The following is a 55,517-nucleotide window of genomic DNA, read 5'->3' as shown; positions in this document are numbered from 1 at the left end:
CGCCGGCGCGGCACTCCGACAGACCGGGCACCGGGTCGAGTCGACCGGGGGCACGATCACCGCGACGATCGGCAACCGGCTGCTGACGATCCTGCTCGGCGCCCTCGTGCACCCGGCGCGGGAGTTCCGGCGGTACGAGCTCTCGACGACCGTCACGGGGACGTCGACCACGATCACGCTCCGGCACGCCCAGCACGCCACGGCGGTGTCCGGGGGCGGCATCGGCGCGGGGCGTCGGCGGAGCGCCCGGCAGCAGGTGGAGGCGACGCTCGAACGGGCCCTCCGGGGGGCGGGCGTGCTGACCGCTCCCCCGCGCTGAGCCGCGACCGCGGCGGGCGATCGCCCGGAGCCGTTCTGCGCGTAGGAGGCACTTCTGCGCGCAGGAGGACTGGCGCTCCTGCGCACCACGAGCGGAACAGCATCCCAGGTCGAGCGCAATGGGACGGAACGGACGCGGACCGGCGGACGCGTGGAGCACGGATCGCACAGAGCACCGGTCGGCACAGAGCACAGACCGGCACAGAGCACGGGTCGGCACAGCGCCGGGCGCGCGCGGGGATGGTGCAGTCCGGGAACGACGAAAGCCCGGCGATCTGGCCGCCGGGCCTGTGGTAGCGAGGACGGGACTTGAACCCGTGACCCCACGATTATGAGTCGTGTGCTCTAACCAACTGAGCTACCCCGCCGGAGATCCGGAGCGACAACAGCTCCGGGTCGGAGCCCCGAGTCAGGATTGAACTGACGACCCCTTCCTTACCATGGAAGTGCTCTACCACTGAGCTATCGGGGCGAGTGCCGCTCGGCGGCACCAGACGAGCGTAGCAGACGTGCGACGGTGGTCGGGAACCGGACGTGTCGCCCGGGCGTGCCGCCGCTCCTCCGCTAGTTCGCGTTGGCGCGGAGCCAGGTCAGCGGGTCCACCGGGACGCCACCGACGTGGATCTCCAGGTGCAGGTGCGGACCGGTCGAGTTGCCGGTCGACCCGACCTCGCCGAGTTCGTCGCCGACGGCGACCTCCTGCCCGGTGACGACCTTGAACGTGCCGTCCTTCATGTGGCCGTACACGCTGACGAACTGCTTGCCGTCGACGTCGTGCTGCACCCACACGTCGTTGCCGAAGCCGCCGTCGTGCGCCTGCACCTTGATGACCGTGCCCGCGGCGACGGAGCGGATCGGGGTCCCTTCGCCCGGGGCGAAGTCGACGCCCATGTGGTTCGTCGAGCAGAACGAGCAGCCCTCGACCTGACGACCGCCGAAGCCCGACGTGATCGGCACCCCGGTCAGGAACGGCCACTGGATCGAGCCGTTCGGGTCGTTCGAGAAGGACGACGCGTCGACGTTCTTGTACTGCGTGGCGGACGTCACCGAGTACTGGTCGCGGGTGGTCTCGGCGTCCACGGCACCGTTGCCCACGCTGAGGGACTGTGATCCGCCGGTGGCGGTGGCGCGAGCCGCGGTGGTGTCAGCCGGCGGCACCCAGAGCGCCTGCGCCGGCAGCGACGTCGACACGACCAGCCCGGCGGCGAACAGCAGTGCGCCGACGGCGGTGACCCGCGAGGCGTTCCGGCGGAAGGCGTCACCGCGCATGCTGCCCGTGGACACCGACGACGCCGAGGCGCTGCTGATGTGACGGGTCGCACGGTCGACGCGGGCGGCCGTGGCGGTGCGCCGTGCACGGCCGCGGCCGCGGCCGGCCTCCGGAGCCCTGCCGCTGGACGTCGGGGCGGTCGCGGGACGTCGCGCTCCCGACGGACGGACCGCATCCACGACCGGGGTCGGGGCGCGCGAGGCGTCCGCCGCCGGTGCGACGTCGGGCGAGACCGGCGCGGGCGGCGTGACCGCTCCGGCGGACGGTGCCGGCCGGACCGGTGAGGCCGGCGCGAGGTCGATCGGTGAGACCGGGGCTGCGGGCGTCGTCGGGGCGACGAGCTCGTCGAACGACGGTGCGTCGACCGGGGACTGCGGAGCCGCTGCGGAGCGCGGGGTGCTGGTCGCAGCCGCTCGACGCTCGGCCTCGATGCGTGCGCGTCGCGTCAGGTGCACGACCGGCTCGGTCTCGGTGCGGGTGGGCGTCTGCGCAGTCGTGGAGGCGTGGGGCATGTGTTCGAGGCTGATCCTGATCGGGGCACGGGGCGCTCGTGTGTAACGAGCAGATAACGGGACTGGAGCACGCTAGCAGGGGCCGTCGCGCACCGCCAGTCGTCTGCACGACCGTGCACCGTCCGCGAGCGGTGCCCCACCGGACCCTGCCGACACCCGGCGGGTGCGCCTCCGGGCCGTCAGTCGACGAGCTCCTCGGACTCGAGCCGACGGACCAGGGACTCCAGCTGGTCGGCCACGGCGGGGGCCGCGAACAGGAAGGAGCGCGTGCCGCCGGCCTCCCAGATCCGGACGCTCGCTCCGGCCTCGGCGGCGACGAGCGACCCCGCCGCCATGTCCCACGGGTTGATGCCGCGCTCGTAGTACGCGTCGACGGTGCCGGCCCCGACCGCGCAGCAGTCGAGCGACGCCGCTCCCGCGCGACGAACGTCCCGCACCTCGCCGATCAGGCCGGCCAGCACCGCGACCTGCTCACGCCGACGGTCGGCGGTGTAGCCGAAGCCCGTCGCGACGAGCGTCTCCGCGAGGGACGACGGGGTCGACACGCGGAGCGGGACGCCGTCGCGTGTCGCGCCCTCGCCGGACACCGCCCGGAACACCGTGCCGGTCGCCGGCGCCACGACGATCCCCGCGAGCGCCTCCCACTGCGTCGGGTCCGCGCTCCCCCGCACGACGCCGATGCTCACCCCGTACTGCTCACTGCCGTAGAGGTAGTTGACCGTGCCGTCGATCGGGTCGACCACCCAGGTGATCCCCGTGGACCCGACACCGGAGCCAGACTCCTCGCCGTGGAAGGCGTCGTCGGGACGCGCCTCGGCGATCCGCGTGCGGATGAGGTCCTCGACCTCCCGGTCGGCAGCCGTGACGACGTCGACGATGCTCGACTTCCGGTCGGCGACCTCGACCCCCTCCGCTCGTCGGCGGGCCGCGAGCGCTGCTGCCTCACGGGCGATCGACTCGGCGAGGTCGGCGAACTGGGCGGGAGCGAGGCTGTCGGGCATGTCACCAGCCTGCCGGATCACGCCCCGGAAGGACGCCAGGCCGGGAACGGCAACAGCCCCGTCCGGACCGGACGGGGCTGTTCGCTGTGGCAAGTGAGGGATTCGAACCCCCGAAGGCTACGCCGGCTGATTTACAGTCAGATCCCTTTGGCCGCTTGGGTAACTTGCCGTGTGCGCACCCGACCGGTGTGGTCACCAACCGAAGGCGCGCTGAAGAGCATACCGGACGTCGGAGGGTGCTCGTGACCACCGAACCGGGATCCCGTCGCGCGGTTAGGCTGTCCCGCATGGCAGACAGTTCCTTCGACGTGGTCAGCAAGGTCGACAAGATGGAGGCGGAGAACGCCCTCAACCAGGCCGCCAAGGAGATCGAGCAGCGGTACGACTTCAAGGGCGCCGACGCCTCGATCGCGTTCAGCGGCGAGGACGTCCTCATCAAGGCGAACTCCGAGGAGCGCGCCAAGGCCGTCCTCGACGTGCTGCAGACCAAGGCCATCAAGCGGAACATCTCGTTGAAGAGCCTGGACGCCGGAGACCCGTACCCCTCGGGCAAGGAGTACCGCATCGAGGTGAAGTTCAAGAACGGCATCGAGCAGGACGTCGCCAAGAAGATCGGCGCGTTCCTCCGCGCGAACGCCCCGAAGAGCGTGAAGAGCCAGATCCAGGGCGACGAGCTCCGCGTCTCCTCCAAGAGCCGCGACGACCTGCAGAACACGATCCAGCTCCTCAAGGGTGAAGAGTTCGACGTGCCGCTGCAGTTCATCAACTTCCGCTAGCGCCGCGCCCGTGGAGCACTGGCTCGGCGTCGCGGTCACCGTCCTCCTGGTCCTGCTGGACCTGGCGATCCGCGTCTTCTCGATCATCTACGTCCCCTACAACCGGAAGCCGCAGACCGCGACGGCCTGGTTGCTCGCGATCTTCCTGATCCCCTACATCGGGTTCATCGTCTTCATGGTCATCGGGTCGACGAAGCTGCCGAAGGCACGGCGCGAGAAGCAGACCGAGATCAACGCGTACATCCTCGAGCAGACCGAGGGCATCGAGCGTGTGCGCCGCGACCACCCGTGGCCGCTGTGGCTCGAGTCCGTGACGAAGCTGAACCGCGAGCTGGGCGCCATGCCCCTGGTCGGCGGCAACTCCGCCGAGCTCTACCCCGACTCGTACGAGTCGGTGCAGGAGATGACGCGGGCGATCGACCAGTCCCGGCGCTTCGTGCACGTCGAGTTCTACATCGCGACGCTCGACGACACCACCCGGCCGTACTTCGAGGCACTGGCCCGTGCCCAGGCACGCGGTGTCACCGTGCGGTTCCTGCTCGACCACTGGGCGAGCCGCGGGTACCCGGGCTACAAGGACACGCTCGCGTTCCTCGACCGGGCCAACATCGAGTGGCACCTCATGCTGCCGCTGCAGCCGCTGCAGGGGAAGTTCCAGCGGCCCGACCTGCGCAACCACCGGAAGATCATGGTCATCGACGGCTCGGTGGCCTTCACGGGCTCGCAGAACCTCATCGACCCGTCGTACGACCTGCAGTCGCACATCGAGAAGGGCATGGTCTACAAGGACCTGTTCGCCCGGTTCGAGGGTCCCGTCGTCGCGGGGCTCAACGCCCTGTTCGTGACGGACTGGTACAGCGAGACCGACGAGCTCCTGCTCCGCGAGAGCGACCCCGTCCAGCGCGCCGACCGCGGCGACGCGCTCGACTGCCAGGTCGTGCCGTCCGGGCCCGGCTTCGACGGTGAGAACAACCTGCGCCTGTTCAACGCGCTGCTGTACTCCGCACAGGAGAAGGTGTCCATCACCTCGCCCTACTTCGTCCCCGACGACTCGATGCTCTACGCGATCACCACGACCGCCCAGCGCGGGGTCGAGGTCGAGCTCTTCGTCGGCGAGATGGGTGACCACGCGATGACGTGGCACGCACAGCGCTCCTACTACGAGGAGCTCCTGCGCGCCGGTGTCCGGATCTGGCTCTACCGGGCGCCGACGATCCTGCACGCGAAGCACTTCACCATCGACGACGACGTCTCCGTCATCGGGTCGAGCAACATGGACATGCGGTCGTTCAGCCTCAACCTCGAGGTCTCGGTGATGGTGCGCGGCAGCCGGTTCGTCGATGCGCTCCGCGATGTGCAGGCCGCGTACAAGGACGCGTCGTTCGAGCTCACCCTGGACGCGTGGCTCGAGCGACCGCGCCGGTCCCAGGTCCTCGACAACGTCGCGCGGCTCACCGCCGCCCTGCAGTAGGGACCCACGGCCGGGAGGATCGGCGACCGCCCGCCTCCCCGGTCAGGGCGCTGCCGGCACCAGACGGGTGAGGCGAGCGACCACGCGCTCGAGCGGTCCGCTCCCGAGGAACGTGCGCCACAGCATCGCGAACAGCACCGAGCCGATCGCGAACCCCGCCCACACCGTGCCCGACTCCGGGTACTCCGGCAGCAGCGCGATCACGACGAGGTGCCCGGCGTAGACCGTCAGCGGCATCGACCCCACGGCGGCGAGCGGGAAGGCGATCCGCGAGACCGTCCGGCCGCGGCCGTCGAACACCAGGGTGCACAGGGCGAGCACCGCCACCGCGACCCCGGCGGTCCCGACGACGTCGACGACCGACGACGAGTGGTCGCGCGGGGACAGCAGCAGCTGCGCGAGCGCCACGGCTCCCCCGCTGCCGTCCGGCGCCCACGGGACACCCGGGAACGCTTCGACCCCGGCGTCGACCGGGACCGGCGCCAGGACGTTGCCGACCACGTAGGCCGCGACGGCGACCAGCAGCCCGGACGCGAGGAGCGCGACCTGCGCACGCCGCGCCTCCAGTCCGACCCTGGCGACCGCGAGACCGACCAGGACGTACGCCAGGAAGGTGACCACCGGGTAGACGAGCCCGAGTTGCACCTCCCACATGCCGGCGCCGGCGTAGGACGGTGCCGACGCGAGCGCGACCACGGGCGACAGCAGCGCGCACACCGCCGCGGCGACGAGCAACCAGCCCGGTCGCCACCGGAGCGCCGGCAGCACCAGCAGGAAGAGCGCGCCGTACGTGGGCAGGATGACGTAGACGGGTGTGCCGAGCGCCATGAGCAGGAGCCCGACCGCGACCACCGCCACGGCCCGGATCGCCAGCCGTGCTCGGATCCGCCCGATGACCGGTGGTCCTGGCGGATCCGTCCGTCCGCTCGTCAGACCGATCGAGACGCCCGCGAGCACCGCGAACAGGGTGGAGGGCCGTCCGTGCGCCACGGCGGACCACGTGCCGGGGTCACCCCAGTCCACGGCCTCGGCGATGCCGCCGACGTGGGCCGCCATCATGCCGAGGAGCGCGAGCGCTCGCGCCACGTCGACGCCCTGCAGACGACCGGGCGCGACGAGCACGCCCCGCATCGCGGCGGGCGGTGCGGGGCGTGACGCGGTCATCGTGCTGCGGTCAGCTCGTGGGCGAGGGCATGCGTCGGAGCGAGACGTCGACCATCTCGTCGCGCGGGACGACCTTGATGCGCTCGCGACCCTCCGCGGCGCCCAGGGCCTGCTCGTGCTCGTCGAGGGCGTGCCAGCCGTCGAGGTCGGTGTAGTCCACGCCGCGCTCGCGGAGCAGTGCCGGGACCGCCTCGGGCGACGGGTCGGCCGGCGTCCACCACGACGCCTGGTCGTTGACGATGTGCTGGACGGTCTCCATCGCGTCGGACTTGGTGTGCCCGATCAGGCCGACCGGGCCACGCTTGATCCACCCGGTCGCGTAGACGCCCGGGAGCGGCGAGCCGTCCTCGTCGAGCACCTGGCCCTCGCGGTTCGGGATGACGCCGGTCTTCTCGTCGAAGGGCACACCGGGCAGCGGGGAGCCGAAGTAGCCCACCGCTCGGTAGACGGCCTGCACGGGGAGCTCGCGGACCTCGCCGGTGCCCTCGACGCCGCCCTCGCCGTTCGGCCGGGTGCGCTCGTACCGCAGTGCCGTGACGTGGCCGTCCTCGCCGACGATCTCGACGGGCTTCGCCCAGAAGTGCAGGTGGAGCCGGCGACTGGCCTGCCCGACCTCACGCGTGCGCCACTGCTCCAGGACACGGTTCATCACCATGACCTGCTTGTTGGTCTGGATCGCGGTGAGCGATGCCTCGTCGTGGTCGAAGTCCTCGTCGTACACGACCATGTCGACGTCGCGGAGCTCACCGAGCTCGCGGAGCTCCAGCGGCGTGAACTTCACCTGCGCCGGACCGCGTCGTCCGAACACGTGCACGTCGGTGACCGGGCTCGCCTGCAGCCCCTCGTACACGTTCGCCGGGATCTCGGTGGGCAGCAGGTCGTCGGCGTGCTTCGCGAGGATGCGGGACACGTCGAGCGCGACGTTGCCGTTGCCGATCACCGCGACGCTCGACGCCGTGAGCGGCCACGTGCGCGGCACGTCCGGGTGCCCGTCGAACCAGCTGACGAAGTCCGCGGCACCGTGGGAGCCGTCGAGATCGGCCCCGGGGACGTCGAGCTCGGCGTCCTTGATCGCGCCGGTCGAGAACAGCACGGCGTTGTAGTGCTGCTTGAGGTCGTCGAGGGTGATGTCCTCCCCGAAGCGCACGTTGCCGAAGAGTCGGACGACTCCGCGGTCGAGGACGTCCCGCAGGGCGTTGACGATGCCCTTGATGCGCGGGTGGTCCGGTGCGACGCCGTAGCGGACCAGGCCGTAGGGCGCGGGGAGCTGCTCGAAGAGGTCGATCGACACGTCGGTGCCGTGCGCCTCGCGCAGCAGGATGTCCGCGGCGTAGATGCCGGCGGGGCCGGCGCCGACGATGGCGATTCGCAGGGTGGGCACTGATGTCTCCAGTTCGTTCGGGCGGGTGCTCCCGATGGGCCTCGGTGGGCCCTCGTGTCAGCGGCTGCGTTCGACGACGGACTCGGCGAAGCGGGTCAGCGCGCGCTTCACGGTGCCGTCGGGCAGCGGTTCCAGGGCCTCGACCGCCTCCTCCGCCCAACGGACGGCGACGGCGCGGGTGGCGGTGGTGGCTTCGTGCTCGCGCAGCGCGGCGACGGCCGACCGGTACGGCGCGGAGTCCACGGCGTCGTCGGGGGCGTCCTTCACGTCGTGCTCGATCCGGGCGAGCAGGTCGGCCGCGCCGTCGTCGGCGGCGGCCAGGCGACGCAGCTGCAGCAGCGGCAGGGTGTCCACGCCGGCGCGCAGGTCGTTGCCGGCGATCTTGCCGGTGCGGTCCTTCGCCGGGGCGAGGTCGATGACGTCGTCGACGAGCTGGAAGGCGACGCCGACCTTCTCGCCGAAGGTCCCGACGGCGTGCAGGTAGGCGCGGTCGGCTCCGGAGAACATCACGCCGGCGCGGGCCGCCGTGGCGATCAGCGAGCCCGTCTTGTCGCTGAGCACCTGGATGTAGTGCTCGACCGGGTCGTCCCCGGGCTGCGGGCCCGTCGTCTCGTGCAGCTGCCCCATGCAGAGGCGCTGGAAGGTCTCCGCCTGCATCCGGATGCCCTCGGTCCCGAGGTCGGCGGTGATCAGGCTGGCACGTGCGAAGAGCAGGTCGCCGGTCAGGATCGCGACGTTGTTGCCGTAGGTCACGTGCGCCGCCGGGACCCCCCGGCGGACCGGGGCCTCGTCCATGACGTCGTCGTGGTACAGCGACGCCAGGTGGGTGGTCTCGATGCTCACCGCGGCCTTGACCACCGCGTCGGTCACCCCGTTGCCCAGCTGCGCGATGAGCAGCGTCAGCGTCGGCCGGATGCGCTTGCCGCCCGCCGAGAGCAGGTAGCGGCTCGTGGTGTCCGCCAGGGTGTCGGTCGAGCGCATGGCCTCCTCGAGGCCCTGCTCGACGAGCTCGAGCCCGTCGTCGACCGCGCTGATGAAGCGGCGCTCGGACGGGGTCGCGAACAACCGCTCGCCGATGCCCAGCGAGGCGCGGAGGCTCGGTGCGCGGCGTGCGACCGGGACGCTCGGGTTCAAGTGCTGCTCCGTGTTCGGGGTCGGGTGACCGGTCAGGCGTCGCCGGGTTCGACGCTCGGCTGCTCGCCGGTGTGCTGGTGCTCGCGACGGGCCTTCGCCCGGCGGGCGACGGACTCGCGGACCGTGCCCGCGACGGGCTTGCGGCCGCGGTGCAGCGCCACGATGCCCGCGGTCAGGTTGCGGTGGGCGACCATCGTGAAGCCGACGCCGCGCAGCCACTGGCTGAGGACCTGCTGGTCGGGCCACGCCTCGATCGACTCGGCCAGGTAGCGGTAGGCCGCCGGGTTGCTGCTCGACAGCCGCGCGATGCCCGGGAGCACGCGCTTGAGGTACGCGCCGTAGCCGAAGCGCAGGAGCGCCACGGGCGGCGTGGAGAACTCGCAGATGACCAGTCGGCCCCCGGGCTTGAGCACCCGGAGCATCTCGGTGATCGCCTGCATCGGGTCGTTGACGTTGCGCAGGCCGAAGGAGATCGTCACCGCGTCGAACGAGTCGTCGTCGAACGGCAGGTGCTCCGCGTCACCCTCGACGAACGTGATCTCCGGGTGCCGCTCGCGCCCGACCGCGATCATGCCCGCCGACAGGTCGAGCGCCGTGACGTCGGCGCCCTTCTTCGCGAACGCCGCTGCGCTCGTGCCCGTCCCGGCCGCGATGTCGAGCACCCGCTCGCCCGGCTGGGGGTCGACCGCACGGACCGTCGCGACGCGCCACAGCGGGGCGTTGCCCGCCGAGAGGATGTCGTTCGTGAGGTCGTACTTCGCGGCGACGTCGTCGAACATGGCCGCCACCTCGTCCGGCCGCTTGCTCAGGTCCGCTCTGCTCACCGCACCATCCTAGAGGTCGCGGCCCCGGGCTGCCCGGACGCCCGGCCGGGGTCCGGCGGGTCGCTGCGCGCGTACGATCGGTCCGTGACCCGAACCACCACGGCGGCCCCCTCGCTCACGGTCTCGACCCGGATACTCGACGACCCGGGGGACGTCCTGCGCCACACCCTGCGGGACGCGCCGCTGGCGTTCGTCCGGAGCGGTGACGGCATCGTCGGGATCGGCGAAGTGCTCCGGTTCACGTTCTCCGGAGCCGACCGCATGCGGCAGGCGTCGGCGGTGTGGCGTGACCTGGTGCAGGGCGCCACGGTGGACGACCCCGTGCAGCTGCGCGGCACCGGGCTGGTCGCGTTCGGGTCCTTCGCGTTCGCCGACGACTCCGCCGAGCAGAGCGTGCTCGTCGTGCCGCGCGTGGTGATCGGCAAGCGCCGCGGCAAGGCCTGGCTCACCGCCGTCGACACGACACCGGACCCGCAGCCCCTCGCGTTCTCGCGGACCTCGGTGCCGGTGCCGGCCGTCGGCGGGCACGTCTCGGTCGCCTTCGGCCCCGGCCGGGTCGACGAGGACGCCTACGCCGCGTCCGTCGCGGACGCCGTCCGTCGGATCACCGCAGGCGAGGCCGAGAAGGTCGTCCTGGCGCGCGACCTGGTCGGCACGCTGCCCGCCGGTGCCGACCGACGGGCGGTCCTGCTCGACCTGGCGGCGGCCTACCCGCAGTGCGTCACCTTCGCCGTCGACGGACTCGTCGGAGCGACCCCGGAGACCCTCGCCCGGACCGACGGCACGGAGCTGTCGGCGCGGGTGCTCGCCGGGAGCGCCGCGCGCGGCGACGACCCGGTGTCCGACCGGGCCGCGGCCGAGGCCCTGGCGTCGAGCGCGAAGGACGTCGAGGAGCACGGCTTCGCGATCACCAGCCTGCTGCAGGCGCTCCGGACCGTCGCCACCGACGTCCGCGCGGACCCCGAGCCGTTCCGGCTCCAGCTGCCGAACCTGTGGCACCTGGCCACCGACGTCCGCGCGACCCTGCCGGTCGGCACCACCTCGCTCGACGTCGCCGACGCCCTGCACCCGACCGCGGCCGTGGCGGGCACCCCCACCGACGTCGCCGTCCGACTGGTCGCCGAGCTCGAGGGCGTCGACCGCGGTCGCTACGCGGGGCCGGTCGGCTGGCTCGGCGCGAACGGCGACGGCGAGTGGATGCTCGCGCTCCGCAGCGCCCGGATCGACGACGACGGGACCGTGCGCGCGTGGGCCGGCGCGGGGATCGTCGCGGGGTCGGACCCGGCGCGCGAGGTCGCCGAGACCGCCCTGAAGTTCCGTCCGATCCGCGACGCGCTCGCCTGACCCCTGACCCCTGACCCCTGGCCTTCGGTCCCTGGCCCCCGTGGTCAGTCGGTCAGCGGCACCTCGACCACCAGGCGCTGGGCCGGATCGGTGAGTGCACCCTCGAGGTCGCCCCACGTCCCGGCCCGTCGGTAGGACCAGCCGAGACCGGTCACGACACGCTCGACGTCGACGTGCTGCGGTGTCGTCATCATGCGGCGCATGTCCTGCTCCGGGGTGGTCGCGGCGACCTCCAGCCCGCGGAAGATCGCACCGCCACCGTCGTTGCCGACGACGACCTGGACGCGGTGCGTCGGCTCCTCGGTCCCGGTGACGAACGCCCCGAGGTCGTGCAGGAAGGTCAGGTCGCCGACGAGCACCCGCGTGGTGCCGACGGAGTCGGGCGTCCGTTCGAGCGCGGCCGCGATGCCGAGTGCGGTCGAGACCGTGCCGTCGATACCGGCGAGACCGCGGTTGGCGTGCACCCGGACCTTCTTGCCCGGGACGTGCGCGTCGGCGACACGGATGAGCTGCGAGGCACCGAGGACGAGCCGGTCGTGCGGCCAGGTGGCGCCCCAGACGGCGTCGACCAGCATGGTGCGGTCGACGGGCCTGCGACGCAGGGCGACCTCGTCGCGCAGGTACCGGTTGCGCTCGGCGCGGTCCCCCGACCGCTTCGCGTCGAGGTCCGGACCGGCGTCACCGTCCCCGAGGAGCGCGCGACTGGTCGTCACCCACCGCCCGACCCACGCGCGGTGTCCCGGGGTGGTGCGGCCCGTCACGCGGACGTCGGACACGAAGGTGGTCGCGGCGTCCGGCCGGGAGGCACGGGCCGGGTCGAACGGGTCGGCCCCGGGTCCGCGGACCACGATCGTCTCGACGTCGGCCCGCTGCAGCAGGGCCGGGACCTCGCGACTGAGCGTCGGGTGTCCGAGGACGACCGCGCGACGGACCGCTCCGCCGAGCTCGGGGTCGCGCAGCAGCTCGCGGTAGGCGACGACCAGGTTGCGCCCGAACCGCGCGCCGCTCGACACCTCGGCCAGCAGCGGCGCACCGAGCTCCCAGGCGATCCGTTCGGCGTCCTCGCCGGCGTCGTGTCCGGCGATGACGACCGTCGCGGGTGCGTCGTCCGGCGCGAGTTCGACGACCGGCAGTCCGGCGTGCACCCGACGACGGGCGTGGTCGGTGTCGACCTCGTCGTGCGGCACGGCGGCGACGTCCTCGGCACGCAGCCCGGCGGAGAGCGGTTCGCGGAACGCGACGTTCAGCTGGACGGGACCGGGCTGCCCGGTGTGCCCGGCGGCGACGGCGACGGCCTCCCGGGCGAGCGTCCGGACGGCGTCCGCGTCGACAGCGCCGTCCGCGGTGGGCGCCTGCACGTCGCGCACGAAGGACACGGCAGGGCCGAACATGCCCGGCTGGACCGTGGTCTGGTTGCTGCCGATGCCCCGCAGCTCGTCCGGCCGGTCGGCGGAGAGGACGACCATCGGCACGCCGGAGTGGTGCGCCTCGAGCACGGCCGGGTGCAGGTTGGCGACGGCGGTGCCCGAGGTCGTGACGACCGCGGCCGGACGGCCGGACTCGACGGCGAGCCCGAGGGCGAAGAACCCGGCGGTCCGCTCGTCGAGCCGGACGTGCACCGTCGTGCCGCCCGCGCGCTCGAGCGCGACCGTCGCGAGGGCGAGCGCCTGCGACCGGGAGCCCGGGCTGACGACGACGTCGGTCACCCCGGCACGGGCGAGTTCCCGCAGGAGTGCCAGGGCGAAGTCGGTGGCAGCGCTGCCGGACCCCGCGGACCCGTCAGCGATCGGCGGGGCGGTCGTCGTCTCGTTCGTCGCGGTCGCGTCGTTCATCGCGGAACTGGTCCTCGAGGTCTCGGAGGGTTTCGTCGTCCTGGTCCGTTCCGGTGCGGAGTGTCCCGGGGCCGCGCGGGCCGCCGAGGAAGTCGGGGTCGTCTTCGGGTCCACGGTACCGGGGCGTCGGCCCCGGGGTGGCGGGCGCCCGGCCGAGCACGAACCACAGCAGGCCACCGAGCACCGGGAGGACGAGCACGAGGAGGATCCACCACCCGCGCCGCAGGGAGCGGATGCGCTGCCGCGGCATGGTCGCGCAGTCGATGACCGCGTAGACCGTGAAGGCCACGGCGGCGACGGCGATGATCAACCACAGACGGACCATGCGACGACTCTAGGCAGCGCGCCTGGGACCAGGCTGCCCGTCAGCCGGTGCACGAACGACGCCACGTAGGATCATCGGGTGAAAGCGTGGCTCGTCTACACCCTTGCCCGACTCGGCATCTTCGCCGCGGCGCTGGCGGTCCTGTTCGTCATCGGCCTGCGGTGGTACTGGGCGGCGATCGGCGCCGCGCTGATCGGTCTGCTCGTGTCGTACATCGCGCTGCCCGGGCTCCGCGGTCGGGTGACCTCGGACATCGCCGCTCGCCGGGGTCGACCGGAGCGGGACGCCGACTCGGACTTCGAGGACGACTTCGTCGACGCCGCCGACACCGACGCGGCCGACACCGGTGCGCCCGCCGCCGACCGAGCGGTCTCGGACGCCGACCGGCACCGCGCGCGTCGCGAGCACGACGAGGACTAGTCCCGGTCCTCGTCGTTCGGGCGGGCGGTCGAGCGACCGAGGTCGAGCGGCGGACCGACCTCGGTCCCCGCGTCCGACGCTGCTACGGCAGGAGGACCAGGGTCAGGCCGAGCACCACGCCGTAGGCGAGCGACGCGAACGACGACAGCTGCAGCGCCGTGATGAGCTCGCGGGGCTTGCGGGACGAGACGCCGATCGCGAGCGCGGGGAGCGCGAGCAGGAGCGAGAAGTACGCGAAGCCGGTGCGGAAGTACAGCAGCACGAACCAGAGCAGCACCACGTACGGCAGCATCAGGAACAGGCCGAACAGGACCCGTGCGACGGGTCGGCCGACCACGACGGCGAGCGTGCGCTTGCCGGCCTGTCGGTCCTCGTCCACGTCGCGGATGTTGTTGACCATGAGCACGGCGCAGGCGAAGAACCCGGCGGCGACCGCAGCCGCCCAGCCGCTCGTGGTGACCGCCTGGATCTGCACGTACTGGGTGCCGAGCACGGCGACCAACCCGAAGAACACGAAGACGAAGACCTCGCCGAGGGCGTTGTAGCCGTAGGGCTTCTTCCCGCCCGTGTAGTACCAGGCCGCGACGATCGCCGCCGCCCCGACGAGGAGCAGCCACCACGTGCCGGTGAGCAGCACGATCACCAGTCCGGCGACCGCCGCCAGTCCGAAGAACGTGAGCGCGACCGTGAGCACGGTGCGCGGCTTCGCCAGCCCCGCACCCGTGAGCCGGGCCGGGCCGACGCGGAACTCGTCGGTGCCCCGGACGCCGTCCGAGTAGTCGTTGCTGTAGTTCACGCCGATCTGCAGGAACAGCGCGACCGCGAGCGCGAGCAGGGCGACCGCCAGGTGGTGGTCGCGGCCGAGGTACGAACCGAAGTCGCCCGGTTCACCGGAGTCGACGAACGCGACGCCGGTGCCGAGCACGACCGGCACGACACCGAGCGTGAGGGTCCGGAGCCGGGCGCCGCCGATCCAGTCGCTCGCGGTCGCCCGCTGCTTCGTGCGCTGCGGTGCCGCGGCCTTCGCCGGGTTGCCGCTGCGGCCCTTGACCGGGGTCCTGTTCTTCGTACGTGCCACGGCCGACCATCGTATCCGTGACCGCTAGGGGGTCGGTGCGCCCCCGCGGTCCGCGAGTGCCCGGACGGCCCGGCGGTCGGGCTTGCCGGACGCGAGCATCGGCACCGCGTCGACGACCAGGACCTCCGCGGGACGGGCCGCACGGCCCAGGGTCTCTGCGACGTGGGCGCGGACCTCGTCGAGGTCGAGCGGACGTTCCGTGACGACGACGGGCACCTCGCCCCACTCCCCGGACGCGCGCCGCGTGACGACCGCGGCGTCCTGGCCCGCGAGCTCGCGCACGCACCGTTCCACCGCCCCGAGCGGGACCTTCTCGCCACCGGACACGATGACGTCGTCGAGCCGCCCGAGCACCCGCAGCCGTCCGTCGTCGTCGGCGGTCGCAGCGTCGCCGGTCCGGTACCAGCGGTGGCCGTCGCGCTCGACGAAGGTACGGGCCGTGCGCTCGGGGTCGTCGAGGTACCCCTCGGCGAGCATCGGGCCGGCCAGTTCGAGGGCGCCGTCGACGAGTTCCGCGCGGACCGTCCCGAACGGCGTGCCGTCGTACACGCAGCCACCGCTCGTCTCGCTCGCGCCGTACGTCGTGACGACCCGGACACCGGCGTCGAGGGCACGCTGCCGGAGCGGTGCGGGCGTGGCCTGGCCCCCGACGAGCACGGCGTCGAAGCGGGTCGCGGCGGCGGTGGCGCGGGGGTCGTCGAGCACGCGGGCGAGCTGCACCGGGACGAGCGAGGTGTAGCGCCGCGGCGCCTCGGGACCGACGTCGAGCCGGTCCACCGCGTCGGCGAACGCCCGGCCGTCGAAGTGTCCCGGCGGGAGGACGACGGGCGTCGTGCCCGCCGTGACCGATCGGGTCAGCACGTTGAGCCCGGCGATGTAGTGCGTCGGCAGCGCGAGCAGCCACCGGCCGGGCCCGCCGAGCGTCGCGTCGGCGGACGCGGCGCCCGCGAGCAGCGCCTCCGACGACAGTGCCACGCGCTTGCCGGTCCCGGTGGAACCGCTCGTCTCGACCACCAGGGCGACCCGGCGGGCGACGTGCGACGGCGGGCGCGTGGGCAGCGCCGGGCCGTCCTCGGCGACGGGGAGCAGCGCGGGTCCGCCGGCGAGGGCAGCCTCCAGGCCGCGCAGCACCGCCGACGGGTCGGACGCGCCGACGGCGACCAGCGCGCGGTTCACCGGTGGGCCCGCGGGGTCAGTAGTGCCACGGGAAGGACGTCCACTCCGGCGGGCGCTTCTCGAGGAAGGCATCGCGGCCCTCGACCGCCTCGTCGGAGGCGTAGGCGAGGCGCGTCGCCTCGCCCGCGAAGACCTGCTGGCCGACCATGCCGTCGTCCACGGCGTTGAACGCGTACTTGAGCATGCGGATGGCTGTCGGGGACTTGCCGAGGATCGTCTCGCCCCACCGGATCGCCTCGCGTTCGAGGTCCTCGTGCCGGACAACCCTGTTCACCGCGCCCATCTCGTACGCGCGCTGCGCCGAGTACTCCTCCGCGAGGAAGAAGACCTCGCGCGCGAGCTTCTGGCCGATCTGGCGGGCGTAGTAGGCGCTGCCGTACCCGCCGTCGAAGGACCCCACGTCGGCGTCGGTCTGCTTGAACCGGCCGTGCTCCGCGCTCGCGATCGTCAGGTCCGCGACTGCGTGCAGCGAGTGCCCGCCGCCGGCGGCCCACCCGGGCACGACGGCGATGACGACCTTCGGCATCATGCGGATGAGGCGCTGGACCTCGAGGATGTGGAGCCGCCCCATCGACGCCTGGGCGGCAGCGGGGTCGACGCCCTTCGGCGGGGCGCCCTCGTCGCCGACGTACTGGTAGCCGCTGCGGCCGCGGATGCGCTGGTCACCGCCGGAGCAGAAGGCCCAGCCCCCGTCCTTCGGGCTCGGGCCGTTGCCCGTGAGCAGGACGACACCGACGCGGGGGTCCTGTCGCGCGTCGTCGAGGGCGCGGTACAGCTCGTCGACGGTGCGGGGGCGGAAGGCGTTGCGGACCTCGGGCCGGTCGAACGCGACGCGGACGATGCCCTGCGAGACGTGCTTGTGGTACGTGATGTCGGTGAAGTGCTCAGCGACCGGTGCGGCGGTCCAGACGTCGGGGTCGAACAGGTCGGAGACGGGAGCAGCCATGTGCCCACCGTATCGCCGGCGCCCGGCGCCCGGCGCCGGCCCGCGCCCGAGGCGGGCCGTGGTGCGGTGCCGTCCCGCGCTAGGTGCCCGAGAGGGCCTCGGGCACGAGGACGACGAGCAGCACGATGAGGATGACCGGGTTCGCGAGGAAGGCGAGCACGACCCCGATCGCGCCGTACCAACGGCCGAACGACCCGACCGCGGCGATGAAGCCGAGCACCGCAGCGATGAGGGTGAGGAAGACCACCACGAAGCAGATGCCGAACGCGAAGGTGGTGTCGCCGCCCATGAAGACCGCGAACGCACTCGCGTCGACCGCGGCGGAGACGACGGCGAGCCCGAGGGCGATCTTGCCGACGATCGGGTTCCGACGCCGCCGGGCGGACCGTTCGAGGGCCCGGGCGTCGACGGTGTTCCGCTGCATCAGCCGCTCGAAGTCGCCGGTGTCACCGGACCGGCTCCCGGCGCTCGCTGTCGGCCGTGTCGTCCCGGGGGCGGCGGCGCGCTGCGGCGCCGCCGGTCGCGCGGCACCGGAGCGCTGCACTGCCGAGCGCTGGGCTGCGGCACGTTGGGCCGCCGCGCGCTGGGCCGCGGTCGGCTGCGCGGCCGCACGCTGCGCTGCTGCACGCTGCGCGGCTGCGCGCTGCTGCGGATCCGACGCCACCGGCCCTCCCTCTCCTCGGTCCCCTCACGGACGCGCCACGGTGGTCCGTGACGACGCCGGCGCTGGGCCGACCGGTGCATGCTAGTGCCCGGCCCTGGCGGTCGGCTCCGAGGAACCGGCGGGAGCGCTGGACGCGCGACCAGCCCCTGCCGCCCACCGCGTCCGGGCACCGCACCTGCCCGTGCGCGAGGATGGGGTGTGCTCCCCGACCTCGCCGACCTGACCGCCGACGCCCACGTCGTCGCACTCCCGATGCGCGTCCGCTTCCGCGGCATCACCGTCCGCGAGGCCCTGGTGCTCCGCGGACCCACCGGGTGGACCGAGTTCTCGCCCTTCGTCGAGTACGACGACCGGGAGGCGACCGCGTGGCTCCGGAGCACGATCGACTTCGGGTGGACCGAGCACGACCCCGCCGCCGACGCCGTGCCCGTCAACGCCACGGTGCCCGCCGTCGGACCGGACGCGGTCGCCGACCTCCTGGCCCGCTACCCCGGCTGCACGACCGCGAAGGTCAAGGTCGCCGAGCCCGGCACGAGCACCGACGACGACGTCGCCCGCGTCGCCGAGGTCCGTCGGGTGATGGGGCCGGGAGCGGCCGTCCGGGTGGACGCCAACGGGCTCTGGTCCGTCGACCAGGCCGTCGAGGCCCTCGAACGACTCGCGCCGTACGGACTCCAGTACGCCGAACAGCCGTGCCGGTCGGTGCCGGAACTCGCTGAGCTCCGACGCCGGATCGCGGGACTCGACGTGCCCGTGGCCGCGGACGAGAGCGTGCGCCGGGCCTCGGACCCGCTCGCCGTCGCCCGGGCGGGGGCGGCGGACGTGCTCGTCGTGAAGGCCCAGCCCCTCGGCGGGGTCACCGCGGCACGGGCGATCGTGGCCGAGGCGGGGCTGCCGTGCGTCGTGTCGAGTGCGCTCGACACGTCCGTGGGGCTCGGGACCGGGGCGTTCCTCGCGGCGGCGGCGATGAGCCCCGGCTACGCCGCCGGGCTCGGGACGGCGGCCATGTTCGAGACGGACGTCACCGACACGCCACTGCTGCCGGTCGACGGTCGGGTGCCGGTCCGCCGTGCGGAGGTGTCGCGGGAGCTGCTGGAGCGGAACGCGGCATCGCCGGAGCGGACGGCGTGGTGGCTCGCGCGGCTGGAGCGCGTCCACGCCCTGCTCGCCGCCGCGTAGACCGGGCTGCCGCGGGCGACGACGAGGGAGCAACCGACCGAACGGTGTCCGGGCGGCGACGAGCGCGCAGGACGTGCCGCTCACGTCCGCCGGACGGGCGAGACTCGTCGGCCTCGACCGCCGAGCGTGACAGATCGTGCCCGCTCTCGCGAGGCAGGAACGCCCGGACACGACGGACGGGAGGCGCGGTGCCCGATGGCACCGCGCCTCCCGTCCGTCCCGGGGTCGCCGCCGCAGCGACGCCCGGTCGGCCTCACAGGCCGGAGTAGCTGTGCAGGCCCTTGAAGAAGACGTTGACGACCGAGAAGTTGAACATCACCGCGGCGAACCCGATGAGCGCCAGCCACGACGACCGCGCACCGCGCCACCCGCGGGTCGCACGCGCGTGGATGTACCCGGCGTAGACCACCCAGATGATGAAGGTCCAGACCTCCTTGGTGTCCCACCCCCAGTACCGGCCCCAGGCGCGCTCGGCCCAGACCGCACCCGCGATGAGCGTGAAGGTCCACAGCACGAAGCCGACGAGCAGCACGCGGTAGGTCAGGACCTCGAGCCGTTCGGCGTCGGGGAGCGTCTCCATGAAGCGGAGCTGCTTCGACGCGGGACGACCCTGGCGGTACGTCTGCACGAGCTGCGCCACGGCGAGCCCGGCGCCGAGGGCGAAGAAGCCCGTCCCGGCGATCGCGACGAAGACGTGGATGACCAGCCAGTACGACTGCAGCGCGGGCTGCAGCGGCACGACGGGCACCCAGTAGTTCACGGTCGCGATGCCGAGCAGGATGATCGTCAGACCGGTGATGAACACACCGAGGAACTTCAGGTTCTGCCAGAGCTGCACGAGCAGGAAGATCAGCGTGATGAGCGCCGTGCCCGTGAGCGAGAACTCGAACATGTTGCCCCACGGGACACGGTCGGCCGCGATGCCGCGCAGGACCGTGGCACCGACGTGCAGCACGAGCGCGAGGATCGTCATCGCCATGCCGACCCGCTCGAACTTCGTCCCGCCGCCGCCGGGGCGACCCCGGTCGGCCTCGACCTTCTCGAGCACGACCGTCCCGCCCTGCACCGTCGCGACGGTGCGCGCGGCGGGCGCTGCCGGCGCAGCAGCCGAGGCGGACGCCACCTGACCCGACCGCTTCGCCATGTCGAGCGCGAACGAGATGAACGCGATGACGTAGACCGCCATCGCGGAGTACGTCAGGACGACCGAGTAGGTCGCGAGGTTGGTCGTCATGTCCGGGTTCACGCAGGGATCCTAACTCCGAGGTCCGACAGGTGCCTCTTGGCGATGTCGTCGACGGCGCGCTCGAGGTTGGGGTCCTCGCCGCGCGCCAGGCCGGCGTACTCGAGGTCGTACTCGCCGTGCTCGGCTCCCCGGCGCGGGACCGCCTTCACCCACACGCGGCGGCGGGGCACGAACAGCGAGGTGAGCAGGCCGAGCACCGCGAGCACCGCGAACCCGGCGACGAACGCCTGCGAGGGGTCGTGGTGCACGTCGAGCGAGACGTAGCGCTTCACGCCGTCGAAGGTGATCGAGCCGGTACCGTCCGGCAGGGTCTTCGTCTGGCCGGGCTTCAGCTCGATGCTCGGGGTCGTCGACTGCCGCCCGGCGATCTGCTCGAGACCGCTGGTGTCGAGCGAGTACACGCTCTGCGGGACGCCGCTGTCGAGACCGAGGTCGCCGCGGTACACCTGCAGGGTCAGGAGCGGGTTCTGCGCGTCCGGGTAGGCGCTGGCGAACGCACCGGTCGACAGCTTCGACGCCGTCGGGTAGAAGAACCCGACGAGCCCGAGCTGCGACGGCGAGGCGTCGGGCACCTTGATGACGCCGGTGGACGTGTAGTTCGCGTCCTCGGGCAGGAACGGCACGACGTCCTGGAACGCCACGTTCCCCTTGCCGTCGCGGATCGTGACCTGCATCGCGTAGCCGTTGCCGAGCAGGTAGACGTTCGTGCCACCGACCGACAGCGGGTCGTTCACGCCGATGCGACCGGTCTTCGGCTCCTGGCCCTTCTCGCGGCTCGTCACCGTCGCCGAGTAGTCCAGTGCCTGGCCGAGGGCGTCGAGGTTCTTCTCCTCGTACGTCGTGGTGAACTTGTCGAGCGTCAGGTTGTAGCCCTGCAGGTCGGTCTGCCGGAACCAGCGGCCGGGGTTGAACGAGTCGTAGGAGCCGAGGACGTTCGAGAACGTCTGCCCCTCGACCAGGAGTCGCTGCCCGGTGTAGCTGAAGCCACCGCCGAGGCCGACCGCCACGAGCACGCCGACGAGCGCCGCGTGGAAGACGAGGTTGCCGGTCTCGCGCAGGTACCCGCGCTCCGCGCTCACGGAGTCGCCGAACCGCTCGACCCGGTAGCCGGACCGCTTGAGCAGTGCCGCCGCGCGGGTCACGGCGTCGTCGACGGACGGGAGGCTCGTGGTCGCGTCCGCCTCGACCGGGACGGACCGGTAGCCGGCGAGTCGGCCGAGACGCACCGGCGTCCTCGGCGGTCGCGTCCGGAGCGCCTGCCAGTGGTGCTTCGTGCGCGGGACGATGCACCCGATGAGCGAGACGAACAGCAGCAGGTAGATCGCCGAGAACCACACCGAGGTGTAGGTGTCGAAGACCTGCAGTGTGTCGAGCACGGGGAAGAGCTGCGGGTGGTCCGCCTTGTACTGCACGACGCCGTTCGGGTCGGCGGTGCGCTGCGGCACGAGGGATCCCGGGATCGCCGCGAGCGCCAGGAGCATGAGCAGGAAGAGCGCCGTGCGCATGCTCGTCAGCTGCCGCCAGAAGAAGCGGACGTAGCCGACGAACCCGAGCTTCGGCTGCGTCGGGCCGTCGTCCGCTCCGGGGGCCGGTGCGGCACTGTCGACGTGGTCGGACGGCCGCATCGGGTCGGCGCCCGCGGACACGTCGTCCGCGGACCCTGGTCCGCTACCCGACCGCTCGGGGGTGGTGTCGCGCTCAGACCGCGGGGACAAAGCTCTGGATCACCGCCCCGAGGCTCGACATGACGGCCGACCAGATGCCGGTGACCATGAGCAGACCGATGACGATCAGGATCGCTCCTCCGATGATGTTGACGGTGCGCATGTGACGCTTCACGATGCGGATCGCGCCGGTCGCCCACCCGGCGCCGAGCGCGACGAGGACGAACGGGATGCCGAGCCCGAGGCAGTACGCGACGCCGAGCCACATGCCCTGCCACGCGCTGCCGGACTGCACGCTGAGCAGGTTGATCGCTGCGAGCGTCGGCCCGAGGCACGGGGTCCAGCCGAGGCCGAACACGATGCCGAGCAGCGGCGCCCCGACCAGGCCCGTCGCGGGGGTCCACGACGGCTTGATCGAGCGCTGCAGGAAGGTGAAGCGTCCGATGAACACCAGGCCCATCGCGATCACGACGACACCGAGGACCTGCGTGATGAGGTCACGCCACCGGACGAGCCAGAAGCCGAGCGCACCGAAGACCGTCGTGTAGGCGACGAACACCGCGGTGAAGCCGAGCACGAAGAGCACGACGCCGAGCACGACCCGACCGCGACGCTGCCCACCCTCGGCGATCCCGCCGACGTACCCGAGGTAGCCCGGTACGAGCGGGAGCACGCACGGGGAGAGGAACGACACGAGTCCGGCCAGTGCTGCTACGGGCAACGCGACCAGCATCTGGCCGCTCAGGATCGCGTCCGCGAAGGGGTTGCCGGGCACGGGTCAGGACGCCTTGCCGTCGAGCTCGTCGCTGACCAGGGTCTGCAGGATGCTCTTGCCGTCGATCGCGCCGAGGACGCGGGCGGCGACGCGGCCCTGCTTGTCGAGGACGATCGTGGCGGGCACGGCGTTCGGAGCGATCTGCCCGGACAGCGCGAGCTGCACGGTGCCGTCGCGGGCGTCGAGGACGGTCGGGTAGTCGACGCCGAAGGTGCGCTCGAACGCCGCCGCCGTGCCCTCCTCGTCACGCACGTTGACGCCCACGAAGACCACGTCGTCGTCGGCGTACTGGTCGTGCACCTGGTTGAGGTACTTCGCCTCGGCCCGGCACGGCGGGCAGCCGGCGTACCAGAAGTTGAGCACGACGACCTTGCCGCGGAGCTCCTCCGCCGAGACGGTGTCGCCGTCGGTGTCCTTCGTCGTGAAGTCGACCGGGGCGCTCCGCTCGTCCGTCGCGACCTCGGTCACCGCACCGGTGCCGGAGATGTAGTTCTGGGTGGTGCCGCTGCCGTACTGGCGGGACAGGTCGTCGTTCGACGACGAGCACCCGGCGAGCGCCAGGGCTGCGATCACCGCCGAGGCCGCGACGGCGGCGATCCGGCTGCGTGCGGACATCAGACTGCTCCTTCGTCGACCGCGGACGCACGCAGGGACTGCGCGGGGTCCGCGTACCCGACCTCGGTGAAGCGACCGGACGAGGTGGCGGGCACACGCTCGAGGGTCGTGATGCTGGACAGGTCGCACCGACGCTTGCGCGGGTCGTGCCAGAGCGGCTCCCCCGCGAGCTTGCGGTGCACGGTCCAGATGGGGAGCTGGTGGCTGACGAGGACGACGTCGCCGCCGTCGACGCTCTCCCAGGCGGAGGCGACCGCGGCGAGCATGCGGTTCGCGATGGACTCGTAGGCCTCGCCCCAGCTCGGCCGGAACGGGTTCGCGATCCAGGGCCACTCCGCAGGGCGTCCGATGGAGCGCTTCGTGAAGCCGGGGCGCTGGCCCTCGTAGTGGTTCGTGGGCTCGATCAGGCGCTCGTCGAGCGAGACCTCGAGCCCGTAGGCGGCGGCCCAGGGCGCGGCGGACTCCTGCGTGCGCTGCAACGGCGACGCGACGATCCGTCGGACGTCGACCCCGGCGTCGTGCCAGGCGGTCGCCGATGCACCGGCCATCCGGGCGCCGAGTTCGCTGAGCCCGAAGCCGGGCAACCGGCCGTAGAGCACGCGCCCCGGGTTGTGGACCTCGCCGTGCCGGACGAGGTGGATCCGTGTCGCGGGCATGGGTTCCAGTCTAGGTCGCTCCACCGTCATCACCCGCCCCACAGCGGATTCACCGGATGTGCGACCGTTCAGCCCCTGCGACCGTTCGGCTCTGCCCGGTCGCTGCCGTCAGCCCAGCCGTCCGGTCAGTCGGCCGTGCAGTGCCACCGACCCGGTGTTCAGGTTCACGACCTCGACGGTCGAGCCGTGCCGCGCGTACCGCTGCTCCACGCCGTCGAGTGCCGCGACGGTGCTGGCGTCGAACACGTGCGCGCCCGACATGTCCACGATCACCCGCTCCGGGTCCTCGGCGTAGGAGAACCGCGTCACCAGGTCGTTGGACGACGCGAAGAACAGGGCACCGTGCACGCGGTACCGCACGGTGCGCTCGTCGACCGGCTCGCGCACCACGGACACGACGTGCGCCGCGCGACGGGCGAAGACGAGGGCCGCGACGACCACGCCCACCAGGACACCCGTCGCGAGGTTCTGGGTGACGACGACCACCACGACGGTCACGACCATGACCGCCGTCTCGCCGAGCGGCATCCGCCCGAGCGTGCGGGGCCGGACGCTGTGCCAGTCGAAGGTCGCGACGCAGACCATGAGCATCACGGCCGTCAGGGCCGCCATCGGGATCTGCGCGACGAGGTCGTGCAGCACGATGGTCAGGACGAGCACCGCCGCGCCCGCCGTGAAGGTCGACACCCGGGTCCGAGCGCCGGCGGTCTTCACGTTGATCACGGTCTGGCCGATCATCGCGCAGCCACCCGTCCCGCCGAAGAACGCCGAGGCGATGTTGGCGATGCCCTGGCCCCACGACTCGCGCCACCCGCTGGACCGGGTCTCGGTCAGGGAGTCGACGAGCTGCGCGGTCAGGAGCGTCTCGATGAGGCCGACGATCGCGACCCCGAACGCGTACGGCGCGATGATCTGCAGGGTCTCGAGCGACAGCGGGACCGTGATGCCGCCGAACCCGGGCAGCGCGGTCGGCAGGGAGCCCTCATCGCCGACCGTCGGCACCGCGACCCCGAACACGATCGTGATCGCCGTGACCACGACGACCGCGATCAACGGCGCGGGGACGGCCTTGGTCAGGAAGGGGAACGCGACGATGATGCCGATGCCGAGCGCCGTCAGCGGCCAGACCACGAACGGGACGTCGTCGCCGAGGAGGTTGGGCAGCTGCGCCGTGAAGATCAGGATCGCCAGCGCGTTGACGAAGGCCACGTTGACGCTGCGCGGGATGAAGCGCATCAGTCGGGCCACCCCGAGGAAGCCGAGCACCAGCTGCACCACACCGCCGAGCACCACCGCGGGGACGAGGTAGGCGACGCCGTGGTCGCGTACGAGCGGAGCGATCACGAGCGCGACCGATCCGGCGGCGGCCGAGATCATCGCGGGTCGCCCGCCGACGATCGAGATGACCACCGCGATGACAACGCTCGAGAAGAGGCCGACGGCCGGGTCGACCCCGGCGACGACCGAGAAGGAGATGGCTTCGGGGATGAGGGCGAGCGCCGTGACCACGCCGGCCAGGACCTCACGGGTGAGGAGCCGGGGCGACCGGAGCGCGGTGAGGACGGTGGGTGCCGCGGGGGCGAGCGGTGCGAGGGACATCGCCAGCGACCATACCCTGACGTGAGGGGAGGGTTGCGCCGGGCAGACGAGCACTCCGAGCGATCTCGCGCGGCGGTCTGCCACCATGGCTCCCGTGCACGCGATCGACTCCCCCGCCCCGACGCCGGGCGACACCATGCACATCGGTGAGCTCGCCGAGCGCGCCGGCATGTCCCTGCGGACGATCCGGCACTACGACGAGGTCGGGCTGCTCGTGCCGAGCGGACGGACCACCGGAGGGTTCCGGGTCTACACGGCGCAGGACCTCGAGCGACTGCTCGTCATCCGTCGGATGAAGCCGCTCGGGTTCTCGCTGGACGAGATGGCAGAGCTCCTGCGCGTCGTCGACGCCCTCGCCGACGCCGGACCCGAGGACCAGCCGGCACTCGCCGCCCGCCTCGACGCGTCGCTCGAGGACGCCCGCACCCGGCACGCGAAGCTCGTCGAACGGGCCGGCATGGCTGAGGAGTTCATCGGCACGCTCAGCACGCTGCGCGCCACGCTCCCCTGAGCCCCGGACGACACCCGGCAAGCGGACGACACCAGCCGGTCACCGCTCGACCTGCAGCTCCCCGGCCTCGATCAGCCGTGCCCGCTCACGCCGAGCCGCTCGCCACTCCTCCTGACGACGCAGCAACTCGTCGTGCTCCCAGATGAGACGCCGCGCCTTCCACGGGCGGAACCGGTACCGACGGCGCACCCGCTGCCGCCACTCCTCCCGACGTCGTCCGACCAGCGCCAGAACCGGGTCCTCAATCGTCATGCCTCCCCCTTCCGGTGATGAGTCCGAGTACCAGCGTTCCGAAGACGGCGTCGTCCCCGCGAAGGATCTGCATGTCGTACATCGCGTTCGCCCCGACGTCACCGACCTCGGCCCGCCCGACGTCGCCGTCGCACACCTGGTCGACCGTCCACACGAACCGCGCCCAGGCCCGGTCGCGTTCCTCGCGCCCGACGTCCCGCCGCCACCGCACCAGCGCCCAGACGCCCCCCCACGGCCGCGCCGACCAACGTCAGCACCGACCCGACCGCAGCCGCGACCACCGCCGCCACCGCGACGGGCGGCCAGGCCGCGAGTCCCGCTCCCGTTGCCGTCATCCGGGATCCCCTCTCGACTCGCGACCCGACCACACGGACGACGCTACGGACGCGCCGGGGCCGAACCGCGCCTCCCGGCCGGCGCTGTGGAGAGTACGGACCGGGACCCCACCTGTGGAGGAGGCCGTAGACTCGACGACCGTGATCGAACGCACCCGCATCGCCGACCTCGCCGCCCTCCCCGACGGCCCCGTTGCCGTCGCCGGCTGGGTGGAGACCGTCCGCGACCAGAAGAAGGTCCAGTTCGTCGTCCTCCGCGACGAGACCGGCGCCGCGCAGCTGGTGAACCCCGCCACGCGCGAGGCCGAGGACGGCGACGACGACGCCCAGGCCCGGCTCGCCGTCACGAACGAGGTCTCCGGGCTCGCGCACGGCACCTTCGTGCACGTCCGCGGCACCCTGAAGCACGACGAGCGCGTGAAGCTCGGCGGGCTCGAGGTCAAGGTCGGCTCGCTCGAGGTGGTCAGCGCCGCGAAGCCGGAGACGCCCATCGCGGACGACTCCTCGCTCGACAAGCGTCTCGACTGGCGCTTCCTCGACCTGCGCAACCGCAAGCAGAACCTGATCTTCCGCATCCAGACGACGCTGGAGCACGCGTTCCGCACGTACTGGGTCGAGCGTGACTACATCGAGATCCACACCCCGAAGCTGATGGCGTCGGCGTCCGAGTCGCGCGCCGAGCTCTTCCAGCTCGAGTACTTCGAGACCACCGCCTACCTGGCGCAGTCCCCGCAGAACTTCAAGCAGATGGCGCAGCCCGCCGGCTTCGGCGCGGTGTTCGAGATCGCGGACGCGTTCCGCGCGGACCCGTCCTTCACGAGCCGTCACGCCACCGAGTTCACGAGCGTCGACGCCGAGATCTCGTGGGTCGAGTCGCACGCCGACGTCATGGCGATGCACGAGGAGCTCCTCGTCGCCGGCTTCACCGCCGTCAAGGACAAGTACGGCAAGGAGATCGAGGAGGTCTTCGGCTTCGAGTTCGTCGTCCCGACCGCTCCGTTCCCCCGCGTCACCCTGGCCGAGGCCCGGAAGATCGTCGCCGACAGCGGACACGACGTCGTGCGGGCGGACGGCGACCTGGACCCCGAGGGCGAGCGTCGCGTCAGCGCCTGGGCGAAGGAGACGCACGGCTCGGAGTTCGTGTTCGTCACGGACTACGACGCCTCGATCCGCCCGTACTACCACATGCGTCACGCCGACGACCCGACGCTCACGAACAGCTACGACCTGCTGTTCAACGGCGCCGAGATCTCCACGGGTGCCCAGCGTGAGCACCGCGTCGACGTGCTCGAGGCGCAGGCCGTCGAGAAGGGCCTCGACCCCGAGGAGCTCGGCTGGTACCTCGACTTCTTCCGCTACGGCGTCCCGCCGCACGGCGGCTTCGGCATGGGCCTCGCCCGCGTGCTCATGCTCGCCCTGCACGAGCCGTCCATCCGCGAGGTCACCTACCTGTTCCGCGGACCGACGCGCCTGACCCCGTAGTCACCACCGACGACGACGGCCACCCTCCGACAGGAGGGTGGCCGTCGTCACGTGCGGGCCGGGAGGCGCGGGTCAGCTCTCCCAGTCGATGGCCGCTCGCCCCGTGACGAGCTCGCGGATCTCCGCTGCCGCCGCCTGGTGGTCCGGGTGGAACTGGTACTCGTCGAGACCGGCCAGGTCGTCGAACGTCGCCACGACGGCCAGGTCCTGGTTCTTCCCCGGGTAGGCCACGTTGTCGACGACCTCGAGCGACCGGATCGAGCCGATCGTGCCGACGAGCCCGGTCAGGAGCTCGCGGACGTGCTCGACCGTCGCGGTGCGGTCGAGGTCCTCGCGGACGGTCCAGGAGACGACGTGGTGGATCATGCGCTGGCCTCGGCCTTCTCTGCCTTCTCGAGGGCACCGTGCAGCCGGTCGGCGTCCACGTGCCAGTTGCTGTGGACCCGGCCGTCGACGAGGACGACCGGGATGTCCTCGGCGTACTCCTCGCGCAGCGCGTCGTCGTCGAGGATCGACCGCTCCTCGAGGGTGACACCGGGGTGGGCGGCCACGACCTGCTCCACGACCGGACGGGCGTCGTCGCAGAGGTGGCAGCCGGGCTTCGTCAGGAACGTCACGGCGGGCATGTCCCCCACGATAACGCGCCCGGGAACACGAAAGCCCCGGCGGACCGGGGCTTCGGGTGCAAGTACTGGACTTACTTCTTGTTGCGACGCTGGTGACGCGTCTTGCGAAGGAGCTTGCGGTGCTTCTTCTTCGCCATGCGCTTGCGACGCTTCTTGATGACAGAACCCATAGTGGACCTCGCTCGGAACGATGCAGATGTGTGGACACCGGGCCCGAAGAGACCGCGGAAAATCAACCCGGCCGAGTCTAGCGGAGCGCAGCGGTCCTGTCGAACGGGCGCGCGCCGGGCCGACCTCAGCCGACGTCGGCGATGCCGCCGCGCAGGAGTTCGGCGACCGCCGACTCCGGGACGCGGAAGGACCGGCCGAACCGGATCGCGGGGAGCTCCCCCGCGTGCACCATGCGGTACACCGTCATCTTCGAGACGCGCATCATCTCGGCCACCTCAGCGACGGTGAGGAAGCGCACGTCGTCGAAACTGCCGGTCATGGTCCGCCTTCGGGTTCCCGCGGATCGCGCGGGGTCGGTGTGACCAGTGTGGTCAAGGGCGAGTGTAGGGGCGCGTGGGACCACGTGTCCAGGAGACTCCGAGCGGACGCTCGACCGCGGTGCGCGAGGGGTCTCCGACCCGTCGGTCAGTCGTCCTCACCGCGGCGCGTGAAGCGCTTCCGGCTGCGGTCGACGACACGCTCCCAGCCCTGCTGCGCACCCGAGAACGCGGCGGTCGCGCGGTGCGAGGCCTCCGCCATGACGCGACCCAGCTCGGTGCCGACCTCGACGGTGGACCGCGCTGCGGTGCCGGTCCGGCGGAACGAGACCGGCTGCCCGTCCAGCGTCCACGAGGTCGTCGCCGGGGTACCGTCCGCGTCGACCGCTCCCGTGAAGGGGACGACCCACTCCTCGAGCCGGACGAGCGGCTCCGGGTCGAGCCGGTAGAAGCGGTGCTGGCCCTCCTCACGGCTGGAGACGAGACCGTGGTCGCGCAGGACGCGGAGGTGCTTCGACACGGTCGGCTGGCTGACGCCGATCTTCTCGACGAGCTGCCCGACGCTGAGTTCGCCGCCGGTGGCGTCCGAGCCGTACGCCGTCAGCAGCGCCCCGAGCAGCTCGCGCCGGGTCGGGTCCGCCACGACGGTGAAGATGTCGGCCATGCGGCAAGGCTAGCCGGACCCGTACGCATGTACCATGACCGCTGACCTGCCCACGGCTCCGGAGGCACAGGATGCTCGACCGCACCGAGCCGCTCAACCGGCACACGCCGACGAGCGGGGTGAGACGGCGTCTGGACGGTGCCCTCGGCGTCCTCCGGTCGTCGCCGTCGCGGCTCGCGATCCTGGTGTTCGTCGCGCTGATCCTCATCTTCACGACCCTGTTCATGACGCCCTGGGCGGCTGCGGACCGGACCCCGACGCACTTCGCGGACGCACTGTTCACGGCGGCGTCGGTCGTCTGCGTGACCGGGCTGGCGACGGTCGACATGGCCACGCACTGGTCGGTCTTCGGCAAGGTGCTCATCGTCGTCGGGACCCAGATCGGCGCCGTCGGCGTCCTCACCTTCGCCTCGATCCTCGGCCTGGTCGTGACACGGCGGCTGGGGCTCCGTGCCAAGCTCATCGCCGCCGGCGACTCGAACCCGCTCCGCACGCACTCCGGCGCCGTCCCCGAGGGGCAGGCCGTGCGGCTCGGGGAGGTCGGCACGCTCCTGCTCACCGTGGCGGTGAGCACCCTGACGATCGAGATCGCGATCGGCGTGCTCCTGCTGCCGTCCACGCTCGCCGCCGGCTACCCGTTCTGGACCGCCGTCGGGGACGCCTTCTACTACTCGGCGATGGCCTTCACGAACACGGGCTTCTCGCCGAACGCCGAGGGGCTCACCCCCTTCGCGAACGACTACTGGTTCCTGTCGCTCCTCATGGTCGCGGTCGTGGCGGGCTCGATCGGGTTCCCGGTGATCCGGGCCGTCACCAAGCAGTTCCGCACGCCGCGGCGGTGGCCCATCCACGTGAAGCTCACGCTGGCCACCAGCGCGGTGCTGCTCGTCCTCGGCGCGGCCGTCTACACGGCGCTCGAGGCCTCGAACCCCCGCACGCTGGGGGACGCCGGCGCCGGACACACCGCGTTCCAGGCGCTGTTCTTCTCGACGATGACGCGGTCCGGCGGGTTCGCCACGATCGACGTCGAGCAGATGCACGGCGCCAGCCTGCTCGTCACCGACATGCTCATGTTCATCGGTGGCGGTTCGGCGTCGACGGCCGGCGGCATCAAGGTGACGACGCTGGCGGTGCTCTTCCTGGCCGCGGTCGCCGAGGCCCGCGGGCGCCAGGGCATGGAGGCGTTCGGGCGCCGCATCCCCGGTGACGTCCTGCGCGTCGCCGTCGCGGTCGTGCTCTGGGGGGCGACGATCGTCGCCGTCATGACCGTGGTCCTGCTGCAGATCACCGGCGACTCGCTCGACCGCGTGCTCTTCGAGGTCATCTCCGCCTTCGCGACCTGCGGCCTGAGCTCCGGCATCTCCGCCGAGCTCCCGGAGGCGGGCAAGTACGTCCTCGCCGCCACGATGTTCCTGGGCCGGGTCGGTACAGTGACCATCGCCGCCGCGCTGGCCGCAAGCCAGAGCCGGCAGTTGTTCCGCCGCCCCGAGGAGAGGCCGATCGTTGGCTGACCGCCGTCCCCGCGCCGACCGTCGCGCACCCCACCCCGTCACCGGAGCCGTCAGCCACGACGCCCCCGTGCTCGTCCTCGGCCTCGGCCGCTTCGGCGCCGCCACCGCCGGTCAGCTCGAGCGCCAGCACCGCGAGGTCCTGGTCGTCGACACCGACGCCGGCCTCGTCCAGAAGTGGTCGGACCGCGTCACCCACGCCGTGCAGGCGGACGCGACGGACATCGACGCCCTGCGGCAGATCGGCGCGCAGGACTTCGCGATCGCGGTCGTGGCCGTCGGGTCGCACCTCGAGTCGAGCGTGCTCATCACCTCGAACCTCGTCGACCTCGGCATCCCGCAGATCTGGGCGAAGGCCGTCAGCCGCTCGCACGGCACGATCCTGTCCCGCATCGGGGCGAACCACGTCGTGTACCCGGAGCGCGAGGCCGGCGAACGGACCGCGCACCTGGTGTCCGGTCGGATGCTCGACTTCATCGAGTTCGACGACGACTTCGCGGTCGTCAAGATGTTCCCGCCGCGCGCCGTGCGCGGCAAGGACCTCGCCACGACCGTCATCCGGACCCGGCACGGCCTCACGGTGCTCGGCATCAAGTCGCCGGGCAGGGCGTTCGTGCCGGCAACCCCGGACAGCGTCATCGGCGAGGACGACGTCATCATCGTCTCGGGGACCGAGACCGACCTGGAGCGCTTCGCCGCGCTCGAGTAGCGACCCGACGTCTGACGGGAGGCCCGTGGCGGACACGGCCACGGGCCTCCCGTCCGTCCCGTGGTCACGCCGGACGGACCGACCGGCACCCGCGGTCAGGACGCGGCGATCTCCTCGGCCCGGGCGATCGCGGCGCGCGACGCGCGGGTGAAGGTGCCGGCGAGGTCGGCCTCCTGCAGGACGGCGACCGCGCGCTCGGTGGTGCCCTTCGGACTGGTGACGGCGCGGCGCAGGTCGGCGGGCTCCCGCCCGGGCGCGGCGAGGAGTTCGACGGCTCCCCGCACGGTCCCCTGCACCATCGTCGCGGCCTGCTCCGGGGTGAACCCGAGCGCCTCGGCGGCCTGCTGCCACTGCTCGACGAGCAGGAACACGTACGCGGGCCCCGATCCGGAGACGGCGGACAGGGCGTCGAGCTGCGACTCCGGCACCTCGATGACCTGTCCGGACGCGGCGAACACGCTCGAGGCGATCCCGACCGCGTCGTCGTCGGCCGTGGACCCGGCGCTGATACCGGTGACCCCGTGGCCGACGCCGATCGGGGTGTTCGGCAGCGCCCGGACCACACGGACGCCCGCCGGGACACGCGCCTCCATCGAGGCGAGCGTGGTGCCGACCGCGACGCTCACGACCACCGCACCGGGGTGGAGCGACGCGGCGACCTCGTCGAGGACCTCGCCGATCATGTAGGGCTTGACCCCGAGGACGACGAGCCCGGCCCCGCGGACGGCCTGCCGGTTCGCGTCCGGGTCGGTCTCCGTCGCCGACGCCTCGAGCCCACGCTCGCGCCATGCCGCCGCCGACGCTCCGGACCGGGTGGTGAGCGTCACGGTCGCGGGGTCGAGGCCGGCGGCGAGCAGTCCCTCGAGGACGCTGCCGGACATGGAGCCGACGCCGAGCATGGCGGTGCGGGGCAGTTCGATCGTCATGGTCCCGACCCTACCCAGCGCCCACGCCTAGGATCGGTCCGTCAGGGGGCCGCCTGCGGTGCGGGCCCGGTGCACGGCAGGGAGAAGGGACACCCGTGAGCGCTTCGGGAGGCACGAGGGCGATCGTCGCCGCACTCGCCGCGAACGTCGGTATCGCGATCGTGAAGTTCGTCGCGGCCGCGATCAGCGGGTCCGCCGCGATGCTCGCCGAGGGCGTGCACTCCCTCGCCGACTCCGCGAACCAGCTCCTGCTCCTGCTCGGCGGCCGCCGTGCCCGCCGCGCAGCCGACCAGGAGCACCCGTTCGGCCACGGCCGCGAACGGTACGTGTACGCGTTCGTCGTCTCGATCATCCTGTTCACCATCGGCGGCGTGTTCTCGTTGTACGAGGGCATCGAGAAGCTCGCCGACCCGCACCCGATCACGAACTGGTGGCTCCCCGTCGCCGTGCTCGTCGTCGCGATCGGCCTCGAGGGCTTCTCGCTCCGCACCGCCCTGCGCGAGGCCCGTCCGCACAAGGGCTCGCAGTCGTGGGTGCAGTTCGTGCGTCGGGCGAAGGCCCCGGAGCTCCCCGTGGTCATGCTGGAGGACACCGCGGCGCTGACCGGTCTCGTGTTCGCACTGCTCGGCGTCGGGCTCACCGTGCTCACCGGCAACGGGGTGTTCGACGCGATCGGCACGGTCCTCATCGCCCTGCTCCTCATCGCGGTCGCCGTCGTGCTCGGCATCGAGACGAAGAGCCTGCTCGTCGGCGAGGGCGCGAGCGTCGCCGACGTGGAGCGCATCAGGGCCGCCGTGCTCGACGGTCCCGAGGTCGAGTCGATCGTGCACCTCAAGACGCTGTACCTCGGGCCGGACGAGCTCATGGTCGGCATGAAGGTCGCGGTCGACGGGGACCGTCGGCTCGGCGACGTGGCCGCGGGCATCGACACCGTCGAGCAGCGCATCCGCGCCGCGGTGCCGGTCGCCCGCGTGATCTACGTCGAGCCGGACGTCCTCCGGACCGGGCCGCGGCCGCCCACCGAAGCGATCGTCATCCGCGCCGCCGACTGAGCGCAGGCCCGTCGAGGCAGGCCTGTCCGGACAGAGCCGTCCGGGCAGGGCCGTCAGGGCAGAGCCGTCAGCGGCGCTCGTGGAAGAACGCATCGAGCAGGTCGGCACAGGCCTGCTCGCGCACGCCCGCGACGACCTCGGCACGGTGCGGCAACCTCCGGTCCCGCGCGATGTCGTAGACGCTGCCGCTCGCCCCGGCCTTCGGGTCCCAGGCACCGAACACGATCCTCGGCACGCGCGCGGCCAGTGCGGCACCGGCGCACATCGGGCACGGCTCGAGCGTGACGACCAGGGTGTGCTCGGCGAGGTGCCAGTCCCCCGTCGCCTCGGCCGCCGCCCGCAGCGCGAGCACCTCGGCGTGGGCGGTCGGGTCCTGCCGGGCCTCGCGTTCGTTCCGGCCGACCGCGACGACCTCGCCCGCAGCGTCGAGGACGACGGCACCGACCGGCACGTCCCCGGTCGACAGGCAGGCACGCGCCTCGTCGAGCGCTCGGTCCATCGCCGCGGTGAACGGTCGTCCGGCTGGGTGCTCCACGCGTCGATCCTGCCCCATCGGCACGGTACGCTCGACACCATGCGAGTCCACGTCGCCGACCACCCGCTCATCACCCACAAGCTCTCGGTGCTCCGCGACCGGACCACACCCTCCCCGACCTTCCGTGCGTTGACGGAGGAGCTCGTCACGCTGCTCGCCTACGAGGCCACGCGCAGCGTCCGGGTCACCGCCACGCCGATCGACACCCCCGTCGCGCACACGATGGGTGTCGCGATCGCGAAGCCCCGTCCGCTCGTCGTGCCGATCCTGCGCGCCGGGCTCGGCATGCTCGAGGGCATGGTCAAGCTCGTCCCCACCGCCGAGGTCGGCTTCCTCGGCATGGCCCGCAACGAGGACACGCTCGAGCCGCAGACCTACGCGGAGCGCCTGCCCGACGACCTGTCCGGTCGGCAGTGCTTCGTGCTCGACCCGATGCTGGCGACCGGTGGCACGCTGGCCGCCGCCATCGACTTCCTCTTCGACCGCGGCGCGGAGGAGGTCACGTGCGTCTGCATCCTCGGCGCACCCGAGGGCCTGGCCGCCGTCGAGCAGGCCGTCGGTGACCGCAACGTGAGCATCGTCCTCGGCGCCCTCGACGAGAAGCTCGACGAGAACGGCTACATCGTCCCGGGTCTCGGCGACGCGGGCGACCGCCTGTACGGCCTGGCCGAGTAGCACCCGCTCCCCCGACGCCCCCGTCGACCCGGCTCCGGCCGTGTCGACGGGGGCGTCTCGCGTCTTCGGCGCTCGCGCGGGACGGTGTCGTCGTCGCGAGACGCCGCCGACTCGACGAGACACCGCCGCTTCCGGGTGCGTCTCGCGCGAAGGGCGGCGTCTCGCGCGAGAAGCGGCGTCTCGCGCGCAGACCGCGTCACGCGCACCGCGCCCCGCCCACGCGACGGCGGACGGGAGGCCCGTGGCGGGCCGGCAGCGCGCCTCCCGTCCGGCAGCGGGGTCCGCCCGACCACCGGCTGTCCGCTCTCGTCACCGTCCGTGCGGACGGTTGACAGCGCCTTGGTATACCGCGGATACTCGTCCCATGACTGCAACCGTGTCCTCCCGAGTCCTCTCCGAGGCCCTGGGGAACGCCGGCACCATGATGCCGGCGTCGGCGGTCATGCGTTGTCGAATGTGTGCCTGATCGGTACCCGTTCCAGCCGGATCCCCCGCGACACCACCCCGGTCGCGCGCGTGTGATCCCCGGGTGACAGCACCTCGGCGACGCCCCCACACCGCGTCCCGTCGGAGCGCAGACCACCCGTACCTCCCGGGAGGCCCCGGTCCACCGCAGGACCGCTGGGCGACACGGCGATCAGCCGTACCCGGACCGACGCACTCGACACCGCACGGTGCACCGCACCGCAGCCCCGCCCGGAGAACCGCCATGTCGCTCACGATCCCCCAGCCCCGCACCGCCCTCCGTCCCGCCACCACGGTGCCGACCGACCTCGGCACGGTCACCCCGATCCGTCCGCGTCGCACGCCCGTCGCCCCGCCGGTACCGAGCGGGATCCCGACCAGCCCGGTCGTCGCTCCGCAGCGGAACCGGGCGCTCCCGGAGGGCACCGAGGCGCGTGGCTTCGCGCTCTACGTCGGCATCGACGAGGCCGCGGCCGCTGCCGCCGGGACGAGCCTCGCGGCCGTGGTCGAGCAGCTCAAGGCCCTCACCGCCCAGCTCGTCCCGTCGTCGGAGACCTACGCCGCCGTCGCCGTCGCCGCCGAGGGGTCCGGGGGCCGCGACGTGGACGTGGTCCGTCTCGCGCTGCAGGACCGCTCCGCCGTGGCCGCCCGCAAGCAGGCCGAGAAGCCCGAGCCCGAGGAGACCGGTGTCGTCATCGACATCTCCCGGAAGCGCGTGACGCTCGACGGCGAAGCCGCTCCCCTGACCTACAAGGAGTTCGAGCTCCTGCAGTTCCTCGTGCTGCGCGAGGGCCAGACCGTCGACCGTGCCGCGATCATCGAGGGCCTGTGGTCCGACGACGAGGACGAGACCCCGAACGAGCGCACCATCGACGTGCACGTGCGTCGGCTGCGCTCGAAGCTCGGTGCGTTCGAGGAGATCGTGCGGACCGTGCGCGGCGTCGGCTACCGCTTCGACCGGCACGCCGACGTCGCGGTGCGCTACGCCTCGACGCCGTCGCCCGACCTCTTCTGATCTGCTCCGACGACGTTCGGCGAACTCGCAGCGAACGGAGCCCGGACACGCTGGCGCGCCGTTACCTCGCCGTTATACAGTCGGAGTCGCAGGCAGTGTTTGCTGTGGCACCGCCTGCGGAATGTGATTGCAGGACACTCTTGGTGCAAGGGAGAGGGCCGGTCGCTCAGAAGGCGACCGGCCCTCGTCACGTCCCGGCCCTCGTCACGTCCCGGCCCTCGTCACGTCCCGGCCCGGTCCGCTGTCCCCCGCGACCCGACCGGTGTCACACGCCCCTCGGTAGTGTGGACCGACCGTACGACCGGAGGGACGACGACCGTGGACGACGTACGCCGCAGCGACAAGGCGACCGCCGTCGCGGCCTGGGAAGCCCTGTTCCGGGCACAGGTGACCGTGATGCGCGCACTCAACACCGACTTCCCGGGCGGTGAGATCTCCTTCAACGAGTACGACGTCTGCTTCAACCTGTCGACGCAGCCCGGACGACGCTGCCGGATGCGCGACCTGACCGGTCACCTGCTCCTGACACAGCCGAGCGTGAGCCGCCTCGTCGACCGCCTCGCCTCGCGCGGCATCGTCGAGAAGCAACCCGACCCGTCGGATGCGCGCGGCGTGATCGTCGCCCTCACGGCACACGGCTTCGACGTCTACCGCTCGGTGGCGGTGCAGCACGCGCAGACCATCGCCGACCAGGTCGGAGCCGGACTCGACGACGACGAACTCCGCACCCTCACGGAGCTGTGCACGAAGCTGCGCACCGCAGCCGGCGGTACCGGTCCCCGTCCGGCCGAGGCGGTGTCCGCGTGAGCGGCGCGGTCGTCTGGCTGCGCGAGGACCTGCGGCTCGGCGACAACCCGGCGCTCCGTGCCGCGATCGACCACGGCGGCCCGGTCACCGTCGTGGTCGTGCTCGACGAGGAGTCCGCGGGCATCCGTCCCGTCGGCGCCGCGAGCCGCTGGTGGCTCCACCACTCCCTCGCCGCCCTCGACGCCGAACTGCGGTCCCGGCACTCGCGGCTCGTCCTGCGCCGCGGGAGTGCCGCGCGGGTGATCCCCGAGGTGGTCGCGCAGGCCGGGGCGGACGCCGTCTACTGGAACCGTCGGTACGGCAGGGTCGAGCGCGATCTCGATGCGGGGATCAAGAGCGCCCTGACGGACGACGGCACGGAGGTTCACAGCTTCGCGGCGAACCTGCTCTGGGAGCCGTGGACGGTGCTCACCGGTCAGGGCGAGCCGTTCAAGGTGTTCACCCCGTTCTGGCGAGCGGCACAGGCCATGCCCGAACCGCGGCACCCGCTGCCGAAGCCGCGCGACCTGCCCGCTCCTGCGGACGTGGACTCCGACGACCTCGACGACTGGGCACTGCTCCCGACGGAGCCGGACTGGGCCGGCGGCCTCCGCGACGCGTGGGAGCCCGGCGAGGCGGGGGCGCACCGCAAGCTCGAGCAGTTCGTGCACGACGCGCTCGAGGACTACGGCCAGCGTGACGAGCCCGCGATGGCGGCGACCAGCGACCTGTCGCCGCACCTGCGCTGGGGCGAGGTCAGCCCGTACCAGGTGTGGCACCGCCTGCACGGCGAGCTCGAGCCCGAGCAGCGCCGCCAGGCCCCGGCGTTCCTCCGCCAGCTCGCGTGGCGGGAGTTCAACTGGAACGAGTACTTCCACTGCGACGACATCGCGACCGTGAACGTCCGCCGCGAGTTCGACGCGTTCCCGTGGCGTGACGTCGACGACGACGAGCTCGACCGCTGGCGGCACGGGCGGACGGGCTTCGACCTCGTCGACGCCGGCATGCGGGAGCTCTGGCACTCGGGGGCGATGCACAACCGCGTCCGGTTGGCCGCGGCGAGCTTCCTCGTGAAGAACCTGCTCGTCGACTGGCGCATCGGCGAGCAGTGGTTCTGGGACACCCTGGTCGACGCCGACCCGGCGAACAACGCGGGCAACTGGCAGTGGGTCGCGGGCTCGGGCTTCGACGCCGCGCCGTACTTCCGCGTGTTCAACCCCGACCGGCAGATGGAACGCTTCGACCCGCACAAGGAGTACGTGCGGCGCTGGGTCCCCGCGGACGAGGAACGCCCCGAGCCGATGGTGGACCTCAAGGCCTCCCGGCAACGTGCACTGGACGCCTACGACCAGATGCGTCGCGCATGACGGTCCCGCGCGACGTGCTCGCCGAGGTCGACGCCCTGTTCGCCGCGCGGGTCGCCGACCGGGTCGCGCCGAGCAGCGTCTGGGGCGTGTTCGACCGGGAGGGCCTGGTCGCGTCCGGAGGACACGGTGACCGAGGCGACGGGAGCGCGCCCGACGCCGACACCGTCTACCGGATCGCGTCGTGCACCAAGAGCGTGACCGCGGCGACGCTGCTCACCCTGGTCGCCGAGGGGTCCGTCGCCCTCGACGACCCGATCACCACCGCCGTACCCGCGTTCGCCGAGGTCGCCCTCCCGTCGCCGGACGCCCCGGTGCCGACGCTCCGGATGCTCCTGACGATGTCCGGCGGGCTGCCGACCGACGACCCGTGGGCGGACCGGCAGGAGTCGATCGACGACGACGCCCTCGACGCCCTCCTCCGGGCAGGGCTGCTGTTCGACTCCGTCCCGGGCACCCGCTTCGCGTACTCGAACACCGGTTACGCCCTGCTCGGGCGCGCGATCGCCCGAGCAGCCGGCACGCCCTACGCCCGGGCGGTGACGGACCGCGTGCTCCGGCCGCTCGGACTGACCGACACCGTGTTCAGCGCCGCCGAGGCGCGCGGTTTCGTCGTCGTCGGCCAGCGCGACGACGACGGGTCGTGGACCCCGCAGCCGATGACCGGGCCGGGCGCGTTCTCGCCCATCGGCGGACTCTTCTCGACCGTCCGCGACCTGGCGCGGTGGGCCCGGTACCTCGCGTCGGCGTCCACCGCAGCGCCGGAGGACGGGCCGGTCTCCCCCGCGGACCGTCGCGCGATGCAGCAGGCGATGCGGATCGTGCCGTCCTCGGTGGTGCCCGCGGCGAAGCGACCGACGGCGTACGGGTTCGGACTGTTCGTGGAGCAGGACGACCGCGCGGGTGAGATCGTGTCGCACTCCGGCGGCTACCCCGGCTTCTCCGCGCACGTCCGGTGGTCGGTGGAGCACGGCCTCGGCGTGGTCGCGTTCGAGAACGCCACGCAGGCGAAGGTCTCAGCGCCGGCCGAGCGGGCACTCGACCTGCTGCTCGCCGCGGCGCTCGACGCCGATTCGGCGGCGCCGGCGGCCGCCACCACCACGAGCGGATCAGCAGCCGCGCCGGGCGTCCGTCAGACCACGGAGGCCACGCACACCGCGCGTCGGGCCGTCACCACGCTGCTGCAGGCCTGGGCGGACCCGGCCGTCGACGACGACAGCGCGGCAGACCTGGGCGCCGCCGTCTGCACGCCGAACGTCCCCCTCGACCGCCCGTGGACCGCTCGACGGCGCGCTCTGCTCGAGTCCGCGCACGCCGTCGGTGCAGACCTCGCCGCCGCACCGGTCGACGAGCAGTCCTCGGTGCCGTCGCACCTGCGCTGGTGGCTGCCCGGCAGCGCCGGCCGTCTGCGGATCGAGATCCGGCTCGCCCCCCTCGCGGCGGGTCGGGTGCAGAGCCTGACGGTGACGCCGGAGCGTGCCGAGGACTGAACCACGCGGACCGGCCGGTGATCGGCTAACATTTCAGGTGATCGTGTGCGCACGGTCGCCGACCGATCACTCGACCTCGCGGGAGACGCCATGCCCAGGAGACCCGACCCGACCCTGAAGCCCGCGATCGTCGCGAAGGTCGCCCGGCACCTGCAGGACACCAAGCTCGAGGACGCCTCCGTCCGCAGCCTCGGCCGGGTGCTCGGCACGAGCGCGTACCCGATCGTGTACCACTTCGGTTCGCGGGAGTCCCTGATCGACGCCGTGGTCGACCACCTGTCCGTCGACCAGGACCGGGCGCTCGACCCCGCCGCCGAGCCGTGCGCGCTCACCGACCACCTGCTCGCCGTCTTCGGCGGGCTCGACACCCCGGAGCGGCGACTCGCAGCCCGTCTGACGTTCGAGCTCGGCTGCGTCGAGGGCCTCGACGGCCGTGACCGCCAGCAGCGGCTCCACCGACGACGGGTCGACGAGCTCGCGGCCTGGTGCCGTGCGCACGGCCGGTGCGGGACGGACGCCGAGCGGACTGCCCGGGCGGTGGTCGCTGCGGCACGCGGTGCCCAGTGGAGCGCACTCGTCGACCCCGACCGCTCGGACGTGGACGGCGCGCTGCGGGCGATCGCCGAGGAGCTCGCGTCGTCCGTCCGCCTGGCGGCCGCCTGACGGCCACACGGCACGACGGACGGACCGGCACCGTCGGATCGAGCGGCACCGTCGGACGGACCGGCACCGTCGGACGGACCGGCGCCGTCGGACCGACCGGCACCGTCGGACGGATCGGCACCGTCGGACGGATCGGCACCGACAGACGGACGGGAGGCGCGGTGCCAGCCGGCACCGCGCCTCCCGTCCGTCAGCCGGTCAGCACGTGACCGGCAGCCGCGTCACAGGGTGACGAACGACTGCGACTTGGCGTTCGCGAAGCGGGCCGCGACGTTCTCCCAGTCGACGATGTTCCACACGGCCTTGACGTAGTCGGCCTTGACGTTGAGGTAGTCGAGGTAGAAGGCGTGCTCCCACATGTCGAGCATGAAGATCGGCACGACGCCCAGCGGCACGTTGGCCTGCTGGTCGAAGAGCTGGAAGGTCACGAGCTTCTGACCGACCTGGTCCCACGCGAGCACCGACCAGCCGGAGCCCTGGATGCCGTTGGCGACGGCGGCGAACTGCGCCTGGAACTGCTCGAACGAGCCGAAGAACTCGTCGATGGCGGCGGCGAGCTCGCCCTCCGGGACCTTCGTGTCGGGACCGAGGTTGGTCCAGAAGATCGAGTGGTTGACGTGGCCGCCGAGGTGGAACGCGAGGTCCTTCTCGAGCTTGTTGATCGCACCGAAGTTGCCGGACTCGCGCGCCTCGCCGAGCTGCTGCAGCGCGGTGTTCGCACCGGTCACGTAGGCCTGGTGGTGCTTGTCGTGGTGCAGCTGCATGATCTTGCCGCTGATGTGCGGCTCGAGGGCGGCGTAGTCGTACGGCAGCTCGGGCAGGGTGTACTCGGCCATTCGAGGTCCTTTCGATCTGGGGTTGGTGGAGCGGGCTCCGCGGCTCAGGAGAGCCGGGAACGTTCGGAGAGGGAGTGGAACTCCCGGTTGTGGTAGACGAGCGGCTCACCGTGCGCCTGACCCACCACGATGTCGAGCACCTCGGCGACGACGACGGTGGACGAGCCGATCTCGGTCGTCGATCGCGGTCGGCACCGCAGCGCCGTCGCGGCGGCGGGCAGGTACCGGTCCCCGGTCGGCAACGTGCCCCACATCGGGTCGTCCGCTGCGGGGCTGCCGGTCGCGGCGAACCGCTTGGCGAGGCCCACGCTGAGCGAGTCCACGAGGTGCACGACGAAGACGTCCGCACCGAGCACGACGCCGGCCGAGCCGGACTTGGTCGACAGCGAGAAGACGAGCACGGGTGGGTCGACCGCGACGCTCGCGACGCTGGAGGCGGTCAGGCCCGTGGGACCGTCCGGCCCCTCGGCGGTGATGACCGCGACACCGGCGGGGTGTCCGCGGAAGGCGGCCTTGTACGCGTCGGCGGTCGTGGCCGGGGCTTCGTCGGGCATGGCAGTCGTGGTGTTCCTCCGGGTGGGATCGGCCGCGGCTGCGCGGCCACCTCCCAACGTAGGACCTCGACCGGGGTTCCGGTCAACGATTCCCAGCTTCGTCCGATCCCGGGCGCGCCGGACGACCCGGCTCAGTCGCGCTTGAGCATGACCACGGAGGCCGCCGCGGCGACGAGCATGAGCACCGCCGCCACGGCGCCGGTGATCGTCACACCGGAGTCGAACGCCGCACGAGCGCTCTCGAGCAGCGCCTGACCGGCCGAGCCTCCGAGGTCGGCGGCGGCCGACACGGCACCGCCGAGGGTCTCCTGCGCCGCCGTCCGGGCCGAGCCGGCGAGGGCGTCCGGCACCACGACGTGCGACCGGTACGCGGTCGCGAGGATCGTCCCGAGCACGGCCGTGCCGAGCACCGCGCCGATCTCGTACGCGGTCTCGGACATGGCCGACGCGGCACCGGCCTTGTCCGCGGGGGCCGTCGAGATGATGAGGTCGTTCGTGACGGTCTCGGACGCCCCGATGCCGATGCCGAGCAGCACGAAGGCGAACGCCAGCGCGACGATCGACGCGTGGTGTCCGAGGACCGAGACCATCGCGTACGCGGCGGCCGAGAACGTCAGGGAGACGGCCACGACCCAGCGGGGTGCCACCCGCGCGACGATCGGCACGACGACGAGTCCGGCGACGATGGTGAGCACCGAACCGGGCACGAGCACCAGACCGGACGCGAAGGGGTCGAGCCCGGCGACGAGCTGCAGGTGCTGCGCGATGAAGAACAGGAAGCCGGTGAGCGAGAACATCGCGGCCATGTTCATGAGCACGCTGCCCGTGAACGCGGTGCTGCGGAACAACCGCAGGTCGAGCATGGGCGCGCGGGAGCGGAGCTGGCGGCGGACGAAGGCGATCCCGCAGAGCACGCCGACGGCGAGCAGCGCGATCGCGAACCCGCGCTCCTCGGGGTGCACGACCGACTTGATCGCCCAGGCGGTCGGGGCGAGGGCGCCGAGCGACAGGAGCATGCTCGGGACGTCGACGGGGCCGGGCTGCGGGTCGCGCGACTCCGGCACGGTGAACGGCACCGCGACGAGCATGACGACGAGGATCGGCACCGCGACGAGGAACACCGCACCCCAGTGGAAGTGCGCGAGCAGGACGCCGCCGACGAGCGGACCGAGTGCGTTGCCGGCCGCGAACATCGTCGACCAGACGGCGAGCGCCATCCGCCGTTCCCCGGCGTCGACGAAGACGTTGCGGATGATGGAGAGCGTCGCCGGCATGAGCATCGCACCGAAGACCCCCATGACGGCGCGGGCTGCGACGAGCATCCAGGCCTCGGTCGCGAAGGCCGCCGCGACGGACAGCAGTGCGAATCCGGTCGCGCCGATCACGAGGATCCGGCGTCGCCCGATGCGGTCGCCGATGCTGCCCATCACGACGAGCAGGCCGGCGAGCACGAGGGGGTAGGCGTCGACGATCCAGAGCTGGGTCGTCGCGCTCGGGTCGAGGGCGCGCGCGATGGTCGGCAGCGCGAAGCTCAGCACGGTGTTGTCGACGGAGATGAGCAGCACCGGCAGCATCAGGACGGCGAGCGCCGCGAACCGTCGGGCGCGGCTGCCGGTGACGGCGGTGGCGACGGGGCTGGTGAGCAGAGTGGACACGGTGACTCCCTGGGGAACGAGCCGGACCAGGTCGACGGCGGACACTTTCGGTGGGGCAGACGAGACGGGACGCGGAAGTCGTCACGCGCCCCGTCAGGACTCCATGAGTGTACCGTCTGGACGGTTGTGGTTGCAAGTGCAACCAACGGGCGGACGGGAGGCCCGTGGCCGGACCGCCACGAGCTTCCCGTCCGCCTTCCGCTCCCGTCGGCGGCCGTGGGCACTCAGGCGGACTCGCGCACCAGCAACCGGTGGCGGACGGTGCGCTGCACCGCCGCGCCGGAGCGCGGCAGGTCACCGGCGAGCATGCCGATGGCGAGGTCGAGGGCCTCGCGCGCGACCGCGTCGAGGTCGACCGCGAGCGTCGTGAGGGTCGGCGCGACGAGCGTGCCGATCGCCAGGCCGTCGACCCCGACCACCCGCACGTCGCCCGGCACGTCCACCCCGGCCCGGCGGCAGGCACCCAGGACCCCGAGCGCCATGAGGTCGTTGAAGGCCAGCACCGCGTCGACGCGACGGAAGCGCTCGAGCGCCCTGGTCGTCATCGCCGCGCCCAGCTCCGAGGTCGGGGCGTCGGCGATCGCGATCTCGGGCAGGTACCCACGGCGCCGGAGGGCGTCGAGCATGAGCCGGCCACGACCGCTCGGACGGCCGGTGTCCGACGCATCGACGATCACCGGGTGCCGGACTCCCGTGTGCACGAGGTGGTCGGCGAGGTCCTCGACCGCCTCGGCGGGGTCGATGCGGACGGCACCGCGGAGGACCTCGCCGGCAGGGTCGAGCTCCACCACGGGGACGGTGCCCAGGCGCTCGATGAGCTCGGGCGCCCGGGCACCGAGGTAGCCGAGCACCACGTCCGTCTGGACCCCGAGCGCCTGGACCGCGCGGTCCGAGTCGCCCGCGAGCCCCGCGTCGGCCAGCATGACGTCCCATCCACGACCCGCCGCGAGCCGGAGCACCGCCGCCGCGAGCTCCGGCGAGTACGGGTTCCGCAGGTCGTCGACGACGAGACCGAGCTGCCGGTCGCCACCCGTGACGAGCCCACGGCCGAAGCGCGACGGGCGGTAGTCGAGCGCCGCCGCCGCCGCGAGCACGCGCTCCTTCGTCGCCGGGCTGATGCCGTACAGGCCGTTCACCGCGCGGGTGACCGTCTGGCGCGAGACCCCGGCCGCGGCCGCGACGTCGTGGATCGTGGCGCGCGCCGGGGTCCGGCCGACGGTGCGGCTCAGGCGCGCAGGTCCAGCCACGCGACCTGCTCCGCGCTGAGCTCGACCGACAGCCCCGTCATCGACGAGCGGGCCTCGGCGATCGTGCGCGGCCCGAACAGCGGGAACGTCGGGAACGGCTGGTGCAGCACGTACGCCAGGGCGATCGCCGTCGCCGGCACGCCGTACTGCTCGCCGAGCTCACGGGCGCGACGGAGCCGCTCGAAGTTGTCGTCCGAGTAGTAGCAGCGCACCAGTTCGGCGTCGCTCGTGTCGTCCGGGGCTGCGCGGCCGGTGAAGAACCCGCGGGCCTGCGACGACCACGGCAGCAGCGGCACCTGGCGCTCCTCGAGCCAGCGCTTCGACGCCGGGTCCGTGGCGTGCTCGCAGCCGTCCCACGGCACGTCGTACGCCTCGGCCAGGCCGAAGTGGTTGCTGAGGACCTCGAAGCCGTGCTTCCCGTTCGCCGCCGCGTAGGCGTTCGCCTCGTCGAAGCGCGCCGGCGTCCAGTTCGATCCGCCGAAGACGCGGATCCGGCCGGCGCGACGGTGCTCGTCGAGGACGTCGACGAACTCCCCCACCGGCACGTCCGGGTTGTCGCGGTGCATCATGTAGATGTCCGCGTGGTCGGTGCCCTGGCGCTCCAGGCTCTCCAGCAGCTGCCGGGTCAACGACTCCGGGTCGCAGTACGGCGTGTGCGCACCCTTCGTGATGACCACGACGTCGTCGCGGATCCCGCGGTTCTGGATCCACTGGCCGAGCCGACCCTCGAGCACCCCGCCGCCGTAGACGTAGCCGGTGTCGAAGACGTTGCCGCCCTGCTCGACGAACATGTCGAAGATCGCGCTCGCGTGGGCGAGGTCGGGCTGGTTGTCGACACCCATCACCAGGCGGGACATGCGCTTGCCGACGCCGGGGACCTCGCCGTAGCGCATCGGGGCGTCGTCGCGGACGCGCAGCGGACGGCCGCTCACCGTCGGGACGTCGGCGGTCTCGGCCTCGAACGGGTAGCGCAGGCCGATCGCGGCGCGCCAGCGGTCGAGCGTGCGGGCGGTGGCGAGGCTCTCGTCCAGGGTCATCTGCGCCGCCTCGACCGCGCCTGACGCCAGCGCCGCCGTGGTCGCGTCGGCCTCGAGCGCGTAGGGCTGCGCACCGGCGAAGGACAGCGTGTGGGGCTCCTCGTCGACCGTGTGGACGGTGATCGTCGGGTCGGCGGAGAGCGTCCACGGGTCGGTCAGCACGATGCGGCCGCGCGAGCCGTGCACCGTGACGGCGTTCTCGTCCTGCACGCGGACGCCGGTGCGGACGCTGGCGGTGGTGCCGTCGCGGTAGGTCAGGTGCGCGACCGTCCACTCGTCGACGCCGGTCGGCCCGAGGGTGCCGGTGGCGGTCAGCTCGACGGGCTCGGCGACAGCGACGCCCGTGGCGGCCTGCACGACCGCGGCGGCCATGGTCACCGGGTACCCGCCGACGTCGAGGATCCCGCCGCCGGCCGTGGCGACGTCGAACAGCCGACCGGTGCGCTCCCCGCTGCGGAACGCGAAGGACGCGTCGACGTGCACGACGTCACCCACGACGCCCTCGCGCACGAGGTCGAGCAGTGCGACGGTCTGCGGGTGGAAGCGGTACATGTACGCCTCGACCAGCGGCAGTCCGGCCTGGCGGGCGGCGTCGGCCAGGGCCATCGCCGTGCCGTGGTTCGGGGCGAGGGGCTTCTCGCAGAGCACGGCCTTGCCGGCGTCGAGGGCGCGGAGCACCAGGTCGGCGTGGCCGGTGTGCACGGTCGAGACGTACACCGCGTCCACGGCGGTGTCGGCGAGCACGGCGTCGTACTCCCCCGCTCGGACGTCGGTGAAGCCGTGGTCGGCCGCCTCGTCCGCGAACGCCTGCGCCCGGTCGGTCGAGGAGCTGCCGGCGGCCACGAGGGTACCGGTGCTCGCGGGCAGCTGGGAGAGGAAGCGGCGGGCGATGCCACCCGGACCGAGGACGGCCCAGCCCGCTCTGGTCGGGGCCGGGGTCGCCGAGCCGTCCGTCCCGGGGCCGTCGGCGGGCGTGCTGGAGGGGGTCGCGGTCTGCGCTGACATGCGGATCCTGTTCGTGTCGTGAACCTTCACGGTCACGGCGACGCTAGCCGCGCAGATGCTGCGGGACAACCCGTTCGTGAACGTTCACGGAACCCGGCGGTCGTCACGGTCCGGACGGTTCCCTAGACTCGTCCGCATGGCAAGTGCCCGAGACCGTGTCCTGGACAGCTTCGTCGCCATCGTGTGCGAGGAGGGCGAGCGTCCGGCGACCCTCGACGCCGTCGCCGCGCGGGCCGGTGTCTCGAAGGGCGGGCTGCTCTACCACTTCGGGTCGAAGGCAGCGCTGGTCGAGGGGCTGTGCGAGCGCCTGTCCGACCTGTCCGCCATCGACGTCGACCGCATGCGCGACGCCGAGGACGGCGCTGCGCGCTACTTCGTGCGCAACTGCCTCTTCGTGGGCAGCGAACTCGACCTCGCCCTGCTCGCGGCCAGCCGGCTGCAGCAGGCCGGGTACGAGGAGGCCGGGCGCACCCTCGACGAGACCGAGAACGCGTGGCTGGAGACCCTGGTCGATGCGCTCGGGGACGTCCCCACGGCGCAGGCGGTCAAGTTGCTCGGCGACGGGCTCTACCACCAGGCGTCCCTCGGCGCCGCGATCGCGACCGACGTCCGCCCGAACCGCGGCACCGTCGACATGGACGCCCTGCTCGCGGTCGTCGACCGGCTCATCGCGACCCGGCCGGCAGCCTGACGTCGGCGTCTCCCGGACGTCCGTGAACCGGTCCGCTCCTTCCTGGGGATAGACTGGTCCCGATCCACCCGCTCGAACCGGAGGTACCACCGTGGGCCGCGTCATCGCCGCTTTCTTCTCGATCCTGCTGCTGCTGGTGTCGATGTACCTGTTCGGGTTCGCGTTCCAGGTGCAGTCGGGGCAGGCCTTCGTCTTCATGGGCGGCCTCGTCCTCATGAGCCTCTCGTTCTTCCTGCCGATCCACGTCTTCGGCAAGAAGTAACCACAGCCGTACCGCGACGGCCCCGCACCTCTCCGGAGGGTGCGGGGCCGTCGTCGTCCGTGCGGGCGCCGTGGCGGACGGACGGGCGGTCTGGACGACGGTCGGACGGGCGGTCGGACGGGCACGAGCACGTCGTGGTTGCAACTGATCCAGCACAACGGGAAGCACCTCGCGCCACGCAACTGCGTGGCGCGAGGTGCTTCCCGTTGCGCGGTGGGCGCGAGGAGGTGACCCTGACGCCCCGCAGGGCTCGTGCCCGCTCGGCCGCTCCTCGTCGCGGGTCAGGCCATCTGGCGCAGGCTCCGCAACGAGAGGGCCGTGGCGATCGCCGCGTGCGCGGCCTCGGCGCCCTTGTCCTCCTTCGACCCGGGCAGACCGGCGCGGTCGATGCCCTGCTGCTCGTCGTCCAGCGTCAGCACGCCGAAGCCGACGGGCTTGCCGGTCTGCAGCGCGACGCTCGTCAGACCGTCCGTCGCCGCACTCGACACGTACTCGAAGTGCGGGGTGCCCCCGCGGATGATCACCCCGAGGGCGACGACCGCGTCGAACCCGCTCTCGAGCGCCGCCTTCGCGACGACCGGCAGCTCGAAGCTCCCCGGCACCGGGACGACCTGTGCGGTCGCGCCGAGGCGCTGCACCTCCCGCTGGGCTCCGGCGAGGAGGCCCCCGGCGATCGTCTCGTGCCACTGCCCGGTCACGATCGCCACCCGGACGCCCGTCCCGTCGACGTGGTCGCGCTCCGCCGCTCCTGCTCCGCTCATCGTGTCGTTCCCTCCTGGGGTGCGGACTCCGCCGCCGCCCGGTCTGCCGCCTCGAGCCACTCGACGAGTGCGGCGATGGTGATGACGGGCACGCCCTCGCGCGCCCCGAGTTCGACGAGGCCCGGCAGACGCATCATCTCGCCGTCCTCGCCGACGATCTCGCAGATCGCCGCCGCGGGCCGGAGCCCGGCTGCGGTGACCAGTTCGATCGCGGCTTCGGTGTGCCCGGCGCGTTCACGGACGCCGCCGGGTCGGGCCCGCAGTGGGACGACGTGTCCCGGGCGGTGCAGGTCGTCCCGGACCGAGGTCGGGTCGGCGAGCACCCGCAGCGTCCGTGCCCGGTCGTGCGCGCTGATGCCGGTCGTCACACCGACCGCAGCGTCGACCGTCACCGTGTACGCGGTGCCGCGGACGTCCTCGTTGTGCGCGACCATCGGGGGCAGGTCGAGCGCATCGGCGATCTCGGCGCTGACCGGGGCGCAGATGAAGCCCGACGAGTGCGCGACCGTCCACGCGATCCACTCCGGCGAGGCCGTCTCGGCGGCGAGGATCACGTCGCCCTCGTTCTCACGGTGCTCGTCGTCGGCCACGATCACCGGACGCCCGGCGGCGATCGCCGCGACCGCGTCGGCGATGCTCGACAGGTGCGGCCCGACCGCCTGCTCGGCGTGCGGGGCGTCGACGGCGCTCACCGTGCCTCCGGGACGAGAGCCGTGGCGGCGTCGAGCCGGAGCATGCGGCGGACGTGTCGCGCGAGGACGTCGGTCTCGATGTTGACCCGGTCGCCGGGCACCCGGGTACCGAGCGTCGTGGCCTCGAGTGTCTCCGGGATGAGGCTGACCTCGAACCAGGCATCGGTCGGCGGGACGTCCTCGGCGGAGACGGCGCTGACCGTGAGCGAGACGCCGTCGATCGCGACCGACCCCTTGTCGACGACGAGCGGGCTGAGGTCGGGGGCGAGCGAGAACCGGACGCGCCGCCAGCCGTCACCGTCGGCGGTCTCGAGCACCGTGGCGGTGCCGTCGACGTGCCCCTGGACGATGTGGCCGCCCAGTCGGTCGCCGACCGAGGCCGCTCGCTCCAGGTTGAGTCGATCACCCACGTCGAGCGCGCCGTGCGCGCTCATGTCGAGCGTCTGCTTCATGACGAAGGCGGTGAAGGTCTCGTCCGTCTGCTCGACCACGGTCAGGCAGACGCCGCTCGTGGCGATGGAGTCGCCGTGCCGCGCGTCGGCGACGACCTTCGGGCCGCGGACGGTGAGCGCGACGGAGTCGCCGTGCTGCTCGACGGCGGTGACGGTGCCGAGTTCCTCGATGATGCCGGTGAACACTGGTGTCCTCTCAACGGGACTCCGGGGGTGCTCGACGATCGTCGGCATGGACGGACGGGTCGTGGCACCCCGGGTACGAGGGCACGTCCTGTCCGCCTGCGCTTCCTCCCGTCCGGACTCTCACCGTCGGTCCCGGAGTTCCGCCGGGTCAACATCGGCGGGGTTCGCACCCTGCGTCAGCTCGTGGACTGTCACCACCGGTTCGGAATTGCACCGACCCCGGAGCGCTTGCGTGACTGAAATGATACCCCACACACCGGGCGCCCGTCCGGGGCCGTTGCCCCGTGTGACGCGGAGATGCCTGCCGGGCACGGGACGGACGGGAGGCGCGGGGCGGCGCCGCCACGGGCCTCCCGTCCGTCCCGTGGTGCGTGCGGGACGCTGGCGTCGGTCCGACACGGCCGGACCGGTCTCAGCTCCGCCCGCGGACCAGCGCCACCGCCTGCCGCAGGGACAGGTCCGGCAGGTAGGCCCGCACGACGGCGACACCGATCGCCGGGAGCGCCACCGGGTCCGGGTAGGCGAGCACCAGCGGGTGCAACTCCGGCCCGAACTTCGCCTTGAAGCGCAGCAGCGAGCGGAACCCGTAGACCGGTTCGAGCACGCCGCCCACCAGGTCGAGCAGGTCCTGCACACCCTCGCCCGTGGGGGCACCCTCCGCGGACTGCGCAAGCGGTGCGGCGGACAGGCTGAGCCGCTCGACGCCGTCCTCGCGCATCCGCTGCGCCGCACTCGCGACGAGGAACTCCATCACCCCGTTCGGGGCCGCGCCCGTGCGCCGCATCACGTCGAGCGTCCACCCCACGACCCTGCCGGCCCGGTGGCTCGGCAGCCAGCTCGTGACGGCGAGGACGGTGCCCTCGGGGTCGAGCGCGACGAGCGTGCGCACCGCCGGGTCCCGCATCTCGTCGACGCCACCGAGCGTGAAGCCCATCTCGGGCAGCTCGCGCTCCGAGACCCACTCCTCGGAGATCGCCTCGATCTGCCGGACCGTCGCCGGGGGCAGGTCCTGCCACGAGGACCACAGGGCGGTGATGCCCTCGCGGTCCGCCTTGTTCACGGCGGTGCGGACGTCCTGCTTCTTCTTGCCGCTCGTGGTCCACGTGCGGGGGTCGAGGTCGGCGTCCTCCGCGACCGGCAGCGTCTCCCACCCCTGCGCGGTGAGGGTCCCGGCGGCCTCGGTCCCGATGCCGTAGAAGACGGCGGTCCAGCCGTTGTCGTCACACCACCGCGCGAACGCGACCATCGCCGCGTCGCGGGCGTCCGGCCACCCGAAGGGACCGCCGACCGTCACCGCGACCCGCCCGTTGCGGCGGAACGCGACACCGGCGCGGCCGTCCTCGCTGAACCAGTACGCGTTAGCCTGCCAGGTGGTCATCCACCCGAAGGTGTCGCCGCCGGCGGCCTCGAGCAGCGTGCGGGCGCGGAGTCGGCTCTCGCGGAGTCCGTCGACGTCGGCGTCCGGCTCGACGGCGCCCGTGGGACGGACGGCGGCACCGGCCACGACCAGCCAGAGCACCGGGCCAGCGGCGCCGAGCACGAAGCGCAGCGCCGGGTCGAGGGACGCCAGCCGGTCCCAGAACACCACGGGCGACAGCGGGCCGAGCGCCGCGACGACGAGCCGCAGCGGGTCCGCGACCGTCTCGCGCGTGGACGCCGCGGTGACGAGCACGACGGTCGTCACCACGCCGAGTGCGACGAGGACGACCACGGCGAAGGTCACGACGCGTCGCCGTGCGGGCAGCACCGTGAACGAACGGCGGAGCAGCACGAGCACGAGCGCGGTGGCGAGCGGCACGACGACGGAGGCGGTCACCGAGACGGTGACCACGAACCGGTTCTCGGCCCCGTGCAGCTCCGCCGCCCCGGCGGGCAGGAGCCCGTAGGTCACGGCGGCCGCGACGGCGAGCACGACGTCGACGACCACGGCGAGCCAGACCGCGAAGCGACTCCCCCGGAACAGCCCGAGGCCGGCGACGAGGAGCACGAGGAGCGGTGCGACCGCGAGCACGAGCGTCCACGGGTCGGTGGCCCGGTACGCCAGCAGCCCCCGCAGGCACTCGCCCGACGCGCTGTCCGCGTGGCAGCCGTGGACGGGGGTGACCGGCCCGGTGCCGACGACGGCCGCGAGCGGGGCCAGGAGCCCGACGCGGGCGCGGGAGAGGAGCGCGATGACCGGACCCACGGCCGACACGAGGACCACGGTGCCGAGCAGGACCCGGGTCTCGCGGTGCGAGCTCCTGGTCCAGCCGATCCGGGCGGGGCCCCGGCGGAGCAGGTCGCCGAGCAGCCACCCGGCCGCCGCCGCGAGCGATGCGTAGAGGTCCGAGGCGTGTCCGGCGTACAGCAGCAGCGCGGCGACGACGGCGACGACGTTGACCCGGATCCGTCGGCGCCACAGCGGGCCGGCGAACGCGCTCGCGGTGACGATCGTCCCGACGATGGCCGTCCACGGGTCGAAGCTCGTCGCGCGTCCGAGCAGCAGCGCGCCGGCCGCGCGGCCGTCCTGGTCGACGAGGGCGGTGAGGGCGCCGAGCCCCGTGCCGACGACGGTGGTCACGACGAACGCGAGGGCCGTCCGCCTGCTGCCCATCAGTCGCTCCGACGCCCCGACGAGCGCCACGACACCGGCGAGGGTGAGGACGAGCGCCAGCGCCCCGGTGGTGACGGCGAAGACCCGGAAGGGTCCGAAGTGCACGGTGTCCAGGGAGCCGGTGTGCCCGACGACGCGGACGACGAGGCCCGCGATCGAGGTGAGGAGCACGAGGACGACGACGACCGCCGTGACCGGGTGCCGCCGGGTCGACCTGACGATCCGCGACCCGAGGGCGGCCGCTCCTGACGTGGTCCTGCTCACAGCGCACCGTCCTCCTGCGGGAGACCGAGGTGTGCCAGGACGACCGGCAGTCCGTGGGCCAGCACGTACCGCACGGTGTTCCAGTCGTGCGCCGAACCGGGCGACACGATGACCTGCGTCTGCATGCCCGCACGGACCGCTGCGGCGTGCAGGGTCTCGGTCGACGCCCGGTAGGGGGCGTCGTCCTGACCGTAGCCGAAGACGGTGAGGTGGTCGTGGTACGGCCCGTGCGCCGCCATGATCGCGACGGGCGCCGCGGCACGGTAGGCGGCAGCCGAACCACCGAACGCCAGCGCGGTGCTCCGCTGCGCGTCACCGGTCACCGGGGCGAGCTCGCTCGAGATCGCCAGGGCGGCACCGAAGACGTCGGGGTGCTCGGTGGAGAACTGCATCGTGCACGTCGCGCCCTGCGAGAACCCGAGGATGCCCCAGGCTCCTGCTCCGCTGGCGACCGGCAGGTGCCGCTCGATCCAGTGCACCGTGTCCGTCATGACGTAGGTGGCGCTCCTGCCGAGGCGCCGCGAGTCCACGCACATCGGGTTCCGGTTCGGCGCCGCGAGCTGGTCCGGCGACACGACGATCGGGGCGAGGCCGTGGTGCGCGGCTGCGTAGCGGTCGAGGAAGCTGCCGAGGTCGCCGGTCTGGAACATGTCGGCCGGTTGCCCGGGCTGCCCGGAGAGCGCGACGAGGACGGGCAGCCGCGGCGGGTGGGCCACCTGTGCGGCCGGCGGGAGCCAGACCACTGCCTTGCGCGCCCGGAAGTGCGACACCGTCCCCGGGATCGTCACGCTGATGGTCTCGCCCTTCGACGGCATGCCCGCCGGCGCGTGCCAGTCCGCCGCGTCGACCTCGAGGTGCGACCCCGGGTCCGACAGCGGCGGCAGGTCCCGGCTCCGGTAGGGGTTGGTCGCGACGGCCTGCTCGATGTTCTTGTAGAACCCGAAGTCCACGTTGACGCCGAGGCCCGCCGACAGCACGAGCGCACCGGCAGCGGCGACGGCGAGGACCCGTGCGAGCCACCCGCCCTGCACCGCCACGACGAGCAGGAGCGCCACACCCGCGAACGCGAACGCCACCCACATCCGGGTGACCGGGGTGAACTGCACGCCGAAGTCGTCCTGCACGTCGCCGGTCCACCACACGGCGACGAGGCCGATCGCCGCTCCGACCGCCGCTCCCCCGACCCGGACCGCGGCACGACGCAGCCGGTGCCGCTCGTGCACCGGACCGACCAGGACCCACCCGGCGAGGAGGGCTGCGAGGACGTACACCGGGACGAGCAGGCGGCTGCCGGTGATCGGGACGCGGAGGAGTTCGTGGAGCACGGGTTCATCGTGGCCCCGCACCGCTGCCGCACAGCCTCGGAAGCGCTTCCACTGCGCACAGGTTGGGCACTGATTGCTCCCAGGGATGCTCCAGGCGCTCCACAGCGGCATCCGGTTCGCGGACACGGGTCGGAGGGGCGCCGCGGACGACGCCCCTCCGACTCCCTGGTGTCAGGCGGTGCGCCTGCGGAGCACGAGCACGCCGGCTCCGAGGAGCAGGAGCAGGAACGCGATGCCCGCCGGGACCGTCTGCGAGCCGGCTCCGGTGTACGCGAGCTCCGGCTGCGCCGCCGGCGCAGCAGCGGCGGTCGTCCCCGTCGAGGACGCCACGGTCGACCGGGAGGCGCTGGTCGCCGTGACCGCGCCGGCCGCGGTGACCTCCGTGCTCGCGACCGGGACGGTGGTCGCCTCCGGCACCGAGGTGCCGGGGGTCGTCCCGCCCGTCGTGTCACCGGGCGTCACGCCCGGGTCCGTGCCGGGGTCGGTCCCCGGGTCCGTACCGGGTTCGGTTCCCGGGTTCGTACCGGGGTCAGCGCCCGGGTCCGTACCGGGGTCGGTACCGGGGTCGGTACCGGGGTCCGTACCGGGGTCGGTGCCCGGGTCCGTACCGGGGTCGGTACCGGGGTCCGTCCCCGGGTTCGTGCTCGGAGTCGTGGTGCTGGTGCCGTCACCGACGATGCCGATGCCGTTCCCGCCGACGGTGATCGGCACGCTGATCACGGGGATCACCTGCGTCCCGCCGAGCAGACCGCCGTCACCGGAGGTCGTGCCACCCGCGACCGGGGTCGAACCCGAGCCGGTGCCGGTCGTGCCGGTGCCGGTGCTGGTGCCGTCTCCGACGATGCCGATGCCGTTCCCGCCGACGGTCACCGGGATCGAGACGACCGGGGCGACCTGCGTCCCGGAGCCCACGCCGCCGTCACCCGACGTCGTGCCACCCGCGACCGGGGTCGAACCCGAACCCGAGCCGGTGCCGGTCGTCCCGGTGCCGGTGCTGGTGCCGTCACCGACGACGCCGATGCCGTTCCCGCCGATCGTGAT

The 55,517-nt window shown here is 72.6% G+C and carries 55 protein-coding genes, 3 tRNA genes, 1 pseudogene and 1 riboswitch (1 of these 60 cut by a window edge); of the genes and pseudogenes, 19 read left to right on the top strand and 40 right to left on the bottom strand.

What is annotated here, in order from left to right; all coding sequences use genetic code 11:
* A protein-coding gene (locus tag ACIQFY_RS06910) for a hypothetical protein (protein WP_326495439.1) crosses the window boundary here: on the top strand, window positions 1-319 show its 3' portion. The gene continues 59 nt to the left of window position 1, outside the view; only the last 319 of its 378 coding nucleotides appear in the window; its start codon lies off the left edge, out of view; its stop codon occupies window positions 317-319.
* Window positions 320-609: 290 nt separating this feature from the next.
* Here ACIQFY_RS06910 and ACIQFY_RS06905 read toward each other — a convergent pair.
* The 5 genes from ACIQFY_RS06905 to ACIQFY_RS06885 form a co-directional block, all read right to left on the bottom strand.
* Window positions 610-686 (bottom strand) — tRNA-Met (locus ACIQFY_RS06905).
* 32 nt (window positions 687-718) lie between these two features.
* A tRNA-Thr gene (locus tag ACIQFY_RS06900) sits at window positions 719-790 on the bottom strand.
* A 92-nt stretch (window positions 791-882) separates the two neighbouring features.
* A complete protein-coding gene (locus ACIQFY_RS06895) occupies window positions 883-2,100 on the bottom strand; it encodes a peptidoglycan DD-metalloendopeptidase family protein (RefSeq protein ID WP_326495438.1) in 1,218 nt (405 codons plus the stop codon).
* Between the two features lie 179 nt (window positions 2,101-2,279).
* On the bottom strand, window positions 2,280-3,101 hold the full coding sequence (locus tag ACIQFY_RS06890) for an inositol monophosphatase family protein (RefSeq protein ID WP_326495437.1): 822 nt from the start codon (window positions 3,099-3,101) through the stop codon (window positions 2,280-2,282).
* 87 nt (window positions 3,102-3,188) lie between these two features.
* Window positions 3,189-3,270: transfer RNA gene (locus ACIQFY_RS06885), tRNA-Tyr, on the bottom strand.
* A 118-nt stretch (window positions 3,271-3,388) separates the two neighbouring features.
* Here ACIQFY_RS06885 and ACIQFY_RS06880 point away from each other — a divergent pair.
* Complete coding sequence (locus ACIQFY_RS06880) at window positions 3,389-3,877, top strand: YajQ family cyclic di-GMP-binding protein (RefSeq protein ID WP_066655250.1); 489 nt, start codon at window positions 3,389-3,391, stop codon at window positions 3,875-3,877.
* A 10-nt stretch (window positions 3,878-3,887) separates the two neighbouring features.
* A complete protein-coding gene (cls, locus tag ACIQFY_RS06875; RefSeq protein ID WP_400338966.1) occupies window positions 3,888-5,348 on the top strand; it encodes a cardiolipin synthase in 1,461 nt (486 codons plus the stop codon).
* Between the two features lie 42 nt (window positions 5,349-5,390).
* Here the strand turns inward: cls and ACIQFY_RS06870 are convergent, their stop codons facing one another.
* From ACIQFY_RS06870 to ACIQFY_RS06855, 4 genes are read right to left on the bottom strand one after another with little or no spacing between them, the layout of a single operon-like run.
* Window positions 5,391-6,512: a heparan-alpha-glucosaminide N-acetyltransferase domain-containing protein gene (locus tag ACIQFY_RS06870; protein ID WP_400338965.1), complete on the bottom strand. Its 1,122-nt coding sequence runs from the start codon at window positions 6,510-6,512 to the stop codon at window positions 5,391-5,393.
* Window positions 6,513-6,522: 10 nt separating this feature from the next.
* Window positions 6,523-7,893, bottom strand: a complete 1,371-nt coding sequence (locus ACIQFY_RS06865) for an FAD-dependent oxidoreductase (protein ID WP_400338962.1) — start codon at window positions 7,891-7,893, stop codon at window positions 6,523-6,525.
* 57 nt (window positions 7,894-7,950) lie between these two features.
* Window positions 7,951-9,027 carry a polyprenyl synthetase family protein gene (locus ACIQFY_RS06860; protein ID WP_066655261.1) on the bottom strand — a complete coding sequence of 359 codons (1,077 nt, stop codon included), beginning with the start codon at window positions 9,025-9,027 and terminating at the stop codon, window positions 7,951-7,953.
* A 32-nt stretch (window positions 9,028-9,059) separates the two neighbouring features.
* A complete protein-coding gene (locus ACIQFY_RS06855; protein WP_066655267.1) occupies window positions 9,060-9,851 on the bottom strand; it encodes a demethylmenaquinone methyltransferase in 792 nt (263 codons plus the stop codon).
* Window positions 9,852-9,935: 84 nt separating this feature from the next.
* Between ACIQFY_RS06855 and ACIQFY_RS06850 the strand changes: the two genes are divergently transcribed.
* Window positions 9,936-11,195, top strand: coding sequence for an isochorismate synthase MenF (locus tag ACIQFY_RS06850; protein ID WP_400338960.1), 1,260 nt, complete (start codon window positions 9,936-9,938; stop codon window positions 11,193-11,195).
* 44 nt (window positions 11,196-11,239) lie between these two features.
* Here ACIQFY_RS06850 and menD read toward each other — a convergent pair whose 3' ends face one another.
* Window positions 11,240-13,027, bottom strand: a complete 1,788-nt coding sequence (menD, locus tag ACIQFY_RS06845) for a 2-succinyl-5-enolpyruvyl-6-hydroxy-3-cyclohexene-1-carboxylic-acid synthase (protein ID WP_400338957.1) — start codon at window positions 13,025-13,027, stop codon at window positions 11,240-11,242.
* A complete protein-coding gene (locus tag ACIQFY_RS06840) occupies window positions 12,975-13,352 on the bottom strand; it encodes a PLDc N-terminal domain-containing protein (RefSeq protein WP_251154611.1) in 378 nt (125 codons plus the stop codon). Before ACIQFY_RS06840 ends, menD begins: the two co-directional genes overlap by 53 nt.
* Window positions 13,353-13,430: 78 nt before the next feature.
* Between ACIQFY_RS06840 and ACIQFY_RS06835 the strand changes: the two genes are divergently transcribed.
* Complete coding sequence (locus ACIQFY_RS06835) at window positions 13,431-13,772, top strand: DUF4229 domain-containing protein (protein ID WP_066655275.1); 342 nt, start codon at window positions 13,431-13,433, stop codon at window positions 13,770-13,772.
* A gap of 82 nt (window positions 13,773-13,854) precedes the next feature.
* Here ACIQFY_RS06835 and ACIQFY_RS06830 read toward each other — a convergent pair whose 3' ends face one another.
* The 4 genes from ACIQFY_RS06830 to ACIQFY_RS06815 all read right to left on the bottom strand — a co-directional run bounded on the left by ACIQFY_RS06830 (window position 13,855) and on the right by ACIQFY_RS06815 (window position 17,636).
* Window positions 13,855-14,850: a 1,4-dihydroxy-2-naphthoate polyprenyltransferase gene (locus tag ACIQFY_RS06830; RefSeq protein WP_235426349.1), complete on the bottom strand. Its 996-nt coding sequence runs from the start codon at window positions 14,848-14,850 to the stop codon at window positions 13,855-13,857.
* A gap of 24 nt (window positions 14,851-14,874) precedes the next feature.
* On the bottom strand, window positions 14,875-16,026 hold the full coding sequence (locus ACIQFY_RS06825) for an AMP-binding protein (protein WP_400338954.1): 1,152 nt from the start codon (window positions 16,024-16,026) through the stop codon (window positions 14,875-14,877).
* A 16-nt stretch (window positions 16,027-16,042) separates the two neighbouring features.
* The gene (locus tag ACIQFY_RS06820) at window positions 16,043-16,972 is read right to left on the bottom strand and encodes a 1,4-dihydroxy-2-naphthoyl-CoA synthase (protein WP_400338951.1); all 930 of its coding nucleotides are present in this window, start codon (window positions 16,970-16,972) and stop codon (window positions 16,043-16,045) included.
* Window positions 16,973-17,051: 79 nt separating this feature from the next.
* The gene (locus ACIQFY_RS06815; protein ID WP_400338949.1) at window positions 17,052-17,636 is read right to left on the bottom strand and encodes a hypothetical protein; all 585 of its coding nucleotides are present in this window, start codon (window positions 17,634-17,636) and stop codon (window positions 17,052-17,054) included.
* A 198-nt stretch (window positions 17,637-17,834) separates the two neighbouring features.
* On the opposite strand from ACIQFY_RS06815, the gene ACIQFY_RS06810 reads away from it, so the two are divergent.
* Entirely contained in the window at window positions 17,835-18,815 is a 981-nt protein-coding gene (locus ACIQFY_RS06810; RefSeq protein WP_066655283.1) for an o-succinylbenzoate synthase, read from the top strand.
* A 253-nt stretch (window positions 18,816-19,068) separates the two neighbouring features.
* On the opposite strand, the gene ccsB is transcribed toward ACIQFY_RS06810, so the two are convergent.
* The 6 genes from ccsB to ACIQFY_RS06780 form a co-directional block, all read right to left on the bottom strand.
* Window positions 19,069-20,049: a c-type cytochrome biogenesis protein CcsB gene (ccsB, locus tag ACIQFY_RS06805; RefSeq protein WP_209685265.1), complete on the bottom strand. Its 981-nt coding sequence runs from the start codon at window positions 20,047-20,049 to the stop codon at window positions 19,069-19,071.
* 8 nt (window positions 20,050-20,057) lie between these two features.
* Complete coding sequence (locus tag ACIQFY_RS06800) at window positions 20,058-21,686, bottom strand: cytochrome c biogenesis protein ResB (protein WP_251154660.1); 1,629 nt, start codon at window positions 21,684-21,686, stop codon at window positions 20,058-20,060.
* A gap of 73 nt (window positions 21,687-21,759) precedes the next feature.
* Window positions 21,760-22,458: a cytochrome c biogenesis CcdA family protein gene (locus ACIQFY_RS06795; RefSeq protein WP_251159651.1), complete on the bottom strand. Its 699-nt coding sequence runs from the start codon at window positions 22,456-22,458 to the stop codon at window positions 21,760-21,762.
* Between the two features lie 45 nt (window positions 22,459-22,503).
* Window positions 22,504-23,115: a TlpA disulfide reductase family protein gene (locus ACIQFY_RS06790; protein WP_066655286.1), complete on the bottom strand. Its 612-nt coding sequence runs from the start codon at window positions 23,113-23,115 to the stop codon at window positions 22,504-22,506.
* Window positions 23,115-23,771: a histidine phosphatase family protein gene (locus ACIQFY_RS06785; protein WP_400338946.1), complete on the bottom strand. Its 657-nt coding sequence runs from the start codon at window positions 23,769-23,771 to the stop codon at window positions 23,115-23,117. Before ACIQFY_RS06785 ends, ACIQFY_RS06790 begins: the two co-directional genes overlap by 1 nt.
* A 108-nt stretch (window positions 23,772-23,879) precedes the next feature.
* On the bottom strand, window positions 23,880-25,370 hold the full coding sequence (locus tag ACIQFY_RS06780; protein ID WP_066655289.1) for a SulP family inorganic anion transporter: 1,491 nt from the start codon (window positions 25,368-25,370) through the stop codon (window positions 23,880-23,882).
* 136 nt (window positions 25,371-25,506) lie between these two features.
* Here ACIQFY_RS06780 and ACIQFY_RS06775 point away from each other — a divergent pair, with 136 nt between their 5' ends.
* Window positions 25,507-25,881: a MerR family transcriptional regulator gene (locus tag ACIQFY_RS06775; protein ID WP_251159652.1), complete on the top strand. Its 375-nt coding sequence runs from the start codon at window positions 25,507-25,509 to the stop codon at window positions 25,879-25,881.
* Window positions 25,882-25,920: 39 nt separating this feature from the next.
* Here ACIQFY_RS06775 and ACIQFY_RS06770 read toward each other — a convergent pair whose 3' ends face one another.
* Window positions 25,921-26,133, bottom strand: coding sequence for a hypothetical protein (locus ACIQFY_RS06770; protein ID WP_251159585.1), 213 nt, complete (start codon window positions 26,131-26,133; stop codon window positions 25,921-25,923).
* Between the two features lie 476 nt (window positions 26,134-26,609).
* Here ACIQFY_RS06770 and aspS point away from each other — a divergent pair, with 476 nt between their 5' ends.
* Window positions 26,610-27,950, top strand: coding sequence for an aspartate--tRNA(Asn) ligase (aspS, locus tag ACIQFY_RS06765; RefSeq protein ID WP_066658463.1), 1,341 nt, complete (start codon window positions 26,610-26,612; stop codon window positions 27,948-27,950).
* 72 nt (window positions 27,951-28,022) lie between these two features.
* Here the strand turns inward: aspS and ACIQFY_RS06760 are convergent, their stop codons facing one another.
* From ACIQFY_RS06760 to ACIQFY_RS06740, 5 genes are all read right to left on the bottom strand, one after another.
* Entirely contained in the window at window positions 28,023-28,316 is a 294-nt protein-coding gene (locus tag ACIQFY_RS06760) for a Dabb family protein (RefSeq protein ID WP_209685037.1), read from the bottom strand.
* Entirely contained in the window at window positions 28,313-28,576 is a 264-nt protein-coding gene (locus ACIQFY_RS06755) for a glutaredoxin family protein (RefSeq protein ID WP_066655297.1), read from the bottom strand. Before ACIQFY_RS06755 ends, ACIQFY_RS06760 begins: the two co-directional genes overlap by 4 nt.
* 71 nt (window positions 28,577-28,647) lie before the next feature.
* The gene (locus tag ACIQFY_RS06750) at window positions 28,648-28,746 is read right to left on the bottom strand and encodes a 30S ribosomal protein bS22 (protein ID WP_003792170.1); all 99 of its coding nucleotides are present in this window, start codon (window positions 28,744-28,746) and stop codon (window positions 28,648-28,650) included.
* Between the two features lie 125 nt (window positions 28,747-28,871).
* Window positions 28,872-29,066: a helix-turn-helix domain-containing protein gene (locus tag ACIQFY_RS06745; RefSeq protein WP_058729786.1), complete on the bottom strand. Its 195-nt coding sequence runs from the start codon at window positions 29,064-29,066 to the stop codon at window positions 28,872-28,874.
* Between the two features lie 146 nt (window positions 29,067-29,212).
* Window positions 29,213-29,728: a helix-turn-helix transcriptional regulator gene (locus ACIQFY_RS06740; protein WP_066655298.1), complete on the bottom strand. Its 516-nt coding sequence runs from the start codon at window positions 29,726-29,728 to the stop codon at window positions 29,213-29,215.
* Window positions 29,729-29,799: 71 nt separating this feature from the next.
* Between ACIQFY_RS06740 and ACIQFY_RS06735 the strand changes: the two genes are divergently transcribed.
* Window positions 29,800-31,239, top strand: a complete 1,440-nt coding sequence (locus ACIQFY_RS06735) for a potassium transporter TrkG (protein ID WP_311206111.1) — start codon at window positions 29,800-29,802, stop codon at window positions 31,237-31,239.
* Window positions 31,240-31,306: 67 nt separating this feature from the next.
* Window positions 31,307-31,945 carry a TrkA family potassium uptake protein gene (locus ACIQFY_RS06730; RefSeq protein WP_066655303.1) on the top strand — a complete coding sequence of 213 codons (639 nt, stop codon included), beginning with the start codon at window positions 31,307-31,309 and terminating at the stop codon, window positions 31,943-31,945.
* A 95-nt stretch (window positions 31,946-32,040) separates the two neighbouring features.
* Here ACIQFY_RS06730 and proC read toward each other — a convergent pair whose 3' ends face one another.
* Window positions 32,041-32,871, bottom strand: a complete 831-nt coding sequence (gene proC / locus ACIQFY_RS06725) for a pyrroline-5-carboxylate reductase (RefSeq protein WP_400338940.1) — start codon at window positions 32,869-32,871, stop codon at window positions 32,041-32,043.
* 95 nt (window positions 32,872-32,966) lie between these two features.
* Here proC and ACIQFY_RS06720 point away from each other — a divergent pair, with 95 nt between their 5' ends.
* Window positions 32,967-33,923, top strand: a complete 957-nt coding sequence (locus ACIQFY_RS06720) for a cation diffusion facilitator family transporter (protein WP_066655306.1) — start codon at window positions 32,967-32,969, stop codon at window positions 33,921-33,923.
* Between the two features lie 67 nt (window positions 33,924-33,990).
* Here the strand turns inward: ACIQFY_RS06720 and ACIQFY_RS06715 are convergent, their stop codons facing one another.
* Window positions 33,991-34,422 (bottom strand): nucleoside deaminase, encoded by a 432-nt coding sequence (locus ACIQFY_RS06715; RefSeq protein WP_251159653.1) that lies wholly within the window; start codon window positions 34,420-34,422, stop codon window positions 33,991-33,993.
* A gap of 75 nt (window positions 34,423-34,497) precedes the next feature.
* Between ACIQFY_RS06715 and upp the strand changes: the two genes are divergently transcribed.
* The 6 genes from upp (at window position 34,498) to ACIQFY_RS06685 (ending at window position 40,916) form a co-directional block, all read left to right on the top strand.
* The gene (gene upp, locus ACIQFY_RS06710; RefSeq protein WP_066655308.1) at window positions 34,498-35,133 is read left to right on the top strand and encodes a uracil phosphoribosyltransferase; all 636 of its coding nucleotides are present in this window, start codon (window positions 34,498-34,500) and stop codon (window positions 35,131-35,133) included.
* A 709-nt stretch (window positions 35,134-35,842) separates the two neighbouring features.
* Window positions 35,843-36,613, top strand: coding sequence for a winged helix-turn-helix domain-containing protein (locus ACIQFY_RS06705; RefSeq protein ID WP_144411342.1), 771 nt, complete (start codon window positions 35,843-35,845; stop codon window positions 36,611-36,613).
* Window positions 36,614-36,931: 318 nt separating this feature from the next.
* A complete protein-coding gene (locus ACIQFY_RS06700; protein WP_400338937.1) occupies window positions 36,932-37,420 on the top strand; it encodes a MarR family winged helix-turn-helix transcriptional regulator in 489 nt (162 codons plus the stop codon).
* Window positions 37,417-38,766, top strand: coding sequence for a cryptochrome/photolyase family protein (locus tag ACIQFY_RS06695; RefSeq protein ID WP_400338934.1), 1,350 nt, complete (start codon window positions 37,417-37,419; stop codon window positions 38,764-38,766). The genes ACIQFY_RS06700 and ACIQFY_RS06695 overlap by 4 nt, the downstream gene beginning before the upstream one ends.
* Entirely contained in the window at window positions 38,763-40,253 is a 1,491-nt protein-coding gene (locus ACIQFY_RS06690) for a serine hydrolase domain-containing protein (protein WP_400338932.1), read from the top strand. Before ACIQFY_RS06695 ends, ACIQFY_RS06690 begins: the two co-directional genes overlap by 4 nt.
* 90 nt (window positions 40,254-40,343) lie before the next feature.
* Window positions 40,344-40,916, top strand: a complete 573-nt coding sequence (locus ACIQFY_RS06685) for a TetR/AcrR family transcriptional regulator (protein ID WP_144411343.1) — start codon at window positions 40,344-40,346, stop codon at window positions 40,914-40,916.
* 221 nt (window positions 40,917-41,137) lie between these two features.
* Here ACIQFY_RS06685 and ACIQFY_RS06680 read toward each other — a convergent pair whose 3' ends face one another.
* The 5 genes from ACIQFY_RS06680 to ACIQFY_RS06660 all read right to left on the bottom strand — a co-directional run bounded on the left by ACIQFY_RS06680 (window position 41,138) and on the right by ACIQFY_RS06660 (window position 47,250).
* On the bottom strand, window positions 41,138-41,752 hold the full coding sequence (locus ACIQFY_RS06680; RefSeq protein WP_065960721.1) for a superoxide dismutase: 615 nt from the start codon (window positions 41,750-41,752) through the stop codon (window positions 41,138-41,140).
* 44 nt (window positions 41,753-41,796) lie between these two features.
* Window positions 41,797-42,306: a flavin reductase family protein gene (locus ACIQFY_RS06675; protein WP_066655321.1), complete on the bottom strand. Its 510-nt coding sequence runs from the start codon at window positions 42,304-42,306 to the stop codon at window positions 41,797-41,799.
* Between the two features lie 131 nt (window positions 42,307-42,437).
* Window positions 42,438-43,961 (bottom strand): MFS transporter, encoded by a 1,524-nt coding sequence (locus tag ACIQFY_RS06670; protein ID WP_400338929.1) that lies wholly within the window; start codon window positions 43,959-43,961, stop codon window positions 42,438-42,440.
* A 224-nt stretch (window positions 43,962-44,185) separates the two neighbouring features.
* On the bottom strand, window positions 44,186-45,208 hold the full coding sequence (locus tag ACIQFY_RS06665) for a LacI family DNA-binding transcriptional regulator (RefSeq protein WP_251159594.1): 1,023 nt from the start codon (window positions 45,206-45,208) through the stop codon (window positions 44,186-44,188).
* Window positions 45,187-47,250 (bottom strand): aldo/keto reductase, encoded by a 2,064-nt coding sequence (locus ACIQFY_RS06660; protein WP_400338927.1) that lies wholly within the window; start codon window positions 47,248-47,250, stop codon window positions 45,187-45,189. Before ACIQFY_RS06660 ends, ACIQFY_RS06665 begins: the two co-directional genes overlap by 22 nt.
* A 136-nt stretch (window positions 47,251-47,386) precedes the next feature.
* On the opposite strand from ACIQFY_RS06660, the gene ACIQFY_RS06655 reads away from it, so the two are divergent.
* Both ACIQFY_RS06655 and ACIQFY_RS06650 read left to right on the top strand, forming a co-directional pair.
* A complete protein-coding gene (locus ACIQFY_RS06655) occupies window positions 47,387-47,941 on the top strand; it encodes a TetR/AcrR family transcriptional regulator (protein ID WP_066655324.1) in 555 nt (184 codons plus the stop codon).
* A 91-nt stretch (window positions 47,942-48,032) separates the two neighbouring features.
* On the top strand, window positions 48,033-48,203 hold the full coding sequence (locus tag ACIQFY_RS06650) for a hypothetical protein (RefSeq protein WP_153257430.1): 171 nt from the start codon (window positions 48,033-48,035) through the stop codon (window positions 48,201-48,203).
* 281 nt (window positions 48,204-48,484) lie between these two features.
* Here the strand turns inward: ACIQFY_RS06650 and ribH are convergent, their stop codons facing one another.
* From ribH to ACIQFY_RS06620, 6 genes and pseudogenes are all read right to left on the bottom strand, one after another.
* The gene (gene ribH, locus ACIQFY_RS06645; protein WP_066655326.1) at window positions 48,485-48,964 is read right to left on the bottom strand and encodes a 6,7-dimethyl-8-ribityllumazine synthase; all 480 of its coding nucleotides are present in this window, start codon (window positions 48,962-48,964) and stop codon (window positions 48,485-48,487) included.
* Between the two features lie 20 nt (window positions 48,965-48,984).
* Window positions 48,985-49,608, bottom strand: a pseudogene (gene ribB, locus ACIQFY_RS06640) (3,4-dihydroxy-2-butanone-4-phosphate synthase); the annotation flags it as partial.
* A gap of 44 nt (window positions 49,609-49,652) precedes the next feature.
* The gene (locus ACIQFY_RS06635; RefSeq protein WP_209685029.1) at window positions 49,653-50,294 is read right to left on the bottom strand and encodes a riboflavin synthase; all 642 of its coding nucleotides are present in this window, start codon (window positions 50,292-50,294) and stop codon (window positions 49,653-49,655) included.
* Window positions 50,295-50,390: 96 nt separating this feature from the next.
* Window positions 50,391-50,524, bottom strand: a riboswitch (FMN riboswitch).
* 182 nt (window positions 50,525-50,706) lie between these two features.
* On the bottom strand, window positions 50,707-53,151 hold the full coding sequence (locus ACIQFY_RS06630; protein WP_400338924.1) for a bifunctional lysylphosphatidylglycerol flippase/synthetase MprF: 2,445 nt from the start codon (window positions 53,149-53,151) through the stop codon (window positions 50,707-50,709).
* Window positions 53,148-54,476, bottom strand: a complete 1,329-nt coding sequence (locus tag ACIQFY_RS06625; RefSeq protein WP_326495419.1) for an alpha/beta hydrolase-fold protein — start codon at window positions 54,474-54,476, stop codon at window positions 53,148-53,150. The genes ACIQFY_RS06630 and ACIQFY_RS06625 overlap by 4 nt, the downstream gene beginning before the upstream one ends.
* A 171-nt stretch (window positions 54,477-54,647) precedes the next feature.
* The coding region (locus ACIQFY_RS06620) for an LPXTG cell wall anchor domain-containing protein (RefSeq protein ID WP_400338921.1) at window positions 54,648-55,517 on the bottom strand (870 nt) is incomplete at its 5' end.

Origin of the sequence: Curtobacterium sp. NPDC092190 (genome assembly GCF_044755625.1) — a bacterium.
Taxonomy (GTDB): domain Bacteria; phylum Actinomycetota; class Actinomycetes; order Actinomycetales; family Microbacteriaceae; genus Curtobacterium.
This window is presented reverse-complemented; position numbering and strand designations above follow the sequence as displayed.

Coding starts and splice junctions, on each gene's coding strand:
- ACIQFY_RS06895 (WP_326495438.1), bottom strand. CDS start 2,100: ATGCCCCACGCCTCCACGACTGCGCAGACGCCCACCCGCACCGAGACC.
- ACIQFY_RS06890 (WP_326495437.1), bottom strand. CDS start 3,101: ATGCCCGACAGCCTCGCTCCCGCCCAGTTCGCCGACCTCGCCGAGTCG.
- ACIQFY_RS06880 (WP_066655250.1), top strand. CDS start 3,389: ATGGCAGACAGTTCCTTCGACGTGGTCAGCAAGGTCGACAAGATGGAG.
- ACIQFY_RS06870 (WP_400338965.1), bottom strand. CDS start 6,512: ATGACCGCGTCACGCCCCGCACCGCCCGCCGCGATGCGGGGCGTGCTC.
- menD (WP_400338957.1), bottom strand. CDS start 13,027: ATGAACGACGCGACCGCGACGAACGAGACGACGACCGCCCCGCCGATC.
- ACIQFY_RS06840 (WP_251154611.1), bottom strand. CDS start 13,352: ATGGTCCGTCTGTGGTTGATCATCGCCGTCGCCGCCGTGGCCTTCACG.
- ACIQFY_RS06820 (WP_400338951.1), bottom strand. CDS start 16,972: ATGGCTGCTCCCGTCTCCGACCTGTTCGACCCCGACGTCTGGACCGCC.
- ccsB (WP_209685265.1), bottom strand. CDS start 20,049: ATGACGACCAACCTCGCGACCTACTCGGTCGTCCTGACGTACTCCGCG.
- ACIQFY_RS06800 (WP_251154660.1), bottom strand. CDS start 21,686: ATGCGGCCGTCCGACCACGTCGACAGTGCCGCACCGGCCCCCGGAGCG.
- ACIQFY_RS06795 (WP_251159651.1), bottom strand. CDS start 22,458: ATGCTGGTCGCGTTGCCCGTAGCAGCACTGGCCGGACTCGTGTCGTTC.
- ACIQFY_RS06790 (WP_066655286.1), bottom strand. CDS start 23,115: ATGTCCGCACGCAGCCGGATCGCCGCCGTCGCGGCCTCGGCGGTGATC.
- ACIQFY_RS06785 (WP_400338946.1), bottom strand. CDS start 23,771: ATGCCCGCGACACGGATCCACCTCGTCCGGCACGGCGAGGTCCACAAC.
- ACIQFY_RS06780 (WP_066655289.1), bottom strand. CDS start 25,370: ATGTCCCTCGCACCGCTCGCCCCCGCGGCACCCACCGTCCTCACCGCG.
- ACIQFY_RS06775 (WP_251159652.1), top strand. CDS start 25,507: ATGCACATCGGTGAGCTCGCCGAGCGCGCCGGCATGTCCCTGCGGACG.
- ACIQFY_RS06770 (WP_251159585.1), bottom strand. CDS start 26,133: ATGACGATTGAGGACCCGGTTCTGGCGCTGGTCGGACGACGTCGGGAG.
- ACIQFY_RS06760 (WP_209685037.1), bottom strand. CDS start 28,316: ATGATCCACCACGTCGTCTCCTGGACCGTCCGCGAGGACCTCGACCGC.
- ACIQFY_RS06755 (WP_066655297.1), bottom strand. CDS start 28,576: ATGCCCGCCGTGACGTTCCTGACGAAGCCCGGCTGCCACCTCTGCGAC.
- ACIQFY_RS06750 (WP_003792170.1), bottom strand. CDS start 28,746: ATGGGTTCTGTCATCAAGAAGCGTCGCAAGCGCATGGCGAAGAAGAAG.
- ACIQFY_RS06745 (WP_058729786.1), bottom strand. CDS start 29,066: ATGACCGGCAGTTTCGACGACGTGCGCTTCCTCACCGTCGCTGAGGTG.
- ACIQFY_RS06740 (WP_066655298.1), bottom strand. CDS start 29,728: ATGGCCGACATCTTCACCGTCGTGGCGGACCCGACCCGGCGCGAGCTG.
- ACIQFY_RS06735 (WP_311206111.1), top strand. CDS start 29,800: ATGCTCGACCGCACCGAGCCGCTCAACCGGCACACGCCGACGAGCGGG.
- proC (WP_400338940.1), bottom strand. CDS start 32,871: ATGACGATCGAACTGCCCCGCACCGCCATGCTCGGCGTCGGCTCCATG.
- ACIQFY_RS06715 (WP_251159653.1), bottom strand. CDS start 34,422: ATGGACCGAGCGCTCGACGAGGCGCGTGCCTGCCTGTCGACCGGGGAC.
- upp (WP_066655308.1), top strand. CDS start 34,498: ATGCGAGTCCACGTCGCCGACCACCCGCTCATCACCCACAAGCTCTCG.
- ACIQFY_RS06705 (WP_144411342.1), top strand. CDS start 35,843: ATGTCGCTCACGATCCCCCAGCCCCGCACCGCCCTCCGTCCCGCCACC.
- ACIQFY_RS06690 (WP_400338932.1), top strand. CDS start 38,763: ATGACGGTCCCGCGCGACGTGCTCGCCGAGGTCGACGCCCTGTTCGCC.
- ACIQFY_RS06685 (WP_144411343.1), top strand. CDS start 40,344: ATGCCCAGGAGACCCGACCCGACCCTGAAGCCCGCGATCGTCGCGAAG.
- ACIQFY_RS06680 (WP_065960721.1), bottom strand. CDS start 41,752: ATGGCCGAGTACACCCTGCCCGAGCTGCCGTACGACTACGCCGCCCTC.
- ACIQFY_RS06675 (WP_066655321.1), bottom strand. CDS start 42,306: ATGCCCGACGAAGCCCCGGCCACGACCGCCGACGCGTACAAGGCCGCC.
- ACIQFY_RS06660 (WP_400338927.1), bottom strand. CDS start 47,250: ATGTCAGCGCAGACCGCGACCCCCTCCAGCACGCCCGCCGACGGCCCC.
- ACIQFY_RS06655 (WP_066655324.1), top strand. CDS start 47,387: ATGGCAAGTGCCCGAGACCGTGTCCTGGACAGCTTCGTCGCCATCGTG.
- ribH (WP_066655326.1), bottom strand. CDS start 48,964: ATGAGCGGAGCAGGAGCGGCGGAGCGCGACCACGTCGACGGGACGGGC.